34 protein-coding genes (1 of these 34 running past the window's edge) are annotated in these 57,671 nt (G+C 40.3%); 20 read left to right on the top strand and 14 right to left on the bottom strand.

The features are described 5' to 3' along the window. The 3 genes in view from KHS79_RS16250 to KHS79_RS16240 are tightly spaced (at most 42 nt apart) and all read right to left on the bottom strand, a layout consistent with a single transcriptional unit that may run on beyond the window. Nucleotides 1–506 carry the 5' portion of a universal stress protein gene (locus KHS79_RS16250; RefSeq protein WP_212720340.1) on the bottom strand. It extends 439 nt beyond the left edge of the window, so 506 of the gene's 945 nt are visible here — the first part of the coding sequence; the start codon lies at nt 504–506; the stop codon falls past the left edge of the window. 42 nt (nt 507–548) lie between these two features. Further along, nucleotides 549–1,487: a sodium-dependent bicarbonate transport family permease gene (locus tag KHS79_RS16245; protein ID WP_212720338.1), complete on the bottom strand. Its 939-nt coding sequence runs from the start codon at nt 1,485–1,487 to the stop codon at nt 549–551. Between the two features lie 17 nt (nt 1,488–1,504). Then, entirely contained in the window at nt 1,505–1,726 is a 222-nt protein-coding gene (locus tag KHS79_RS16240; RefSeq protein ID WP_212720336.1) for a hypothetical protein, read from the bottom strand. Nucleotides 1,727–2,127: 401 nt separating this feature from the next. Between KHS79_RS16240 and KHS79_RS16235 the strand changes: the two genes are divergently transcribed. From KHS79_RS16235 to KHS79_RS16175, 13 genes are all read left to right on the top strand, one after another. After that, on the top strand, nt 2,128–3,075 hold the full coding sequence (locus KHS79_RS16235) for a LysR family transcriptional regulator (protein ID WP_027708962.1): 948 nt from the start codon (nt 2,128–2,130) through the stop codon (nt 3,073–3,075). A gap of 521 nt (nt 3,076–3,596) precedes the next feature. Next, nucleotides 3,597–6,356 (top strand): PAS domain S-box protein, encoded by a 2,760-nt coding sequence (locus KHS79_RS16230; protein WP_212720334.1) that lies wholly within the window; start codon nt 3,597–3,599, stop codon nt 6,354–6,356. 64 nt (nt 6,357–6,420) lie between these two features. Next, nucleotides 6,421–7,938, top strand: coding sequence for a sigma-54-dependent transcriptional regulator (locus tag KHS79_RS16225; protein ID WP_094788001.1), 1,518 nt, complete (start codon nt 6,421–6,423; stop codon nt 7,936–7,938). 202 nt (nt 7,939–8,140) lie between these two features. Beyond that, a complete protein-coding gene (locus KHS79_RS16220) occupies nt 8,141–8,605 on the top strand; it encodes a response regulator (protein WP_165773455.1) in 465 nt (154 codons plus the stop codon). Between the two features lie 405 nt (nt 8,606–9,010). Continuing rightward, nucleotides 9,011–10,255, top strand: a complete 1,245-nt coding sequence (locus tag KHS79_RS16215; RefSeq protein ID WP_212720332.1) for a polysaccharide biosynthesis/export family protein — start codon at nt 9,011–9,013, stop codon at nt 10,253–10,255. Next, a complete protein-coding gene (locus KHS79_RS16210; RefSeq protein ID WP_212720330.1) occupies nt 10,252–11,721 on the top strand; it encodes a GumC family protein in 1,470 nt (489 codons plus the stop codon). Before KHS79_RS16215 ends, KHS79_RS16210 begins: the two co-directional genes overlap by 4 nt. Next, nucleotides 11,661–12,959, top strand: a complete 1,299-nt coding sequence (locus KHS79_RS16205) for an O-antigen ligase domain-containing protein (RefSeq protein WP_212720328.1) — start codon at nt 11,661–11,663, stop codon at nt 12,957–12,959. The genes KHS79_RS16210 and KHS79_RS16205 overlap by 61 nt, the downstream gene beginning before the upstream one ends. Nucleotides 12,960–12,961: 2 nt before the next feature. Further along, nucleotides 12,962–14,191, top strand: a complete 1,230-nt coding sequence (locus tag KHS79_RS16200; RefSeq protein ID WP_212720326.1) for a glycosyltransferase family 4 protein — start codon at nt 12,962–12,964, stop codon at nt 14,189–14,191. Then, nucleotides 14,191–15,474 (top strand): lipopolysaccharide biosynthesis protein, encoded by a 1,284-nt coding sequence (locus KHS79_RS16195; protein ID WP_212720324.1) that lies wholly within the window; start codon nt 14,191–14,193, stop codon nt 15,472–15,474. Before KHS79_RS16200 ends, KHS79_RS16195 begins: the two co-directional genes overlap by 1 nt. A gap of 14 nt (nt 15,475–15,488) precedes the next feature. Next, nucleotides 15,489–16,523, top strand: a complete 1,035-nt coding sequence (locus tag KHS79_RS16190; RefSeq protein ID WP_212720322.1) for a glycosyltransferase family 2 protein — start codon at nt 15,489–15,491, stop codon at nt 16,521–16,523. Nucleotides 16,524–17,067: 544 nt separating this feature from the next. Further along, on the top strand, nt 17,068–18,540 hold the full coding sequence (locus KHS79_RS16185; protein WP_212720320.1) for a WecB/TagA/CpsF family glycosyltransferase: 1,473 nt from the start codon (nt 17,068–17,070) through the stop codon (nt 18,538–18,540). Nucleotides 18,541–18,558: 18 nt separating this feature from the next. Next, the gene (locus KHS79_RS16180) at nt 18,559–19,548 is read left to right on the top strand and encodes a nucleotidyltransferase family protein (protein ID WP_212720318.1); all 990 of its coding nucleotides are present in this window, start codon (nt 18,559–18,561) and stop codon (nt 19,546–19,548) included. Between the two features lie 259 nt (nt 19,549–19,807). After that, nucleotides 19,808–20,644: an HDOD domain-containing protein gene (locus KHS79_RS16175; protein ID WP_212720316.1), complete on the top strand. Its 837-nt coding sequence runs from the start codon at nt 19,808–19,810 to the stop codon at nt 20,642–20,644. Here KHS79_RS16175 and KHS79_RS16170 read toward each other — a convergent pair. Beyond that, nucleotides 20,639–21,055, bottom strand: coding sequence for a VOC family protein (locus tag KHS79_RS16170; RefSeq protein ID WP_212720314.1), 417 nt, complete (start codon nt 21,053–21,055; stop codon nt 20,639–20,641). The genes KHS79_RS16175 and KHS79_RS16170 overlap by 6 nt on opposite strands. Nucleotides 21,056–21,237: 182 nt before the next feature. On the opposite strand from KHS79_RS16170, the gene KHS79_RS16165 reads away from it, so the two are divergent. Further along, nucleotides 21,238–27,933, top strand: coding sequence for a calcium-binding protein (locus KHS79_RS16165; RefSeq protein WP_212720312.1), 6,696 nt, complete (start codon nt 21,238–21,240; stop codon nt 27,931–27,933). Between the two features lie 164 nt (nt 27,934–28,097). On the opposite strand, the gene KHS79_RS16160 is transcribed toward KHS79_RS16165, so the two are convergent. The 7 genes from KHS79_RS16160 to KHS79_RS16130 all read right to left on the bottom strand — a co-directional run bounded on the left by KHS79_RS16160 (nt 28,098) and on the right by KHS79_RS16130 (nt 37,901). After that, the gene (locus tag KHS79_RS16160) at nt 28,098–28,622 is read right to left on the bottom strand and encodes a CHAP domain-containing protein (RefSeq protein WP_212720310.1); all 525 of its coding nucleotides are present in this window, start codon (nt 28,620–28,622) and stop codon (nt 28,098–28,100) included. A gap of 73 nt (nt 28,623–28,695) precedes the next feature. Next, nucleotides 28,696–29,850, bottom strand: coding sequence for a hypothetical protein (locus KHS79_RS16155; RefSeq protein WP_212720308.1), 1,155 nt, complete (start codon nt 29,848–29,850; stop codon nt 28,696–28,698). A gap of 465 nt (nt 29,851–30,315) precedes the next feature. Beyond that, entirely contained in the window at nt 30,316–30,531 is a 216-nt protein-coding gene (locus KHS79_RS16150) for a cold-shock protein (protein WP_027708804.1), read from the bottom strand. Between the two features lie 819 nt (nt 30,532–31,350). Then, a complete protein-coding gene (locus KHS79_RS16145; protein WP_212720306.1) occupies nt 31,351–32,697 on the bottom strand; it encodes an HlyD family type I secretion periplasmic adaptor subunit in 1,347 nt (448 codons plus the stop codon). A 101-nt stretch (nt 32,698–32,798) separates the two neighbouring features. Beyond that, nucleotides 32,799–34,985: an ATP-binding cassette domain-containing protein gene (locus KHS79_RS16140; protein ID WP_212720305.1), complete on the bottom strand. Its 2,187-nt coding sequence runs from the start codon at nt 34,983–34,985 to the stop codon at nt 32,799–32,801. Between the two features lie 71 nt (nt 34,986–35,056). After that, the gene (locus KHS79_RS16135; RefSeq protein ID WP_212720304.1) at nt 35,057–36,757 is read right to left on the bottom strand and encodes an ATP-binding cassette domain-containing protein; all 1,701 of its coding nucleotides are present in this window, start codon (nt 36,755–36,757) and stop codon (nt 35,057–35,059) included. Nucleotides 36,758–36,800: 43 nt separating this feature from the next. Further along, nucleotides 36,801–37,901, bottom strand: a complete 1,101-nt coding sequence (locus KHS79_RS16130; RefSeq protein ID WP_212720303.1) for a hypothetical protein — start codon at nt 37,899–37,901, stop codon at nt 36,801–36,803. Between the two features lie 188 nt (nt 37,902–38,089). Between KHS79_RS16130 and KHS79_RS16125 the strand changes: the two genes are divergently transcribed. The 6 genes from KHS79_RS16125 to KHS79_RS16100 all read left to right on the top strand — a co-directional run bounded on the left by KHS79_RS16125 (nt 38,090) and on the right by KHS79_RS16100 (nt 48,849). Further along, the gene (locus tag KHS79_RS16125) at nt 38,090–41,440 is read left to right on the top strand and encodes a transglutaminase family protein (RefSeq protein WP_212720302.1); all 3,351 of its coding nucleotides are present in this window, start codon (nt 38,090–38,092) and stop codon (nt 41,438–41,440) included. Then, nucleotides 41,437–44,028 (top strand): circularly permuted type 2 ATP-grasp protein, encoded by a 2,592-nt coding sequence (locus KHS79_RS16120; protein ID WP_212720301.1) that lies wholly within the window; start codon nt 41,437–41,439, stop codon nt 44,026–44,028. The genes KHS79_RS16125 and KHS79_RS16120 overlap by 4 nt, the downstream gene beginning before the upstream one ends. Then, a complete protein-coding gene (locus KHS79_RS16115; protein WP_212720300.1) occupies nt 44,025–44,918 on the top strand; it encodes a transglutaminase family protein in 894 nt (297 codons plus the stop codon). The genes KHS79_RS16120 and KHS79_RS16115 overlap by 4 nt, the downstream gene beginning before the upstream one ends. Nucleotides 44,919–44,931: 13 nt before the next feature. Beyond that, the gene (locus KHS79_RS16110) at nt 44,932–46,392 is read left to right on the top strand and encodes a circularly permuted type 2 ATP-grasp protein (protein WP_212720299.1); all 1,461 of its coding nucleotides are present in this window, start codon (nt 44,932–44,934) and stop codon (nt 46,390–46,392) included. Next, nucleotides 46,386–47,381, top strand: a complete 996-nt coding sequence (locus KHS79_RS16105) for an alpha-E domain-containing protein (protein ID WP_212720297.1) — start codon at nt 46,386–46,388, stop codon at nt 47,379–47,381. The genes KHS79_RS16110 and KHS79_RS16105 overlap by 7 nt, the downstream gene beginning before the upstream one ends. Nucleotides 47,382–47,604: 223 nt before the next feature. Next, nucleotides 47,605–48,849, top strand: a complete 1,245-nt coding sequence (locus KHS79_RS16100; protein WP_212720295.1) for a hypothetical protein — start codon at nt 47,605–47,607, stop codon at nt 48,847–48,849. Between the two features lie 211 nt (nt 48,850–49,060). Here KHS79_RS16100 and ectB read toward each other — a convergent pair whose 3' ends face one another. The 3 genes from ectB to KHS79_RS16085 form a co-directional block, all read right to left on the bottom strand. Continuing rightward, entirely contained in the window at nt 49,061–50,347 is a 1,287-nt protein-coding gene (ectB, locus tag KHS79_RS16095; RefSeq protein ID WP_212720293.1) for a diaminobutyrate--2-oxoglutarate transaminase, read from the bottom strand. A gap of 129 nt (nt 50,348–50,476) precedes the next feature. Further along, entirely contained in the window at nt 50,477–51,856 is a 1,380-nt protein-coding gene (locus KHS79_RS16090; RefSeq protein ID WP_212720292.1) for an MFS transporter, read from the bottom strand. A 98-nt stretch (nt 51,857–51,954) separates the two neighbouring features. Beyond that, complete coding sequence (locus KHS79_RS16085; protein ID WP_212720291.1) at nt 51,955–57,657, bottom strand: non-ribosomal peptide synthetase; 5,703 nt, start codon at nt 57,655–57,657, stop codon at nt 51,955–51,957. Between the last annotated feature and the right edge of the window lie 14 nt (nt 57,658–57,671).

Below are 57,671 nucleotides of genomic sequence, written 5' to 3'. Positions count from 1 at the left end.
CCATCATCTGTTGGAGCGGCTACATCAACAGCTGCTAACACACGGTTTATTTTAGCCTGATAGTCAGAGACTACCGTCCAGAGCGGTGTTGGAGATTTTCGCATTAAATGGCGTGTAGTACTTCCGAACTGTGCCGCTCTACTTTTGTAACCTCGACCCGCATCAATGGCAATTAAATTAAATTTTCCTTCTGAAGCCTTTTTTATTATCTCAACAAAAGGAATTCCTGATACCAGCTCATAATTAAATGCACAATCTTTATACTGTGCACTTAACGCATTAACGTCACTCTCTAGTTTCTTTTGCTGCTCGTTTTTAATCTGATCGAGTATTTCCCAAGATGCTTGCTGGGTGTACTGAGCAACACAATTTGGCGTAATTTGCTCAATAACGGATAGTAATGTCACTGAAACTTTCTTTTTGTTTGCAAATTGAAATATTTGGTGAAAACGCTCGGTTACTGTTTGTTCAGGAGAAATTGGTACTAGAATTTTTTGAATATTCATAATCAAGCCTCTCTTTTATCTCCAGTCATTTCTAAACTGACGCTAACCAAGTATAGCTAGCCAGTGTCCATAACTGATATAAATTGGAATTCCTACCAAAACATTAAATGGAAAAGTCACTGCGAGCGAAGCCGTAATTGATAGGCTCATATTAGCTTTTGGTAGAGCTACTCGAAGCGCTGCGGGTACCGCAATATAAGAAGCACTAGCGCCCAAAACAGCCAGTAGCGTTATTCCACCTACACTCAAGTCTAATAGGTTGCCCAACAAACCACCAAGCAAGCCACCAATAAGTGGCATGATCACACCAAAGGTCGCAATAAATGAACCTGTTGATTTAAGAGAACTGAGACGGCTCGCTGCGACTAACCCCATATCCAGTAAAAATAAGGCTAAAATGCCATGGAATAACTCTTTGAAGAAAGGCATTATCTGTTGGGTTTGCTCTCCCCACATCCAACCAATGATTAATCCTCCCAACATAAGAACAACCCCTTGACTGCAAAATATTTCATGCAGCAGTTTACCTCGTTCAGAGCCTAATGAAGCTCCTTTTGCTAAGAAAACACCTACAGCAATTGCTGGAAGCTCAAGTAACACCACAAAAAGTGGAAAATATGCTTCATAAGCAATCGACTGCGAGTCAAGTACTGCCACCGCAACTGCATAAGTCCCTACACTCACAGAGCCATAGTGTGCGGCAATTGAAGCAGCGTCCACTTTTGGTAGCTGGCCAAAATAAGTCAGAATGGGGAAGGCAATAAAGGGTAAAACGACCCCAAAAGCAATAACCGCTAATGCCTGAGTAATTAAAGTGGTATGCGCATGGTCAGCAAGAGCCACCCCACCCTTTAAACCAATGGCGATCATTAAAAATAAGGTGAGAGTTTGTGAAAGTCCTTTAGGAAAGGTTAATTCGGCTCGCATTAATTTGGCAACAACACCCAGAATGAAAAATGCAACCACGACATCAAACGGCATATTTCCTCCACTTTTAATTATAAACGTACGGCACTATTAGCAATTGTTGAACGGCTTACCATAAGACTTTCGTTTGATGGCTTTAATGCTACTGCATTAAACAAATTAGCAACCAATAACAAAACACCCACTAACGCCAAAGCCCAACTGATAACGTTTAGGCTCGCCAATAACCCCCCTACTAGAATCAAACTCATGGCGACAACAGCGCTAAAAACGATTGGTCGGCTAAATGTCATAGTATGTTCTCCCTTAAAACATCAAATAATATCGTGCAGTACCTACGCTTACTTGTTTTTAGACTACAAGTTAAAGCCCAGCCTGCTCCTGATACTTGTTAATATCATGCACCAGTTAAAAGTTAGATGGAAATAGATATTTTTCAATTTTTATATAGATAAAAGTCTATATATTGAAAGTTCCTATTAGTATTTTATAGCACTAAAAGATAATGTTTCGATTTCATATTTACTTTCAATAACATCGTGTTTGATATGGCTGTATAAACTTTGCAGTATGTAGAATTTAAGTTGACATCACTCCACTTTATGCACAAGGTAATATATAGAAAAAAAACTCTAGTAAACTTATTTGAATAGATAATACTCTATACACTAACACTCTATTACTAACATTACTTATGACTTCAAGACTACATGCACATATAGGAACAATACGTCAGTTGGAGATCTTTCTTGCGGTTTATGAAGGAGGCAGCATTACAGCTGCATCTGAGATGCTCTATCTTACGCAGCCCACTGTTTCGATGCAGATCAAAAAGTTAGCTGAAACCATTGATATGCCTCTCTACGAACAGATTGGTCGAAAACTAGTCTTCACAGATGCAGGACACGCACTAGCAACAACGGCTAAAGATGTGCTTAATAGCTTTATCGACTTAGAAACCAAGTTATCTGACTTAAGAGGTCTAAAAGCCGGCACACTGAAAATAGCTGTTGTAACAACCTCTCAGTACTTTATTCCGCACTTGTTGGGGCCTTTTTGTGAACGTTATCCTGCCATAGATATACAGCTGAAAGTCGCTAACCGACAACAAGTGATCGACCGTTTAAGTGCAGGCATGGATGACTTTTATGTTTTCAGCCATTTACCTGAAGATATCGAGATGGAAACTATTGAGTTTTTACCTAACCCGCTTGTGGCCATCGCTCCTCAAAATCACCCATTAACCGCCAAAAAACGAATTCATCTTGAAACCATTAGTGATGCTCCCTTTTTAATGCGAGAGAAAGGCTCTGGAACACGTTTCGCCATCGAAGAATTTATGAAAGAGCATCAAATACAACTGAACCTCAAAATGACCATTGAAAGTAATGAGGCAATTAAGCATGCGGTTATGTCGGGCTTAGGGATATCAATTCTTTCTGCTCATACCTTAGCCTTTGGAGGACGTGCAGGTCTGGTGGAACTAGCCATCAAGCCACTTCCTATTAAAACTCACTGGTACTTTGCTTGGCTAAAAGGCAAGCAACTTTCAATTATTGCAAACACATTTTTGAACTACGTCCAATCAGAAGGTAAAGAGACGTTGCTATCCGAGCTGCGCCAAGAACAGCTGGATGTTTAAGTCAGTTTAACTGATAACCCTAGGCATTTCAGAGATGTCAGGTGGGGCTGTCAAGTAATGGACCCTAAGCCATTGATTGTAATGAGTTGCTAGGGCCTGTTAACACTATTTGAATATCACTGTTATGACGGTAAAAGCACTAATCTAGGCGCGAAGAGTGAAGTTTAGTTGTTCTAAATGAACAATGAGCAACAACGAGTAGTGCTTTTACCGTCATAACCCTTCGGGCCGTGATTATTTTTCCACCTAGCAGTGTTACAAGTCATTTATGTAGAATGACTACACAGCATTCCTTGTGCCTTGCTAGGCGAAAAAATAGTCTACGGCAGTGGTGATTCAAATAGTGTTAACAGGCCCTAGGATGACTGTTACTTAGTACTGTATTTACTGTTCTTCTATCTTCATATTGGCTGTTAAAGAGTTGCAGAGCTAGACTCAGTTAATCACGAATAAAAGAAAAATAACTTTTACTAGATCAAATGACTTATTTTGTCAGATAGCCTGATCAGGATGTCCGCTATATGGTCTATGACAAACCTCATACAGAACAAGTTAAAAAGCAAAATGAGCAAGAAAATACTCTATTTAACAACCCAACATACTTACGGGCTATTTTAAATGTCATTGGTGATGGCATTATCACTATTAATCGCAATGGAGCTATAAAGGATGTAAATACTATTGGAGAGCATTTATTTGGTTACTTGCCAGGAGAACTTATTGGTGCTCAACTTTCTCTTCTTATTCCTGAATTTTCCTCATTAACATCCTGTCAATCGACAAACAGCTTTGAAGGTGTAGATGAATTAAATACTACACATGAAATTAGAGGTTATTGTAAAGATGGCAGCCTTATAAAAATTGACATTTCTGCTTCAAAAATAGAACTTAACAATGACTGTTACTTTATCATTTTATTACGCGACACCATATCCAAAAAGAAACTTCAGGCAAAAATCAATCGTTCTGAAAAAATTAAGTCCATGGTTACTGACGCTTGCCTTGATGCAATGGTTACTGTTGATATGGACGGTTACGTTCAAGAATACAACTCTGCAGCAGAAAAAATATTCGGTTGGCAACGAGAAGAAATCACTGGTCAACTAATGGAAAATTACTTTATTCCTGAAGAAATGCGTGAAGCACACCGCAAAGGTATACAGCGCTTCAAGGAAGAAGGCAAAGGACCATTAATAGGTAAAAGAATAGAAATAGAAGCTATTAATAAAGATGGTAAACGATTCCCTGTAGAGTTAGCACTAGTAGGAACAGAAATTGATGGTGAGCGGCTAGCTACGGCTTTTGTAAGAGATATTAGTGACAGAAAGCAAGCTGAAGGAGAGTTGATAGCCGCCCGTGACACCGCACAAGAAGCATCTCAAGCAAAGTCTCGTTTTCTTTCACATATGAGTCACGAAATCAGATCACCGCTAAATGCCGTTTTGTGTTCGGTTAATTTAATAGCTGAGCGTTTAAATGACCCAAGCCATTTACGGCTATTACAAACAGCAAAAACCAGTGGACAAGCTCTCTTGGCGGTTATTAATGAGGTACTCGACTTTTCTAAAATTGAAGCAGGTCATTTATCTATAATTTCAGATAAGACAAACTTATTTACACTATTAGAGGATGTCCTAAATAGTGCTCAAGCCCGTCTAGAATCAAGTGAAGTTGAATTATTGTACTTTGTCGATTTCACTATAAAGCAGATAACAACAGATCCCGTCAGATTTCGTCAAATTCTGAATGTTCTCGTTGATAATGCAATTAAATTTACCAAACAAGGCGTTGTATCAGTCACTGTATTACCAGTGACCTTTAACTCAGGAAAAACGGCTTTAAAGGTGTCAGTGTTTGATACTGGTGTAGGTATTCCAAACAAATATTTACCAAATGTATTTAATGAGTTTGAGCAGGTTGATGCAAGCATAGATAGCCGCTATGGAGGAACTGGACTAGGACTTACTATTGCAAGAAAGCTAGTTCAGCTTTTAAATGGAAATATTTATGTTGCTAGTGAATCACAAAAAGGGAGTTGCTTTACTTTTATAATTCCAGTTACCATCGAATATAGCAACATTGATCCTAACAATCATTTTTCATCAAAAAACCTTATATTTATTTCTCCAAACAAAGCTCTACGCAGTAAAGTAATAAAACAAGTAAAGCAAATAAACAATACTTGTTCAAGCTTTTCATCATTAGAGGCGTTACAAGAGTCTATAATAGAAAATGATATTTCTCTTGATAACTCTATACTGATCATCGATGAGCAAACACCGCATGTACCTTATAAAGATAGTCAACAGGTTATTGATTACTCCTGGTTACCCAGTAATAAGGATCATTGCTTTTGTATTTGCGCTGATTGGACAAAGTTAAACCCTCCATTTTCTTCATTTAAAAGAATACCAAAGCCATTTTCTTTAAATTCAATTTATCAAAATATTACGACAGTTAAAGATGAAACTGAGTCACGCTTAGAAACGTTTAACCCGACGAATGGAGGCCAGCTGCTTTTGGTAGAAGATGTCGCAGCTAACCGGCTGGTAGCCGGAGAAATGCTGAGAAGTCGTGGGTTTAATGTAAAAACAGCTAATGATGGTGAAGAAGCTATTCAAATTGCTAAGCGGGAAGTTTTTGATGTCATATTAATGGATATTAGAATGCCCAAAATGAATGGCTATGAGGCTACTAAAGCACTTCGTGAAAGTAACAACCTAAACTCAGGAACACCTATCATTGCTCTGACAGCAAACGCAGAAAAAAGTGAAATACAAAAATGCCTTAACTTAGGTATGAATGACTTTGTGAGTAAACCATTCGATGTAAATCAATTACTTGAAGCTATTAAAAGATGTCGATTAAATAGCAGTCAAAATAAAGCAACAATAACAACGGATACTGATCCAAAATGGGAAAAAGAAAATAATGAGCCTTTTCTTAAACAAGTCATTTTAAACCAACTAGTTAAAGATACTTCTCAAGAATCACTTACGCCACTATTAAATATGTTCATAACTGAATTAGACAGTCGGTTTGAAGCCATCAATTTAGCTGTAGGGATTAAAGACTTTGATGCTATTCGAGAAGAAGCACATGCACTGAAAAGCTGTAGTGGCACGTTTGGCGCGTCAAAATTACAGAGACTTACCATGCAACTTGAGTATGCAGCTAAAGACTATGACACATCATTAGTTGATACATTAGTTGACCAGTTTCAATCTGTGCTGTTAGCTACACGAAAAAGTTATCAAGAATACCTCAACAAAAATTGTTAGGGGATTTTACACCATACCCACAGAAAAAGGTATAAACATACATGTTTAGGGGATTAGTAACACTATGGACCCAAAAAAGAGTAGGCATATTCTCATTGTTGAAGATAGCGCGTCAACAGCTCAGGTTTATTGCCACTATTTGGAAAGTGAGTTTCAAGTAAGTATTGCACACTCAGGAAAAATTGCATTGGACACAGTCAAAGAATGTTGTTTTGATGTCATATTACTTGATGTTCAACTGCCTGATATTTCAGGACTTGATATCCTTAAGACCATAAGAATAAATGATAAACATATAACCATCATAGTAATGACTGCACATAGTACCGTTGACATAGCTGTTGATGCTATGAGGTTTGGTGCAAATGATTTTTTAACAAAGCCATTTGACCGTAATCGACTCATTGTGACGGTTAATAACGTACTCAAAGAGCGGCAACTGAGTAATATTGTCCATGAGTATGAAAAGAGTTGTAACCGTAAACAGTTTCATAAGTTTATAGGCGGATCACTTGCAATGCAAACTGTATATCGAATTATTGAAAGCGCAGCATCAAGTCAAGCTACAATTTTTATTACCGGAGAAAGTGGGACAGGTAAAGAACTATGTGCAGAAGCGATTCACCAGGAAAGCAATAGATCAACAAAGCCATTTGTTGCTTTAAACTGTGCTGCGATTCCAAGAGATTTATTAGAAAGCGAAATTTTCGGACATGTAAAAGGAGCATTTACTGGTGCAGTCACTGCACGCGAAGGAGCTGCCTCCAGAGCCGCTGGCGGTACATTATTTCTTGATGAGATAGGAGAAATGCCATTAGACTTACAAAGCAAATTACTCAGGTTTGTTCAATCAGGTACTTTTCAACCAGTAGGTAGTAGTCGTGAATTAAGCGTAGACGCTCGTTTTATATGTGCAACAAATAGAGACCCTTTAACTGAAGTAAGAGAAGGCCGCTTTCGCGAAGACCTTTATTATAGATTACATGTTATTCCCATTAAAATGCCGCCATTAAGAGAACGTGGTAAAGACTGCTTACTCATTGCAAAATCGTTTCTCGATCAGTACAACAAGGAGGAAAAAAAATCCTTTGTTACTTTCTCTTCAGAGGTTGAAACACTATTCCTTGAGTATTCCTGGCCAGGAAATGTTAGAGAGTTAAGTAATATTGTTCGAAACACAGTTGTATTAAATGAAGGCAAGAGTATTACATTAAATATGCTACCTTCTCCATTTAACAAAAGTGAAAATTTCAAAAAAATTGAATTTCAAAATACAGATACACTTAGTAAAAACAGTGAACTAACACTAAGTGAAGAACTGGATAAAGAAATACTACCTGCGAAAGTAAGTACCCATGACAACGGAACGAATACTAATAGTTCGCACACAGCCTCCTCTGATAATCATAATGCCACCCAACCAATACGGCCTTTATGGTTAGAAGAAAAACTAGTCATTGAAAGAGCCATTGAAAAATGTGACGGAAATATACCTCGCGCAGCAGCATTTCTTGAGGTAAGCCCTTCTACTATTTATCGTAAAAAGCAGCATTGGGATAAAAAATTATTACCTAACGATTAAAGAGAATAATACACTTTCCTTCGCTACAGCAATAGTCTCACCAGTAATTACTTTTACCTTCTCACGCAAGGTTGGCCTAAAAAGTGCCAGCTATATTCCTGTTATTCTTTATATCACTAACACTAATGGCTGTTAAGTAGTGATGTATTCGCAGTACTCCACGAGGACTATAAAATCACATAGATAAGGATTTTTCATGAATATGAATAGTCATAGACATACATTGGAAATAAAAGTTGAACAACAAATTGAGTCAGCCAACTTATGGCAACAAATCTTAATTGTCGAGGATGTACCACCTGAAAGGTTTAGACTAGAAACTATATTATCACAAGAAGGCTATTCTACTTATACTGCCAGAAATGGCCATGAAGCCTTGTCAATCCTTGAGGATACACTTGTCGGCATCATTGTTTGTGACTGGCGTATGCCAAAAATGAACGGATTAGACTTTCTAAGCTACTTAAATTTGTACTTCTCCATACGTCCCTATTTTATTATGCTGACCGGTCAGGGTGGTGCTTATGATATTATCGCAGCCCTTGATAATGGAGCTGACGATTTTATACGTAAACCTTTTTTAAAAGAGGAATTGAGAGCACGAGTTCAAGCTGGTGCTAGACAAGTTGAAATGATAGAGCAATTAAGGTGTAACCGAACATCATAAAGACCTTATTTGTTTTTTGCCATCAACCTGCTGATACCCTCCAACTTATAAGCAAAATATTTGCAAATTGCAACGTAGTAAAAAGTGCAATGCAATTTGCAAATAAAAGTAAGCCACAACACTGATAAGGACAGATATTCTCGCTCTTTAGCAGTCATCATAAGTCTGGCACTATTTTTGATAGTAATTCAACAACGGTTGATTGTACCTTTAAATGAGAAAGACAACTGACGTAAATCTTGCTTTTAAAAAATTAATTAAAGTCAGCACTCAAAAACTGGCTCTTGATTTATCTATACTTAACAATATCGACTCATGAGACTTAGTGTCTTTGTTACAACTTGTCGTCATCAAGCTAATACACTCGTAATTATTATGGATGCAAGAATCTTAAGGAGTAAAGCAATGACCTCTACGCAGGCCAAGCTATTTACCACTAACATTCTTAATTTGCTGTTCATATCCATACTTATTACAGGGTGTACTACACCAACACTGACAACGCATAATTATGAACAACATTGGTATGCCAAGCTGAAAGAAAGTGATTTATCAAGCACTCATTATGTTGCTCCTTCAGCGTATTATTCAAACATCGACCCAACCACTCATTTAATAGCGCATACGACTGTCAGCTCATCACCACCGCCTTCTCGCCCCCCCCTTTCACCTGGTGATCGTATCCGATTATTTTCACTGAGCGACTTACAGCTCAGAGAGTTAAGTAGCGAAGATAAGTTGCTTAATGGTATTTATGAAGTAGGCATTGATGGACACATTAAGTTTCCTTACTTACCACTTATCAAAGCTGCTGGACATACACTTTCTGAACTTGAAGTGAGTGTTAACCAAGCACTTGAGGCAAAAAAATTCTTCCGTCAAGGAATGGCCCAAGTTTCTCTAACGCTTGTTCAATGGGCACCCATAACTATTTCTGTTTCAGGAGCCGTCTTTCAACCTGGTCAGCACATTATAAATCAACGCTCTACAGAAGAAGCAAATCAAGCCCAACCCCAGTTGAGTGGTAATTTACCCAATAATCGTATGTTGCCAAATGCATTACGGGCCGCAGGTGGTGTTAGACCTAATGCCGACATTAAACGTATAACACTGACACGTGGACAAACAACTTATCATATTGACCTTTCTGGCTTAGTAATTGGGTACCCGGTTACTCAAGTACCTTTAATGAATGGGGACCAGCTTTTTGTTCCTGATGCAGATGCTCCACAACAAGCACTGATGCAACCATCAGCAATTACACCACCGGGTATTCGAGTCTATATTTCCAATCTTTCAGTACCTGCTGCCAGTAATGCTAACTCAGCCATTTCTAAAGACTCCACCAGTCTCCCTTATGGTTCCAGGTTATTACACGCTGCCGTTTCAGGTAACTGTGCAGGTGGCACAGGCGCAACCAACAGTAACCGATATGCAATTTTAGTTACTCAATCCTCTTCAACCCAGCAACCTGTAACAATTGAACGAAAAATTGAGGGCTTATTACAAAGCCCAGAGCGACTGGATGTGAACCCATACTTAATGCCAAACGATAATATTGTTTGCTATGACTCCACTATCACTAATTTTCGTGATATTGGCCGTACCATCTTAGATATTTTAATTCCAGTTTCATTATTTAAACTATGAATCAACCTGCCATTAAATTAACTACAGACAACGCAAGGCAGGTTCATCAAGAATCAACTAGCCAGCACGGGTTTATTTATAGAGCCATTGTCTTTGGGTCCAGTCTCTCACCTAAAAAACGACTTGCACTTTATACTTCAATTTTATTGTTAAGCTTGTCATTAGTTTGGTTACCAATTTCATTGTTCTTGGCATTCTCTTCTCCAAAGTTTACCAGCGAATGGACGCTAATTATGCCCGGAGCAGGCAGTGGTCATGCTGTTAACCTTGATAGCCTTGGACAAGCTACAGCAAACATTGCTTCTCCTTTTACTAACACCTCTATTGATCCTTTAGTTAATTACCGCGAAATTGTGACAAGTCATACCGTGCTGTCGAAAGCAGCAGCTATGTTAGATATTTCTGTAAAGTCGTTCGGAAAGCCACGTATTAAACTAATAGATCAAACGTCCTTAATGCAGTTTAAAATAAAAGGTGACACACCGGAACAAGCCCGTGATAAGTCACTTGCTATTTATCAAGCGCTTCAAAATCAACTGGAAATATTACGAAACGATGAAGTAGCCCGTATAACAAAGTCTAGCTTGTCATCAATAGAAGATTTTGGGAATAAACTACAACAAACCCAATTAGAGAAACTTAATTTCCAAAGTCGTAACAGTATCATTTCAGTCGGTCAGTTCGAACAGCTGGTTACACAAATGGAATACGATGTATCTACCGAACAAAAACTTAAAGCAAGAGAACGCTTTCTTCAGGGGCAAATACAACATTTACTGACAAGTGTTAGGCTTAAACCAGAGGAAGTGAGCTATGCCATCACGCTTCGAAATGACTCATTATTTCAGGCTCAATTAAGTCGCCAAGCTGAGTTAAAAGTACAAATTGATGTCACTAGTGCTACCTGGGGAAGTAGTCATCCAAAACTAAATCAGTTGCAGGCAACACTTCGCTCAATTAACCAGGCAATCGCTCTACGAGGAAAACAACTCACTAAAAATCAAAATCTTACTACAAACGAATTAATTGAGTTAGGCAGTGGTAAAATTAAAGCCATTCTACTGGAAAAACTCGCACAATTCATGGCCGAAGCTGCTGGTGTAAGCAAACAGCTATCTCAACTTCAAATCAATATTAAAGGATTAAAAAAGAGAATAGAAAATGGCGCTGCAGATGCAATAAAACTTGAGGAGTTATCACGCAAACAGCAAGTTGCAACTACTGTTTTTTCCACTGCACTGGCTAAACAAGATATCGGGAAAGTAGACCGATTCGCCTCATACCCTTTAATACAAATTTTAGCCGCCCCGACCCTACCTGAGAGCCCAGATAAATTACACATTAAACTGGCATTAGTTGGTGGAATAGCAGCAACACTATTTATTATTTGTGGATTATTAACGCTATGGATACGCAAGCGATTACTCCAGAAAATACTGCTGAACGAATCGTCTGGTTCGCATTAACCGCAACCTATCCTCTTTATTTTATTGGTGCACTTTACATCAGCGGCCCAGTGATTGCTTGGCTATTATTTTTTTTATTTGTGCACCAATGGTTATTACCTCAAAATAATTCATCAATGCCTGTTGGAATTTTATTATGGGTTATTGGCATGCTCACTATGCTAGTAGCACTTATAGTAGGCCATCTTGATTGGCAACTGGGTACTGGAAAACTTATTAAGTCCTCTATCGGATGGGCAAAAGGATGGGCTTTACTCGCCTTATTTATTCTTGCAGGTATGCTGCCTATTCGCCCTGAACTGATTTACCGTGCCGCTATGAAGGTATGTTTACACACACTCCTGTTATGCCCAGTGTTTATTGTTTCATGGATAGTTGGTCTTCCAGATACACCTTATGTTTCACCACTCAAAATAATTGGAGGTCCCGGCCCTGAGTTTTTTGCGGTTTCACTCTATGAAATTGACCCCGGTAGTGGTTTACCCCGCTGGCGTTTATTTACGCCTTGGGCTCCCGCTTTAGGATTTGTTGCTAATATTTTCTTTTTGTTTGCACTTCAAGAAAAAAGTAAGCAGTGGAGAATAATTGGAATTAGTGCCAGCATTCTCATGATTCTAATGTCACAATCACGCTTGGCTGCCGTTACTTTAGTTTGTATTGCACTTCTTCCTATTTTTCTTCGAATAGCGTTTAGTATTTATTGTACTATTTTTGGCGCTGTTTTCTCACTTATATTTGCCCTATCAGGATCAAAAATTATTGAGTTTATTGTAAACTTCTGGGAATCATTTAAAGGAGCAAGAGCTGACTCTACCCGTGTTAGGGCAACACTTGCAAATATTGCCGTACAACGTTGGCAAAGTGAGGCACCCATTTGGGGACACGGTATCGTCGAGCGAGGTCCGCACTTGGTTGAGTATATGCCGATTGGCAGTCACCACAGCTGGTATGGTTTACTTTTTGTTAAAGGTATTGTTGGTTTTTTTGCTCTAGCCATTCCTCTTGTTTTCTCTCTATTATCATTGGGTTGGCAAGCTCTTAAACATCCATATATTCAAACAGGTTTTGCCTCATCAGCGATTTTAATGCTCTATACCTTTGGGGAAAACTTAGAAATTCTTGCTTATTTAATTTGGCCTGCACTTTTGAGTATGGGTCAAGCTCATTGTACTACACAGCAGTTAAAACTTAGCTCCTCCTCATACCCATCAACAGCCGAGCCTCAAAACAAGGTATAGTCATGAATAAATTGAAAACACTGATTTGCATCCCTCGTTACTGGCCTGCTGTAGGTGGCTCTGAACTACATACCCGCGAACTTGCGCATTATCTTTCTTCATATGCAGAAATCACTGTGCTAAATCACAACAGTTGCAGTTCTCTCCCAAATGAGCAAGCCTGTGCAACAGCTAAAACCAAAATATTCCATGACCAGCAAATACCTGTTCATCAAGTGGCCCCAACCTCGTGGCGTAGACCACTATTAAAAACACTTGCCTTATTTCATCCCCAAATGCGCTTGATACGACCTATTTATGACCTTTTTTTCTCCACAGTAAGTTATAAAGCTTTAACTCAGTTAAGTGCAGGTAAAGATCTTATCCATGTCATATACAATGGAATGACCTGTGTTGCAGAACAAGCTTTAAAGGTAGCGAAGCAGCATAACATTCCTTTTGTCTTTACTCCTTTAGCACACACTCACACAGAGGAAGGAAAAGGCTGGTCATCATCACGCTTTCTGCAAATATATCGTCAGGCTGATGCAATTATTGCAATGACTCACTACGAGCGGGAATGGCTTATTCAACGAGGTGCACACCCAACGAAGACCCATGTTTGCCCTGTTGGACCATTACTTTCAAATAACCCAAGTCCGGAGCATTTCAAAAAGAGCTACAATATTGGACAAGCTCCCAGTATATTATTTTTAGGTCGCCATGTTGAAACAAAAGGGTACCAGCAGCTTGCTCAAGCTGCACAACAGGTTTGGCAAGAATATCCTGAAACACGATTTATATTTATGGGGCCACAGACCGAAAAATCAAAGCAGTTTTTCAACAGTATTAATGACTCCAGAATATTACTTATTCCTAACGCAAGCGATAAAGAAAAATGTTCTGCATTAGCCGCTTGCGATCTACTTTGCGTCCCTTCTACCCAGGAAAGCTTAGGAGTAATTTATTTAGAGGCATGGCACTATGCAAAACCAGTAATTGCAGCCAATATTGAGGTAATGCAAACTGTCATCAATGATGGGCAAGATGGCTTACTTATTCCGCCTGATACGAACTCAATAGCTAATGCTATCACGAAGCTACTAAGCAACCCAGAACTTAGACTTAAACTGGGAGAGTCTGGCCAAAACCGTGTTCAACAACATTTTTCGTGGTCTCAACTTGCCAAAAAAATGGCTCAGATTTATTGCACAACCCTAAATACTCATGCTGCAATAAAGGTGTCCTGTTAATGGTTACATTCATCAGAAATAATTTAGCTAAACTGTTGAAAGAACGGCTTAATCAAAATTTACTCTGGATGATATACGCACAATTTGGCAGCCGCTTATTAAGAGTTATTTGTACCATTATGGTCGCACGAATGCTTGCACCAGATGTTTATGGCTTAGTTGCACTCGTGTTGTCAATTAATGAAATGATCCATGTACTCTCTCATGGCGGTATATCCGGAAAAATAATCCAAGCCAAGGAGAAAGAGTTACCTGTTTTATGCAACACTGGTTATTGGCTAAACTGGCTACTTTGCTTAGGGTTGACTATTGTACAAGCTTCTCTCTCCTGGCCCATTGCCTGGTTTTATGACAATAGTAATTTAATGTTACCCATTATTGTTTTATCGATTAGTTATTTATTTTTACCTTTAGGCACTATTCAAGCAGCTCTTCTAATTCGCGAGAACCGTTTAAGTGCCATTGCGCATGTAGAAGTGCTCCAGTCAGTTATAGATGCCCTGCTCACCTTAATACTGCTCATTGCTGGATATGGATTGTGGGCTTTAGTCATTCCAAAACTGTTAGTTGTTCCGATTTGGTCTTGGCAAATGCGTAACTACCACACATGGCGGCCTGAAAATAGATTTTCATTGATCCAATGGCGTTCAATTTTTCACTTTGGCAAACATCTCATTTGGATCGATCTACTAACTGCGTTACGCAACAATATTGATTACCTTATCATTGGTAGACTTTTAGGAGTAGAGGCTCTAGGGATTTACTATTTTGCTTTTAATGCTGGTTTAGGACTATCCCAAGGCTTATCACGCGCAGCATGTAATGCAATATACCCACATTTATGCGAGCTTCAAGGACAGCTCCAGGCAATAGCTACACGAATGTTAACGAGTATGCGTCGCATTGTATTGACTTTTTCTCCTTTAATTTTATTACAGGCGTTACTAGCACCATTTTATGTTCCAATTATTTTTGGTGAAAAGTGGCAAGAGCTAGGAGCAATACCGTTAATATCAATACTTTGTCTTTCTGCAATTCCAAGACTTTTTAGCGAGTGCTGTTCGCAGTTTCTCAGAGCTTGTAATAAACCGAGTACTGATGCAAAAGCACAAACACTATTTACAAGTATATATACATTATTTATCTATTGTACTGCTCATTTCAGTCTACTTCATGTTGCTTGGGGAGTATTAGCCTCACAGATATTCTTTGCAAGTATTTTTGTGTATTACAGCTTCCAGTTAATTTGCCCAGGACTAAAGCCGTTTGACCAGAAAATATAAAGGGAGGAATAATCATGTCAACGACTACCGAGCCAACACTATCTGTTGTTATGCCTGTGTATAACGTAGAAGCATTTGTATCGGATGCAATTTCATCAGTGCTTAAGCAAACCTACACTAATTTTGAATTATTAATCATCAACGATTGCTCACCCGATAATAGCATTAACATTTGTAAACGCTTCAAAGACCCAAGAATAAAAATCATTCATCATTCACAAAACAGAGGTCTTGCAGGTGCACGCAATACAGGCATAAGAAACGCTCAAGGAAAGTTCATTGCCTTTTTAGACTCAGATGACCTCTGGCACCCAGATAAATTACTTCGACATGTTCAACACTTAACAGAAAATCCAGACATAGGATTATCATTCAGTCGATCTGCATTTATTGATACCAATGGTAAACCTAATCACTGTTATCAGATGCCTAGATTGAAAAATATTGATGCTGGTTATATTTTTTGCAGAAACCCCGTAGGTAATGGCTCTTCCCCCGTCATTCGTCGTGAGACACTAGAAGCTATAGCATTTGACCACCTACACGAAAATACTATAGAACGCTGTTACTTTGACCCGAATCTTCGTCGCTCAGAAGATATAGAGTGTTTCTTACGAATTGCTTTAACAACATGCTGGAGAGTTGAGGGAATACCAGAACCACTCACCCTATACCGTCTTAATGCTGAGGGTCTTTCAGCTCAGCTCTATAAACAGCTTGAATCCTGGGAAAAAGTCGCTGAAAAAACGCGAAGGTATGCGCCATCATTTTCACAGCAATGGGAAAAAACTGCTCGAGCATTTCAACTAAGGTATTTGGCTAGACAAGCTATTAGACTAAAGGATGGCTCAACAGCAGTTAAAATGACACATCAGGCTTTAAAAAATCATAAACTGATGATTTTTCAGGAGCCCACAAGAACAATCACTACTATTTGTGCTGCTTATCTTCTGAGGTGTTTACCATCTTTTTATAAGCGAATAGAACATCATGCCAGTATGCTGATTGGAATAATGCAGAAAAAACGAATTCAACAGGACTTAAGCTAATGATACACCCAAAATGAAGGGTTTTTAGGGGCGGCCGTCAAGCGATGAAGCCCCTGGGCAAGTTTACTGCTGTGAAACTTGCGATAGCCACTTTAATTGATATAACAGCGCTGCTGGGCGGTTATATTATTAAGTGACTGGGGGGGCAGTTAAATGCTCCTGCATAAACTGCATTCCCACCATCCTTGGTCAAGAGCGCTGACAACAAACCCTACTAATGTGTCGGGAGCACATTAGAACAGCTTCGCTGGCCCGTTAGGGTGAGCGCTATGGATAGCGCACATAAAAATGATTCGTGAAGGGTATATTCTATTTCTTTTTAAAGAGACACTTAAATAGTCTGCATTGCAGGCTGCATTGCAAAATGCAAATATTTTTTATAAAGCACTTCATCTGTGAAATATAAACACCTTACAACTGAAAAAAAACCTTAAACTATATTATAAATCATATAGTTAATCCCCACAAAACAAGTTGGCTTAATCTTTGAAACAGCTATAGCAATTCAGAAGCTTTATAGTCTACGTTATCAAAGGAAAGCCTCATGCTCACAAACCAAACAACCACATCAGCTAGTTCAAATAAAAGTCTTTTGTTAGGCATCCCCTTTGCCAACATAAACCGACATAGAGCTTTGGATATAGTCACCAAAACATTAGACCAAAGAAGCTCAAGCAATCTTTTCTTTATCAATGCTCACTGTTTAAATACAGCTTACAGTAACTCAGAATACAAAAAGGCATTACAGAAAGCATCAATAGTCCTTCCTGATGGGAGTGGTGTTAGTTATGCCTGTAAGATTCTTGGAGGTCATCTCATAGAAAACTTAAATGGTACAGACTTATTCCCTTATCTTTGTACACTCTTTTCAAAGAAAAATAAGTCTATTTACTTGCTGGGAGCTAAGCCAGGGACCGTTGACCAACTTGAAGCTTTGATTAAATTACAGTTCCCTGCACTAAAAGTAGCTGGTACACAACATGGTTATTTTCCTCCATCGGAAACGAATAAGATTATTGATCAAATAAACCATAGTGGAGCTGATGTACTTCTAGTTGCATTAGGGGTCCCCAAACAGGAAATATGGATTAGCCAACATCAACACAAACTGAGTACCACATTAAACATTGCAGTTGGAGGGTTATTTGATTTTTATGCGAAAAATGTTTCAAGAGCACCCTTTTGGATGCGTAAACTGGGTATTGAGTGGGTGTGGCGACTGATTCAGGAGCCTAAAAGAATGTGGAAACGTTACATACTTGGGAATCCACTATTCATCTGGAGAGTATGGCAAGCAAAAAAGATATTGAATAGCCCCCAACACTCACATAACAGCTTATCTTATGCTTATGAAAAGCTAATATCACTCATACGTTCTAAATTATTACGTAATTACTGGCAACTACGTAATAAACTACCTCTAAAAATGAAACGTATCATAGATATTTTATTATCAGCATTTGGCTTAATTGTACTCTTTCCACTTTGTCTTTTAATTATGACGGCAATTAAAATAGAATCATCTGGCCCCATTTTTTTTAAGCAAACACGCGCAGGTTTTCGAGGTAACCCATTTCTCCTGTGGAAGTTCAGATCAATGCATCAAGATGCAGAGAAACAACGTATAGACTTAGAAAGTAGCAATGAAATGCAAGATGGTGTTACCTTTAAAGTTAAGAATGACCCTCGCGTAACAAACGTAGGAAGATTAATTAGGAAACTCTCCCTTGATGAAATACCTCAACTATGGAATGTACTTAAAGGAGAAATGTCTCTTGTTGGACCAAGACCAGCATTATACAGTGAAATAGAAAAATATAGCTTATTACAGCGACAAAGATTAGATACGATTCCAGGTTTAACCTCAGATTGGGTTATTGCAGGAAGATCAAAAATTTCATTTAAACGACAAGCAGAGTTAGATATTGATTATGTTCACCGCCAAAGTTTATGGCGTGATATTAAGTTAATTTTCCAAACCATACCAAGTCTTATAAGTGGTCAAGGTGCTTACTAACTATTAAGGAGGAACTTTATGCAAGCAATTGTCTTCGCGAACCGCTGTGGTAAAGAACTTAGTCCCCTTAATGAATTTTATTGTCCCGCAATGCTTCCCATACTTGGTAAACCCGTTTTGGAGCATTGCATGGATGAACTTAAACTCAATAAAGTTAAAGAAGTATTTTTGGTCATAAGCAGCAGTCAGAAAGCCATCAAAGACTATTTTCAGCAGGGCCTCCGTTGGAGCTTAACTATTCATTACATAATATGTGAAAACAGCGATACTCCCAATAAAATTAAAGAAAAACTCGCTCCAACTCTTAAGTTACCTTATTATGTTGCGAGAGGTGACATAGTAAGAGGCACATATGATTGGAATTTACCTAATGAAAGGGAATCGACGGCTTATGTTAATTTACTTAATAAACCTTTAGGATTAATTAAAGTAAATGATAAAAGCTGTTCAATAGATTGTATTGACTGGCCATTAAAAAAGCCTGAAAAAATAGATGTGGTCCAGATCAACTGTCCACTTAAAAATTATCTTATTCATACACTTTCTTCTTATCACCAGCTTGTACTCACAGAAGCTAATCACCCACAAACATTCATTGCTAGTGGTATTGAGCAATCACTCAATCTAATCACGGGAAAAAGAAGCCTCATTCAGTCAAATTCCTTAAGCAATGGAAAAACATATATTGGAGATCACAGCTATGTTGATAAAAGTGCGAAACTTTATGGTCAAACCTCAATAGGACATGAATGTATTGTAGATAGAGGAGTAAAAGTCAGTAATAGTATTATATTAGATGATACATACATAGGTGCAGAAGTAGAAATAAAAAATGCTATAGTGTGTCAAAATAAAATCATTCGAATCGATTTGGCCACTTGCTTAACAGTTAGCAGCACTTACACCATTTCAAAAAATAAAGCAAACAAAGAAAGTAATTTAAGCATATTTAACCTTTATAATATAGCCTTAAGAGTATTAAGGTCGTCCAGATTATCTTGTAGCTAATTACCAAAAACATTTTATTAAAACACTATTATAAATATTTTTAGTCCATATTAACTAGCTAAAAAGTTGACAAATTCTTATACATAAAACCAACTTTTAAGCTAAATTAATATTTAACTCTGTTTATTTCAATAGTTGATAAAAATTGATCAGTTATATCAATAGGCCTTAACTTTATGAGTTAGAGAATTCCACTTGATGACTACCCGTTGCTAGCTAAACTAAACATAATATTTCCTGAAGTTGTGCAGCTCAGACTATGGACCCAGCAAAGCCTATTGATTTAACAGGTGTTTTTATCCCACCTCAACCTAAGCTAATACAGCAGGTTAAAGCGGTCGGAGATGATATTCATAAATTTGCTGAGGTTATTAGCACTGATCCAGGTATTGGATCAATGGTACTTAAAACAGTTAATTCTCCAGCCTTTGCCAGAACTAATAAAATTAACTCTATCTCTCAAGCTGTGCTGCTACTTGGCTGTCCTTATGTCACTAATATTATCAATGGACTATTATTAAAACGTTCATTTGATAAAGTTGATGCACGTGCACTCGAAAATTTCTGGCAAGGAGCCAAAGACGTTTCGCTAACAATGGTCTTATTAGCTCGACAACTCAACATATTAGCCGTTGATGAAGCTTATATAATCGGCCTATTCCATAACTGTGGCATCCCTTTAATGCTACAAAAGTTTCCTGATTACCTAACCATTTGTCGCGAAGCTTATGATGAATCTGTTGATAGTATTACTGAGTTTGAAGATCATCATTTCCATACCAATCACTGTATCGTAGGTTACTATGTTGCTAAAGCTTGGCAGCTTAGTAACGACATAGCCGAAATTATTCGAGACCATCACCACTTAACACCCATTGCAGATAAATCTGCTTATTTTAAAGGGAATGATCAAGATGACCTTATCTGTCTTTTAAAGATGGCAGAGCATATCTGTAAGCTATATGACAGCATAGGTGGCCAATCAACAGATCATGAGTGGGAACAAAATAAAGGCATGATTTTAGCGCATATGGGTCTTTCCGATCTTGACTTTGATGATTTACGGGAATTGACCCAGGACCAACTCGGTTTATAACAAAGCCGATTTCAGTTCCACCACATTTTCATCGGGATCTTTAATGTATAAAGAAGGCCCCATTCCCTCGGCACCATAACGCTCTTCAAAATCCCCCTCACTGATATTGTGCTGCCCTAAATAGTACTTTAGTTTTTCATTTGATATAGGCTCCAAAACCAAACAAAAATGGTCCAAATTTCTTTCAGTCGCAGTTGGTTCTCCCCCACCCACTCGTCCTAACTCACTGTTCACATCAACAATATCAATTAGCGCATTGCCAGCCCGTAGTTGAGTTAGACCAACTGAGTTCGCTAACTTTCGTTCTACAACACAACCTAAAATACGACAGTAAAAGTCAATCATAGCCTGAGGCTGTGCTGTTCTCAGTACAATATGATCAATTCCTCTAATTTTAATTGTTTTTATCATCGCTTATAACCTCCTCTTTTAACCATCCCCTCTACAAACTGAACGGCAGTAGCAAGTTACTGACGTAAGCTTTAAAAGCTAATTGCAAATCGTTACAAAAATACAAATGTTAAATACAAATCATTCTCATCTTTGATTCTATACTGCCCACCTTTTTATGTCATAGCATGGAGTTGTAGAATATGACAATTTGGGAAATACCGGCCACTCAAGAATTACAACGTTGGTTGACTGACACTTATGATGTATCAATCACTGCAATTGATGAAGCAGGTTTTAAATGGAAAGTTCAGGGTGGTCCCCTTTCGCAAACCATGCGGTTTGTGAGCTTGACTGATGCTAAACAATCACTAGAAAAAGGCTTCATTCGTCGTCGATCAAAACATTTAGCCTGGCTTTTCCGTAAGCTAAGAGGGCGCAATGGACATACTGTTCACTCCCTTAGCAACACCGAGTCAGGGCCAGTCGTCGTGATTGATGGTGGTGATGACTTGGCAGTAAGCCTTGAAAATTCGGGCCTACCAAAAAAATTAGTGCAAGCAGTACAAGCAACGGGCTTATACCCTGGCTTTATCGCAGTTGTTCACAAAGGCTGGTTAGGTGCCATGGAAGAGCGTAATGAAGCCAGTGAAGCACTCAGTGAACTCAAAAGCAAGCTCACTGAGTTACAAGAAGAATTGATTAATACATTAAAATCAGAACTAGAGTGGAAACATCAGCTGATCGAAAGCCCAACACTATCCACAGATCAAGAACTCATTATAAGACATCTACAGTTTAAAAAAGCAGTACTTCAACAGTTTCAAACATTAACAAAAAATGATCCCCTCCCCCTCAACGACCAACTTAAACAACTGAATGAGCTTATTACGTTAATTACCACTGAGCGTCATCGACTACAAAGCTTAATTAATTATCCCCATAATCATCAGGACAACTACCCAGACACTTTAAAAAAATTATTATTGCTGCTAAGCCATAACACACTTTTCGATCCTAAATCACCGCAAACTCAAGACACATTACAAAAGCTTGCAGAATACAGAAGCTTACATGAGGAACGCTGGTTATCTTTTGTGGAAAGCAGACTTGCCGCAAATTTTACGGAGTCTGGTTTAAGTTCAATGTACTGGGGGATGCTAGCATTTGAAAGTCGTGCAACTACACAACTGTTGTCAGGTAATGCAACACTTCCCTTCAGTGAAACATTAGGCGTTATTGGTGACGGTTTTAATGTCATTGGTCAATCGCAAATGGTACTTGCAGGTTTAGCCAAAGCCGGTATTGGTATTCATGAAACTAAAAACATTCAAGACTGGTTACATACTTTGCGTAATAATGACCTATTAAAATCCAATAGCTCACTCAAAGAAGTCAGCCATCTCATTGATCGTTTTTATCGCAATCAACGTAATGCACATATCATTGATACATTTGGCAGCACAATACTCACAGCTGGTCAGTTATGCATGATTTTGGGGGGACCTTATGGTATTGGCATAAACGCTTTATTATTTACTGGTGTTGGTGCCACCATTGGTGGTGTAGGTTTTAGCCAGGCAATGGCACAATATATGAACCGCACCTTTAATCTTATTGAAACACCCACCGATACAGAAAAAAACATTTTAACCCGCGAAGCCGAAACTGACGAATCACTACGTTCGACATTATTGCGTCGTATTAATGATCTATACCACTTTGCCAAAGACCAAGCACAAGCTCGAGTTTGGCAGAAAATATACCGACAAATTATTAAAAATTCCGAGTTAACCGTTGAGAAGCTATTAAATAAACTTCATAAACAGTTTGATAAAAGAAGCGATAACTATCGACAGCTTTATAAAGAAGCACTGCTTAAAATAGAACAGTCACCCGATGATCTCAAGCTCATTGACCATGCGCTTAAACTAGCCAAGTCGAAATCAACCTTATTAGATAGCACAACAAATCTTCAACATGGCCTAGCACAGTGGGATTTATTTAATCAAATAAGTGGTCATTTAAAAGCATTACATAACCAACAGCCTTATCAAACCAAGCCTCTTTCCTTAGCTGACAGTGTAGAGCAGCTTTTTGCCTTTGCGGATGAACTAGGCTTTGGTCATGATTTAGAACGTAGGATTGTTAGTTATTTAGTAAATGATACCGCTGTCCGCCGTAAGCTTACTGTCAATGTCAGTGACTATGTAAGTGAAATAAGCGCTGTAAAAAGTAAACTCCCCTGGAATATTCCCAACCCACTTAGCCCCATTATCCATGTGATTGAGCTTGTCAGAGGTCCTAAAGCAGAACCAATAAGACCACTGTTTCGTATTTCCTGGGGGCATAAAAAAACCACTGTGCTCATGTTTGAGCGGGAAAAGTTTCTACATGATTTACAAAATCCTGAACGGCTATCCCCAACAGCACAAGAAATTTTATATGGGCTCTTTTTTCACAAAGAAGGCATTAGCAGTTTATTTGGTCACGATGCTCGGAGTGCCTTTGCCAGTGCATTAAATAGTTTAGGTAAACGAATTTTACGCTCCAATGTATTGCGACCCATTATGCATGGTATTCGTAATCAAGTTGAACTCAGTGAATTACTGAGTCCCATCCTAGAAGCAGAAAGCCATGCTAAACACCGATTAGGTTTAACCAGTCACGAGCTAACGAGTGCTTTTTTAGCCGCAGGAAAGTACAGTATTTTTCAAGCAGTGACGTTTGCAGCTAACCACAATAAATTAACCACTTTATCTCACCTACCAGACCATCACCAACAAATAGAGTTTGTAGCAAAAATTAGAGCGCTACCCGTTGGAAAGAAAAAAGCATTTGCCAATGGGCAAAAAGTTTCACATTTAATCAATAAACTGCGCGATAACGTCAATAACACAGCCAATAATGCTTCTCAGTTGCTAGAATTATCAATTAGCGACCGCATACTGGCAGTGATTCAATACAAAAATCATCTTGCAGTCTATGATCCTGCCACAGCCCAAACGTGGCAGCTCCCTAAGCTATCCTCACTAAAAACATTGCTAGCCGAACTTGGTTTAAACAGGCAGCCTTGGCAGCTTAATGTGTATCAGCCGCCCCAATTACAACAAGACCATGTCAAATCATTACAACAACTGACGACAACCTATATCCCTGAGTGGGAAACACTGTTATTGGCTGATCAACGATTTGGCAGCATTTCTCTTGGGGACCATAAGTTGTCTCGTATTGATGTCTGGCAGCTGGGTCTCACCCACAATAATCAATTAATTTCTGTCAATGAATTGGCTTCTCTCACCAACCTTAACTTACTTGAAAATCAGTCCTTATCATTAAATGCTGAACACATTGAGCAATTACTAAAGCAGGTGAACGGCGACCAAGCAGATCACCTATTATCCTTAACAAAAACACTCATCATGTCTAAACACGAAAGTGTTTCATTAACACTTTCAGGCAATGAGGCAGCACAGCAACGACTCAATACACAACTTAACGCTATTCAACAACTAGACAAAGCCAGTACTCAACTTAATGTAATTAATGATCAACTATTAAACACCTTAAAACATTTACATACTATCGAACAACATAGCAAAACATTTTATGCTCCACAGCAGCATGGAAAACATAAACTGCAACGTTTAACGAGTCATTTATCTCGAATTAATTTAGGGCTTCAGTTAAGCCGATTACCAGGTGGCCTCTATCAAACAATAAATGCAGCTCACCAAGGTGATACTTACAATGCCTCACGAGAAGGCATTGCAGTGTCTATGGACACATTGGATGTCACACTGGATGTATTAGCCAACAGCCGCCGTATTCATTCTTTATCCAGTCGATTATCCAGTGTTGCAGGAAAACTAGGCGCCTTTACCAACTTTGTTGGGGCAGGCATTGGCACATGGTATGCCATAGATGCTTTCAAAACCGCAGCCAATACTCAAGGTAATGAACGGATTGACGCTATTGTTTCAGGCTCTTTAGCTGTAGCAGGTACAATTATTTCTGTTGTCACAGGTATTGCGTCCTTAGTATCAGCTACTGCAGGCCCTATCGGTGTTGCTATTGGCTTGGCAATCAGTATCGCGCAAGGTATTTATAATGCGGTACGAGTTACTCAAAGCCTTCGTTCTGCAGGTATCAGTGAAGGCGACTTGTGGCGTACAGGTATTGCCGTGTTTTTTGGTTTTCCTGTACCTGAAGATGTGCAAAATAAAGCAGCCTATAACCAAACCTTTGCGGCTTATCAGGCTCAAATGAGCAAACAGTTCGAGCAACTACAGAAAAACGGTATTGATAAACTTGTGTACAGCGCAGGCCATATCGAAACAAGTTATGGAAAAGTCATTGGTGGCATTTCCGGACGGCACGATTACTATCAATTATCATCTGAGCAAATGGCTCGCTATAACGCTCATAAACCACCTTATGCCCCTGGCCATGTCTTTGGACAAACACCAAAACCTGCATTAGTTAAGGCTTTAGACAACTTGAATCCTGATGGTGCTACCCTCATCATGCTAGGCAATGGCTATGATATGGCACAGGGGGACTTAAACCGACGCAATATTTTTCAAGTATCGGGCTGGGGAAGAAAACACCTTTTTGGTGGCAATAAAAGTGATATATTCGAATTACTACGCTGGCGTCATGGTGAAGGTAATGCCGACAATGGCCGATCTGAATTTATCGGTGGCCAGGGTGAAGATACTTTTTCTGTTCGTAACTATTTTACCTCACCACCCAAAGGCTCCCATTACTCGGTTAACATTGATCTGACAAAAAGTTTAGGACGAACAAGTCATACCTATGGCTTTATCATTAAAGATATTGAACATTTAATTGGCTCAGACCACAACGACCAATTTATTGGTAATGCCAAAGACAATACCCTTACAGGTTTTGCTGGTAATGATAAATTAGTAGGCAACGAAGGGAATGATCATTTAGCTGGTGGTGAAGGCAATGATCTACTTGAAGGAGGTAAAGGTCATGATAGTTATATTATCCAAATGCAAGATATCATTGCAGCCGACAGCATAGATATCATCAATAACTTCGATAATCACTACCAGAAAAACTGGCAGGAGTTATACGACGACTATTATGCATCAGCCAAGTCTCTGCGAGATAGAGGTATTAGTTATTTATCCAATGACTGGCAACACACGATTGATTTTCAAGCAAAACATCATGCGAATTATCACACTCAGCATCCTCAAACTAATTTACCTACAAGCCCTACAACAGACTTTCTGATTACCAATCTCAAGACGCTTACAGCTAAAAAATCCAGTAAAGATGATGACTTAATTTTACAGGTCAATACTGGCTGGATAGTATCACAACGGATTCAGCATTATATAACAGTACTCTTAAAATCCGCCTTATCCTCAGCAACATTTAAACAAGAAGCACAGCAAATAATCGAGCAACAGTTAATGAAGCACAATCTTTCAACGTATTATGTACAAGATTGGATTAACAAGTTCACCTCAAACTCATCTACAGCAGAATACCTAGCTACTTTTGCAGAAATTCGCTCATTTTTAACGTCACAAACAAAGGATAAAACTCAAATCGCGACAATCAAACATTATTTTAAAAGTCGAGCTTATCAGCACATTTCGTTAATGGACACATTGGGCAACCAGTATAATTTCAGTGTAAATAGTCATAAAGCGACTACAAGTGAACCCCGTGAAAACAATCCAACCATTGTTGTTGACTCATTGCTGTTATCCCACACTAATTTGAAAAATATAACGCGAGTAGATCTTAACCAACACACGCTACAATTTGATCAACAAGCTGTTCAATCTATGCTAAGCCAACAAATTAACCATGTTAAAGGATCTCAAGTAAGTGACATCATAAAAGGCAACCAACAAAGCAATATGCTTGTGGGAGGTGCCGGAGTAGATCAACTCTATGGTGAAGCAGGCGATGATATTCTTGTTCTGGGTGAAGAAGGCGGATTGGCCATAGGAGGACAAGGTGCAGACACCTATCAGATCACAACAAATGATGGCCGGTCGATCATCGACACCCGAGCCTCAGATGAGCACATGGATACTATTCACCTAATTTCTGGTCAAAACAACTTATTTAAAATCGACAGTCTTAAAAAACAGGTGATTAACGCTCATTACGGAAATACCCAATTAACAATAAAACATGCATTAAAAAATCAGCAAAACCTTGCGCTTATTGTTAGTAATAGTCAATCAATAAATGAGGGTGAACGGCATTACACACTCAATAAGCAAGGTGAAATATCACTTAAACTCCTCGATTTATCTCACGCCTCATCTACTCACTACACGTTAGACTTAACACAAAACCAATATACCTGGCATCAATCAGGAAAACAGGGAAATGTTAAATTCAGTCATTATAGTGCGTTCAACGAATCCAATACTTTCACGGAGTCACCGCTGGTCATCAGACTAAGCGATCACGCTGATAGTATTAAATTAAACCATGGTGTATTTATGATAGAAGGAGGGTTAGGCAATGATAATTATTGCCTTGATAATACCTATACGACATTAGTGCTAAATAGTCAGAAAACAGATGGTAGCTTAGATACTATTCACTGGCGAAGTTTGGACTTAAAACACCTGGGTATCCAACGTAATAAACAAAGCCTCATTTTGCAGAATGCGGCTCATGAACAGCAAGCGATAATTTTAAAAGGGTGGTTTAATACTAAACAAAATATTGTTATTGAAGACCGCCAAGGCAAGCATCACCAGGTGAGTCAACTTGCTCATGCCATTAGTAGTATGCCCGCTGAACATGATGACTCCCTGACGAGTACTAACAATATCAGCCATGTCAATAATGACGTATTAACAGCAAATGCAGTGATAAATCGCTTGTCTTAAGTGAAAAGTGACTGCCCCTACGCTTAGGGGAATCACATATAAAAATATCCAATGAAAGATAGAGGGTACCGCAAGGATGCGGCTACCTAATACTCAGGGAAAGATTTGCAGCATGTTAAACATGCATGATGCAAACTTTGGACAAGGTCTGCAGCGAAGGATTTTTAATGCTGCGCTATGCGTAGCCAACCTGCCGGTCTACGCGGCGCAAGAATTGAATATAAATTTTTTTCATGTGCTAATGAAAAACGTTGTCGAGGTTTTCCATAAATATTCTGCTGTACCACTTCAACCCAGTTTTTTCCAACTTCACTGACCACAGCAACATGTCCATACAAAGTATCTTGAAAAACAAGTAGATCATCTAATTGAGGAGCCTGCTCTTTACCATTAAAAAATTGTACAAGCCCTCTTTGCTTATTTAATTCGCCGTGATTTATGCTTGAATCAAAAAAATCCTTCGCATGCCCCCAAACATTAGGCATACGATGCTGTTTAGCCAGAAAGAAAAAGCGTTTTACAAATTCAACACACTGCCATTTCTGGCCGTAGTAATAACCATCAGGACTATAATGTCTGCCATAACTTTCAGCGTATAGCTGGCCATTATGATAAACAGATACACCTTTATGCTGGGTTAATGGCTTACCTATTTTTGATCGATCTTCAAATAACACATAGCCGATCATTAAATTAACTCCTACACTCACAGCGAATAAAATATTAGGGCTGTGTCAATAATTAAATTGAAGTCATTACTATTTAGACACCTTTTTTAATAATTGTTTTAATTTGCTGAACTATTTTTTTCAACATAGGTTGATTATAACCATAGAGGCGAGGCGTATGAAGATGTCCCATTGGCACAGTACTGCGCATTTGTTGTCTTAACCACAGTGTACGGTACGAAATTTCATTTGATAAATAGCCACCACCAGAACCTTCAATAGATATTTCGCCTTTAAGCTCAGATAAACTTTCGGGATAATAAACACCCGTTAATGATATAACTCGACGATTATCACGGATAGCAAAAGGTTGCTGCACCTGTAGCATGTCCTGAACAGGCAGTGAAAACTCAATAAATTCTTGCCCCTTTAACTCTACTCCATTCAATAGAGGGCGAATTGGCTGGCTATAGCTTCCTCCAGAGTAAACATTAAGGTTATCAGGTGCTGATGAAGAACGTCGTAACCCAGGAAAGCGTTCCAGATCAAACACAGAGCGCCCCATGCTGACCGTCATCACAAGATCAGCTTGGTTAGTGGATAAGACAGGTGTTAATGCAGTTTCAACTATACCTTTATCAAAATCAGCAAAACGCACAGGAAAGTTAATTGCCTGTACTTCAATTGTCTTATTACCATCTCGAATGATTGTATTGTCCAACATTAGCGCAGTAACACCCGCAGGGTTGCTTTGGCGGATATTACTATCAAGCTGAAAAGGGTCAAAGCCTGTGATGAACACTTTATGTGTCGTGTTGTTTTTAAAAGTAGCCTGTAGTGCTCCACGACTGGCTAACTCTAGACGCCATAAAACATGATTAAGTTGGCTAGAAGTTATCTGAAACTGCAACTCTGTATTTTTTAAGTGCTGAGTTAATTGTAATCTACCCCAATAAAGTGCACGATCATCATATAAAGCCCCAGCCTGATTATCACTGACAGACTGCTGCCACAGCTGGTCTCCTGTTCTGTCAATTAATGCCACTAGCTGCGAGTAATTTGTGATGCGTGTTAGACTTTGGGTAAATGTTGCGATAAGAGAGTGATACTTGTTCACCTGATTGGGAATGTGTTGCTGTGCCTGGTCAATCCTTGCTTCTTCAACTGTTTGCGATGACCATCCGTATGTAGGGAGTAAAACTATAACAATAAACAGACTAACTATAAAATCACGAACTAATCTATACACAGAATCATCCTTGAGTATCACTAAATTAAAAAAAGTAAAAATCTAGAATTGTATCCCTGTTTTATACCTATAGATTGGTATACAACAGATTTCAGGCCGTATTATATCTAAACAGAGCGATATATATAGCCTTTACTGTGTCTTCATCATGTTTTACTAAAAGCTAAACATAACTCAAGATAGGTATACCCAGTAATTTACACTGTGATATATGTATATTTTTGATAAAAAACGTTTTTGTTTAGTACTTTTAAAAGACAAACTCAAAGAGAAAGCAACAGATTATCAATAGAATCACTTTTAACCACTTAAGCGCATTTACAGTTAAGCAGAAAAGATTCAAAAGTAGATTAGAAGGGAGTTTTTACTGAAAGGAGATTTATATAAGAATAGGTAGAAGTCTAGTTACCAGGCACTGCAAGAGACAATATTGCTATTAATCTCCTACAGCACCGGTAGGAATGATTAGGCTACTGGCGTAACATTTTCCGCTTGAGGACCTTTTTGACCTTGAGTTACCTCAAAAGTCACTTTTTGTCCTTCTCTCAACGTACGTCTTCCAGTACCGTTGATCGCACGGAAATGTACGAATACATCAGAACCACCCTCACGCTCAATGAAACCGAAACCTTTCTCGTCATTGAACCACTTAACCACGCCAGTAACTAATTGACCAGCCATAAAACCCTCATTTTCACACGATACCAACTTAGCGTTGGTGTTTTCACTTACATCGACTTAACGCCGACATTAATCCAAAGTGGCGAGCTAGCATGGATAAAAGGTTATCCGATTCACTAACAACCAGCTTCGTAGATCTTGAGACAGTAATGCACTATGTACAAAACTGTTATCAATCTTCGCGGAAAGAAACAACACAAGGTGTGTTACGTATCCGGCTGATAATTAGCTTATAGCCAACTCCGCAGGTTATCAAGAACTGATGATCAGTTCTTCACAACTTTGCATCCACGAACAAAACCGGATAACCATCACGCAGTACACTTTCGTCATTAGTTACTAAAATGTAAATGTTGATGTTCTTGCTATGAGGGTACTTACATGCCACTACAGCGCTGTTCTACATACCATCAAAGTCTATTACCGTTTGTTCTACGCTAACAATTCGGAATAACCAAACGATAATACCACTACAAACGATATTAACGTCCAGAACGAATTATGGCCGTCATCACTCCAACTGCTGTTTACATCACGTTTAGTAAACACTGTAGTAGATCAACAGTCTTTTTGTTCTAAACAAGGTGAGTGACTCACCCTTCCTATTCATCCTGCTTGCTTCCACCTCGGTAAGTCTAACACAGACTTGTAGAAAAATACCTCTTTTTCTTCTGTGAACAGTATAAAAAAATAACAAATGCCTTTTGTATAAGCTCCTAATGTTCACAAAACAAGTGCAAACTAAGCATTCTTATTAACCAAAATCACATAATATAACTGTCTGGTTACATGCCCTATTACCCAAAAATTAAAGCTTACTTACACGTCCTTATGCTGTTTTCTATGTTGCCATAACGGGTTAAATAAATAGCTCAGTAATGGCTGTTGACCTATCTGAATACTTGCCTGAACAGTCATACCCGGCAATATTTTATTGCGTGTTTCTTGATTTCCTACAAAATCTGTCGCCAATTCAATGATCGCTTTTTGATATGAAGAACCTTCTTCATTAACATAGTTTCTGTTTATGAGCGACTTAACGACACCTGCCACAGCATCAACATTATTAACACTAAATGCATCAATCGCGACTCGTACCTCTTGCCCTATTTGCAGCGTGTTCATCGTTTCTTTATTCACTTTAACTTCAACAGCTAACGACTGGTTAAGTGGAACAACTTCAGCAACAATACCGCCTGCCGTCACAGGGCTGTCTTGAGTGTTCCTTATTGCTTGCACCACACCCCGAATAGGTGACTTAACAACCTTCTGACGAATACGCTGATCAACCTGCTCAATATGCTCCACTGCTTTTGTCTGCTGGGTTACAACCTGAGTAAGTTGTTGTGTCCACTGACTTTTAGCCTCTTCTTTGGACTGCTGAAACTGTAGACGAATGTTCGCTAAGTCCTTTTTACCTGCTAAAATATTCTCTTCAGCTTGTACGAATAATAATGCAACCTCAGACAAATCCTGCTGAGCACTATTGAGCTGCTGTCGAGTAATATATCCCTTCTGTAACAATACCTGCTTAGCCTCAAAAGCTTCCTGAAGTTTTGTTTTCTTAACTTGCAGTTCATTTAATCTAACCTGCTCTTCTTGCAACGTGGAGCTTAACGTTGCAATTTGCTGCTTTATTGGTGCTAATTTTGCCAAGTAACGCTCTTTTGCCTGATCATAATAAATACGCATCTCTGCATCCATTGCAGCTTGCTCTTTGGGATTTTCAAAACCACCTATCAACTGCCCTGTTAACAACGTTCGATACACTTTCTCCTGCTGTAGCAAACGCTCATGGTGTGATTTCAACTTTTTAAGCTCAAGCTGATCCTTAGCTGAATCCATCACCAGTAAAGCTTGTCCAGATTCAACCAACTGTCCTGTAGAAACCAAAACACTGGCAATATGACCTCCCTCAAAAAGCTGAACTGCCCTTATATCCCCCTGTACAACAACACTACCAGTAGCTACCACCCTTTGATCAACAGGCCAAACCATGCCGCCAACAATAACAATGAGTACAGCCAGAAATATTCCCCACAAACTCAAGTATATCCAGGCCTGCCCTCCTTCTTCTTTTAACACGGGGTCCGCAAGCCAATGAGCCTGCTGCCGAGAATGCTCGTCAATCACATGAGCTAATGTTGTAGAAAGTCCTTTCTCCATGATCTTTTCTCTTTCCATAGCTTGGTATAGTGATTTATCAGGTTAAGAGCACCACTTTATATGAGTCCCTCTTACCAGAACTCCTTCTACCCTACCCAAGCTTAAGCCATTACGTTTTGAGTTGAACTTCTTTTCTTCTTAAGAAGTTGCTCAGGGTGACCAAAATAGCGCTGTTTACCCTCTTCCAGTAACAGGACTTTATCTGCAACTTTAAAATGACTGGGGCGCTGTGTAACCAGAAATACCGTCTTTTGCCGAGACAACTGCCGTATTACTTCTAATAGCTGCAACTCAGCTTGATAATCAAGTCCTACAAAAGGCTCATCCATTAACAGGACAGGCGCAGGTTTAAGTAATGCTCGCGCAATACAAAGCTGTTGCTGAATATTGATGGGTAACGCTAAAGGTTGCTTCACATCATAAATAGTCTGCAAGCCTTTAGGTAATTGTCTAACAATATCATCCAATCGACATAGCTCAATAACAGACCATAACTCTTCTTCTGTCGCAAGAGGGTTTGCCATCTTCAGGTTATCAGCCAATGTCCCTTGGAATAATGTTGGCTGCTGAGGAACATAAGCACACAGGTATTGCATAACACCAACAGATAATTGATTAATATTTTGTCGATCAATGCGAATGACACCATCCTGTGCCTGCTGTAGACCCGCGAGTGACATTAACAATGTTGTTTTACCAGCCCCATTGCCACCAGTGACAATGACCACTTCACCAGCATTAATACTAAAGTTGAGTTGCTGAATACCATGATTAGAGTGGGGATAAAAAAACTTAACATTTTCAAAAGCAACTGCCCCCTTAACCTGACTGGGTGCATGCCGAGTCATGACTGCTGAACTCACTGGCACCAGCCAAATTTGGGAAAGAGACTGCATGGATAACTTAGCTTCTTGCCAATCAGGGATTATTTTTTTTAATTGCATAAACGGCGTAAATAGTTGCCAAAGCAACACAATAACCGCTAGCGTCACTCCTATTGAAAAGACACCATTTAACGCTAACGATATCGAATAACTTACCGAAATGATTACCGTCACCCAAATAATCACATCGATAATATTTTCATAAACGCAGCACTTAAAAGTTTTTTGGGCTAAATGGCGACTCTCTTGAGTTTGTGCTTTTTGAAAGCGACTCAACCAAACCTCAACAGCCGCGGCAAAACGCATTGCCCTAAATTGAGATATGGCTTCATTCTTATGACAAGAGCCTGAAATATCGTTTTCTTTCTTTGTTGAACCTTTAACTTGAAATAAGAAAAACAATACCAAGACTAGAAAACCAGACAGTGCGATCCATCCTGCCGCCCCTGCTACGATAAAAAGGGCACCAACGAATACTAACGCAAATGCAGCGTCAAAAACGGTTCCTGTATTTACTTCACTCATTAATTTGCTTATAGCATTAAACTGCCTTGCAGAGTGCATTAAAAAGTGCTGTCTCGAACCGGATAAACCATCAACAGAGCCTGACCAAATATTTTTCAATAATCGATGCATGCTTAAGTAATCCACACGCTTTCCTGCAAAACGTAAACAAACACCTCGTAATCGTCGCCCTCCCCACTCCAAGACAAGCAAGCTTGTGACACCTGCAGTTATCGGTATCAATAAGTCAAGACGCTGACTCCCCCAAACTTGATCAACGATTTGCATAACATAAAAAGGTAGTGCTAACGCCAAACAAGTAATAACCAGGCTTAGTAAGCAGCAAATCATCAATACGGGGTATACTCGTTGCCAAGGTTTTTTCAAGGAATTTTGAATGGCCCCTTCAATACCACTTTTACTATAGCAGGGAATGGTCAACAGCCATCCTTGATTTAACCGCGTTAATTTATGCTTATCCGTGATTTTTTCAACCTGTAATCGCTCTGCTGAGTAAATCCACGCCTCTTCTTCATTCATTGAAAATACAATTTGTGCAGGTGCTTTCTTTGGAATGTGCATGACCGGAAAAGACGTACTACGCCAATTTTTTTTTGTAGCTCTAGTCAAGGTTGATGAAATACCAAGGCGTGCGAGTGTATTACGAATATCGGTTAAATCAGGCTGTTTTTTTTCGGGTAATGCTGTCAAAAACTCCAGAGCATGAAGTGGCCAGTGTTGGGCTAATACTAAAATAGGCAACACCGAAACCAAATCAGAATGCTGATACCTTTCTTGAAGAGTCGTATGACGAAATGTTGCTAGGCGTTCGACTAAAACTTGCTCATAATTAAAACTATTTTGCTGATCAGCCGGTCTGTAACTTGATTCAAGATACATTATCAGTCCTTAGTATATACCTTTCATTTAAGGTATAGCGTTTGATTCCCTAGAAACCTGCCACAATTGTTTTACTGTTGCAAAAGCAGTGTTTCACGAAGCAAATGGCCTTTATTGAGCTCAAAAACATGATCAGCTAACCGAATAATAGAGGGTCGGTGTGAAGCAACCACCATGGTGGTAATTCCTTTTAATTGCTTTAATAAACGAATAATGGCTTGATCACCTTTTAAGTCAACAGCACTATTGGCATCATCGACAAGCAGCACTTTCGGCTGACAAACAATTGCCCGCGCAAATGCAATGCGTTGTACTAAACCCTGTGGTAGTTGATGCTGCTCCGCATCTATCAGGGTATAAAAGCCATCGGGTAACTGTGCAATTGCATCAGCAATATTAAGGGTTTTAGCAGCTTCAATCGCCAACACTTCTTTGGCAGTACTAAACAGTGTTAAATTCTCCATAATTGTGCCACTGAATAAGGCAGCCTTTTGCGGCAAATACACCACTTGTTGAATTAAAACATCATCATTAAAACTCCCCAGAGGTTTACCATCTAACAGTACTTCCCCTTGGTCAGGCTGAATGATACCTTTTAAAATACCAAGTAAGGTAGATTTTCCACTACCATTTTCACTCGATAGCACCACTAACTCACCCGGGTTAATGTGTAATGAGACCTGATATAAAACCCAGGCATTTTCTTCACTGTATCGAAAGCTCACCTTATTACAGTCAATACGCCCTTGAATTATTTGCAATGCCGTTTGTTTTACAGAGGACTTAACCGTAGGTACTTCTAATAATGACTTAATGCTAGATAATTCATACTTTATCCTTTGTCTACTTTCACAAAAAAACGCAATGAGTGAAATACTATGAAGACTACAAATTGCTAAAAATATACAGCCAATAAGTCCTCCTAATGTTATTTGCTGCTTAACAAGCAATATAGCCCCATAAGCTGAACAGGCAACAATCAGAAGTTTCATAATCAGAGATAAGTTACTATGCAAGTTAGCCAAGCACTGATTAACCGTCACTTGCTGCTCAACTTTATTTGCATAGCATGTTTCATAGCGAATTTTCAATTGAGTCGATAAATAAAGCGCTTTCGCGGTATACCACCCATGTAATAAGTTAATCAAATGATCATAAAAAATCTGTGCCGTTGAATAGGCTAGTGGTATTACCCTAGAAGATTTAATAATAAAAATACTTAATGATAATAAAGAAACACCTAAAGCAGAGAGAGGAATAAATACCAAAGAAAGCTCAACCCAACCTATCAACAATAAATAAATTATCACCCAGCTGACAACAACGACAATACTCAAAATCTGCCCAGGATAACAACTTTGTACAGCCTTAACAGCCTCAATGCTATTAAATATTCGGGTATAGCCCAATTGTTCCAGTGTTGTTAATTTACCTTGTAAAAGTTTTAAGTACTGTAAACGACTTAATGAATAATCTAACTTGGCGGTATATCGGCTAATTAAAATGCCTTGTAATAGCCGAACAAAAACCAGCATCGTAACAATGACTATCGCCACTAAAAATTCAGCCTCAAACCCATCTTTTTTTAAATGCTGATTTTGCTGTTCATTAACTGCAATGAGTGTATCCACACAATGTATTAACACCAGCGCTAACATCAGCGATAAAAGCCCCATTAAAAAAACAGCCAAAACAATATGCCAACGTAATAAGCCAGTCTTTAAATCAGGTAAATAGGTTTGCAAGATGCTTTGCAGCGAAATAGTCTGCATTATGCCCCCTGTATTATATTTATAAAGGCACTGTGGATAAGCCTTACTCAGCTAATCGATACAAAAAAACAGGCTTATTTACACTGTTGACTAAAATAAAAATATCGTATTGCTCACTATAACGAAAACGTCCAAATGTGCCATTTTGCAGTGCTTTAGGTACAGCCTTTTCTTGACCATAGCCCTTAGCAGAATGTTTTTTCCAAATCTTTGTTTCTAAGTTCAACGTATAAACCTCAGCACCATTGTGCCAAGCAACTAACAACCCCGTGGGCTGGTGAACACTGAGTCCAACATTAGCAAACTGCTCTATCTCCGTATCGCCTTTTGTCTTTAAGACCTGTAAACCCTTATCAGGATTTTGTAAATCAATAAAGCGTGTTTCTTTATTACCTACCAACACATACCAATGAGGCTTAGAAGAAATTACAGCGGTATAATCATAACTTATCCAACCGGGTAGCTCCCCAGTCACAGATAACCATTTCCGTGCCAAAGGCTTATAGCTGACGAGTGCTGAGCCGCCACCACTGCCAAGACTATAAATATAGCCAGATTTAGGGTCATAAGCGGAAGTTGAGCTAATACCATATCCTCCCACCATCACAGGGGGCAACCTTAACCAACGGTTATCCGTTAAGTCATAACAATCCGTATTAGGCAACATATGTTGTGATAACGGAAACATTGCCGCAGCACCAAAAGCACAGAATAAGTTCTGTTCAGCTAAATATTGTAATGTGTTATAGGTGTGTCGTGCTCTTGGGCTGCCATCAGGATAATAACCCGTGACAGAAAGCTTGCCTTTTTCATCAACATTTCTCGCTGCATTGCTTAATCGCTTCCAGGATAGCGAGTGAAGAGAAAAACCATATAACTCATTACCAGAGTAATCTCGATGCCCGCCTCCCCAAATAATTAACTGTTGTTGTTGAGTATCAAATGCACCGCCAGACCAAGCCCCGGTTATCGCAGAAAATCCAGTCCATGAACCCGCCACTTTGGGCTTTTTTGGTAAATTAACAAGTTGCGAATGAGGTATGGCATACCACTCTCCAGGAGCAATATCAGGCAATTTTTTGGCTGATACAGTCATAACCAAAAAGCCAGCTAACCAGATAGCCAATAACATCTTTAACCGCAAAAGGTGCTCCCTCTACAACTCTGAAATAAAGTGCTTAATAGCTATATCTAACGCCAAATTCATTACACTTTTTTAAATAACAAACTAAAACAATATTTTTATATTCACTATTAATGACTACACTTGTTAATTTAGAATTATGCATACCATAAATAGTTAAGGACATCATTGGCTAGGGAATCCATGGAATGGCCATACAAGTTGCGCTCAATCACCGAACGACCTACCAGTACGATCGATCTGTATCTTTGTCGCCTCATACTTTCCGACTGAGGCCAGCACCTCATTGCAGGACAACAATTGATGCCTACTCTCTAACCATTACCCCTGACCAGCACTTTATTAACTGGCAGCAGGATCCTTTTGGTAACTATTTGGCTCGTGTCGTATTCCCTGAACACACTACGCAATTAACCGTTGAAGTCGATATTTTAGCAACGCTCACCAGCATTAACCCATTTGATTTTTTTGTAGATGACTATGCTGAAAACTACCCCTTTGATTATGAGTCCCAACTAAAGCGTGAGCTTATCCCTTATTTAGAGCGCCAAGAGCATGGTCCTCTGCTTCAAGGTTGGGTAAAAGAGTGGCAAAAAAAAGAATTACATATTGTTGACTTTTTAGTCGAATTAAATCGAGCCTTACAGCAAGCCATTTCCTATACCATTCGTACTGAACCTGGTGTGCAGTCTTGTGAAACCACCTTAGCTAAACAATCCGGCTCCTGTCGTGACTCTGCCTGGCTTTTGGTACAAATTGTTCGTCATTTAGGGTTAGCCGCACGCTTTGTTTCTGGCTACCTCGTGCAACTCACCCCCGATATCAAATCACTGGATGGGCCCAGTGGCCCTGATGCTGATTTTACCGATCTACACGCTTGGGCAGAAGTGTACGTACCTGGTGCAGGCTGGATTGGTCTTGACCCTACTTCGGGCTTATTTGCAGGCGAAGGCCATATTCCACTCGCCTGTACACCTGACTTTCGAAGTGCTGCTCCAGTCTGTGGTGCAACCAGCAAAAGTGAAGTAACCTTCTCCTTCACTAACTCTGTTACTCGAATTAAAGAAGAACCTCGGGTCACCAAACCCTACACTGATGAACAATGGCACGCGATCGACCAGCTCGGAGAAAAGGTTGATCAGCAACTCACGGCACTTGATGTACGTCTTACAATGGGTGGTGAGCCTACATTTGTAGGTATTGATAACCCTGACACTCTCCAGTGGAATACCCATGCAGATGGCCCTGAAAAACGAGAGCGCGCAGAACAGCTATTAGACAAACTCAAAGTCATTTTTACCAAAGGCGGGCTTAAACATTACAGTCAGGGCAAATGGTATCCAGGAGAGCCTTTGCCCCGCTGGGAACTGGGCTGTTATTGGCGTAAAGATGGACAGCCCCTTTGGCAAAATCCCACATTATTTGCCAACCCTCTGCAACAAAATCAAGCTTCATTAAAAGATGCAGAGCGTTTTATCCTACTGATGGCAGACCAATTGCAGTTGCCTACCAATGCTATTTTGCCCGCTTATGAAGACACCTACTATTTACTGTGGCAGGAAGAAAATCTTCCTCTTGATACCCCCGAGAGTTTAAGTGCTGATGATCAACGGCAGGCTATTTTAAACCAACTAAAACAGTATAAAGACCAGCCTCGTGGCTATGTACTACCCGTTAATTGGGATTTTATTGATCAGTGCTGGAAAACAGCATTCTGGCAATTTCGTCGTGGCAAGCTCTTTTTAATTCCAGGGGATTCGCCCATTGGCTTACGCTTACCCTTAGATCGCATCCACTGGTCTACACCTCATCAAGAGCCACACTCTCTCCCAAGAGACTTATTTGAACATGTTCCTCCCTTGCCTGAGCGCGTTGATAACTTCACCTTAACCGTAAACCATGCATCTCATCCACCAGCTTTCGATCTACAACCACAAACACTGAACAAAAGCGGTAGCACAGGATTACCTCTTACCACAGCCTTTGTAATTGAACTACGTAACGATACCCTTCATGTATTCATGCCTCCGTTATCACACCTAGAGCATTATATAGCGCTATTACAAACCATTGAGCAAACTGCGGATAGATTACAAATACCCATCATTATCGAAGGCTACCCACCCCCCATTGATCAACGCATCGAGTCATTTAAAGTCACACCTGACCCAGGTGTTATTGAAGTCAATATTCACCCTGCCAGCAGCTGGTCTGAGCTTAAATCCATTACCAATAGCTTGTACCAGGCAGCTCATGAAAGCCGGCTGGGCACTGAAAAATATATGCTAGACGGACGGCAATGTGGAACAGGGGGCGGCAACCATGTCACCCTCGGTGGGCATACACCGGCTGACAGCCCATTGCTGCGAAGACCCGATGTGTTACAGAGCTTAATTACTTACTGGCAGCACCACCCAGGTCTTTCGTATTTATTTTCGGGGCTGTTTGTTGGGCCTACTAGTCAAGCCCCTCGTATTGATGAAGCCCGACACGAAGCCTTATACGAACTGGAAATTGCCTTTCAGCAAATTCCTAAAGGAGAAACGCCTCACCCATGGCTAATTGATCGTTTACTCAGGCACTTATTAGTTGATATTACAGGCAACACGCATCGTGCCGAGTTTTGTATAGATAAGCTTTATCCACCCGAGAATGCTCAGCGCCGGCTTGGACTACTCGAATTTCGTGCTTTTGAAATGCCGCCTCATGCCCGTATGAGTCTGGTACAGATGCTATTACTCCGCACCTTAGTTGCGCGTTTTTGGCAAACACCTTACCACCACCCCCTCGTTCGCTGGGGGACAGCCCTCCATGACCGGTTTATGCTGCCTTATTTTATTTGGAACGATATAGCCGAAGTGGCTGCCGATATTCAACAGTCAGGTTATGGTTTTCAACTTAACTGGCTTGCACCTTTCTTATACTTTCGCTTCCCCGTTTTTGGTGAAATTCAGTTAGGAGACATTCACCTTGAGTTACGAGGAGCCATAGAGCCTTGGCATGTACTAGGTGAAGAGGTTATCCAACAGGGTACGTCCCGTTTTGTTGACTCTTCAGTAGAGCGCCTGCAAATAAAAGTGGCCGGCCTAACGCCTGACCGTCATATCATCAGCTGTAACGGTATGCAGGTCCCCCTCCATCCTACAGGTACCCCAGGTGAGTATGTGGGAGGTGTTCGATTCCGCGCCTGGCAACCGCCTTCGGCACTCCACCCGACGATAGGTGTGCACTCACCACTGGTATTTGATGTGATTGATAGCTGGTCATGCCGAGCCATAGGTGGCTGTACTTATCACGTTGCACATCCAGGTGGCAGAAACTTTGAAGCATTCCCAGTCAACAGTTATGCCGCTGAAGGGCGTCGACTAGCTCGCTTTTGGTCTCATGGTCATAGTCCTGGCTGCCAGGAACCACATGCCAGTAGTGGACCTAGCCACTGGCGCTTTGTTGCCGAAGGATCTGGGCCAGGCCCAATAAACCTACCCAAATTACAAATGGCTAATGAGTACCCCTATACTTTGGACTTACGCCAACAATGACCAGTACCACTCCCCCCCAAGCCAATGATGAATGGTTACAACAGTATCGCCAGCACCTAAAGCCAGAATTTCTTGATGAGATGTGGTCAGGGGAGCAGCTATCTATTAAACCGGCCTGGCAACCCTTAATACAACAGCTTAACTCTCTCTCTCCCAATGCCTTTCATAAACCACGTCTGGAGGCTAAGCGCTTACTACAAGAAAATGGTACAACCTACAATGTCCACAGTCAGGCCAACCAGAGCCTGAGGAGCTGGCAACTTGATCCATTGCCTTTAGTACTGGCAGAAAACGAGTGGCAAAGCCTTGAGAGGGGTTTACAACAGCGCGCACTTCTTTTTGACTGTATTTTACAGGACCTTTATGGAGAGCGAAGGTTACTCAAGCAAAATGTCATTCCACCTGAACTGGTTTTTGCGCATCCTGGATTTCAGCGCCCTTGCGACCAGGTTCGGTTAGCCTTATCTCACCAGTTAATGCACTTCGCCGTGGATATTGCACGTGGTGCAGATGGCCAGTTCTGGGTCCTGGCTGACCGGGCTCAAAACCCCTCTGGTGCCGGCTATGCACTAGAATGTCGTATGATTATGAACCGCATTATCCCAGAAGCAATGCGTTCTATAACGGTTCACCGTCTTTATCACTTTTTCCAATCCTGGCGTAATGGTCTTCAGGCTTTGGTATCACAACATTCAGATGAGGCACGAATAGTTGTGCTAACCCCTGGGCCTGACAATGACACTTATTATGAACATGCCTATTTGGCTACTTACTTAGGTTACCCTCTCGTTCAGGGTGATGACTTAACGGTTCGCGATGGCAAGGTGTGGTTAAAATCGCTAGCAGGGCTGCAGCGAGTCGATATTATCCTTCGCAAAACAGATGACTTGTCCTGTGATCCGCTTGAACTTCAACAGGACTCCCAGCAAGGGGTGCCTGGATTACTACAAGCCGTTCGCAACCAAACAGTGGCAATTAATAATCCTTTGGGCTCCAGCATTCTCGAAAACCCAGGGTTATTGGCTTTTCTTCCTGCGATTGCCAAAAATCTGTTAGGTGAAACACTTCAGTTGCCTGCTGTTGGTACCTGGTGGTGTGGACAAAAACCAGCGCTGGAGCATGTGCTGACCAATTTTGAAAAATTGGTCATTAAACCCATTTTTGGCAATGGGTCTTGCTACTACCCAGCACTTATGACGGCTGAAGAACAGCAACAGCTCAAAGACAAAATAAAACAAATGCCGTATTTTTATGTAGGTCAACAACAGCCTCAGCTGGCAACCACCCCCACACTGATTAACGATGAGCTACTGCCACGCTACTACCAGCTTCGTACCTTTTTAGTCGCTGAGGGTGGCTCTTATGTTGCACTACCTGGCGGACTTACCCGAATTGCCAATAACAATGAAGGCTGGTTCCAGTGGCAAACCAATGGAGGTATCAGTAAAGACACCTGGATTTTATCCCATGAAGTTGATCGCCCTATTCGCCTCCAGCCTATGGCCCCTGGCGGGGTAGCAATGCAGAGCTACGAAGGCATACTCCCTAGTCGTGCAGCAGAAAGTTTATTCTGGGTTGGACGCTATATAGAGCGAGCAGAAGGTAGCTCACGTTTATTACGCACCATTATGGACCATATCAATAATCAAGATGAATTTGCCAGTGAGGCCGATCAACAGTGTCTTTATGTGTTACTCACAGGGCTTACAGTAATGACCAATACCCTGCCAGGTTTTACCGGAGAAGACACCAAACAAAAATGTAAACAGCCAAACCCTGAGTTGATATCCCTGGTACGGGATAGCGAGCGGGTTGGCAGTCTGGCGCAAGTGCTTGCAGCTTTTTTACATGCGTCATTTAGTGTACGCGACTTGTGGTCAAGTGATACCTGGCGCACGATTGATGATATTGACGATATCCTTGGCCAACTTTACTGCCCACCTACCGATCTTGGAGACTTACAAAGTTGTCTTGATGAACTTATCACTACCATTATGGCCTTTACGGGTCTCACCGCAGAAAGTATGCCCCATGAAAGTGGCTGGTACCTATTTGACTTAGGTCGTCGTATTGAGCGTAGCCTGTTACAAATCAGCCTAACTCAAAGTTGTTTTAGCCAAAGACTTGATGACACTGTTGAGCACCTCTTACAAGAAGCTTTGCTGGTCAATAACGAAAGCCTGATAACCCACCGCCGTCGTTATCGTTCTCTACAACAAATGGAAAATACCCTTGCCTTGCTCATTCTCGACGAGACAAATCCTCGTGCATTGGCGTATCAAATTTACCGTATTCAACGGTTAATTGATCACTTGCCCCATCGTCATCAGCAACGCGAATACTCTGCAGAGCAGCGGATTATTTTAGCAACCGCAACACGTTTACGCCTGGCCACTGCGAATATGCTTGCTCAACGTGGAGAGGATGGCCTGCTCCACGTACTCATTGAACTGCTTGAAGCATGTAATAGTAACCTACTAGAACTGGCAAACACCCTACACCATACGTATTTCAGTCATACCGAACAGGCACAACAGTTAACGTCTATGTCTGCTGAGATTGCTATGCCTAACGAGGTGAATGTATGAATACGTTTCGTATTACACATACCACACGTTATGTTTACACAGATCCCGTCAGTCGCTGTCATAACGAAGCACGTATGAGTCCAATGAATTTGCCTCATCAAACTTGTGCCTTTAGTAAGGTTCATGTTTCTCCTTCCCCAAGAAGCAGTTTTCAGCGTATTGATTATTTTGGAAATAATGTCTTCAGCTTTGATATTCACCAACAACATCAGGAATTGACTATTTCAGTAATCAGCGAAGTAGCCATTGACAAACCATGCTCACTTTTACTCGAAAACAGTTTACCCTGGGACCAGTTTACTGAGCACCTGGAACAAGCGAATAAACACCAACAGCTCATGGTGCATGAATTTATCTTACCCTCACCACAAATTCCTCAATCAGCGAGCGCAAAGGATTATGCCTTAAGCTCATTTACCCCTGGACGCCCATTACTGGATGCGGTAAATGACTTAACTCGTCGTATATATAATGATTTTAAATATGAGCCCGGTTTCAGTTCACTTTCAACCCCACTAGAAACCGTTATTGAACATCGAAAAGGCGTTTGCCAGGACTTTGCCCATTTAGCGATTGCCTGTTTACGCAGCATGGGCTTACCTGCCATGTATGTCAGTGGTTATTTAGAAACAGACCCTCCACCAGGTAAGCCTAAACTGACAGGTGCTGACGCTTCTCATGCCTGGTTAAACGTTTTTATTCCAGAACATGGGTGGCAGGGATTTGACCCAACCAATAACCAAATGGCAAATGAACGCTATATTGTAGTTGCACAGGGGAGAGATTACGCAGATGTCACCCCATTAAAAGGTGTCGTTTATGGTGGTGGCCATCATCACCTGACCGTTCAAGTAGACGTTACACGAACACACTCACATACGTTTAACTAGCATTTAGCATATTATGACTATTCAATGGAATGACTATAACGTTCGCCAAGCTCAGGATGAACTAATTGATGAGCATAACCAGCCCAGAACCGTTGCCAAACGACTTATACATCATTTGGCGTCATTTAGTGATGAAGAACTAGACACAGCACGCACCGCTGCAGAATTAGCCATTAAATTAATGGGGATTACTTTTACGGTGTATCACGAATCGGGAGGTGCAATTGATCGCGCCTGGCCCTTCGATATTATTCCCCGCATTATGTCAAACACTGAATGGCAAATGATTGAAGCAGGGTTAAAACAGCGCGTACATGCATTAAACCTGTTTATAAGTGATATTTATAGCAAGCAACAAATTATTAAAGATCGTGTTTTTCCTGCTGAATTACTCGCCAATTCCGAAAACTTTAGACCACAATGTATGGATATTACCCCTCCTTTAAATTGCTGGTCACCGATTTGTGGTTCAGACTTGGTACGAGATCAACAAGGGACAATGTATGTATTAGAAGACAACTTACGTGTACCTTCAGGTGTTTCCTATATGTTGGAAAACAGATCGGTAATGAAGCGGGTTTTTCCAGATTTTTTTGAAGACTATACTATTCTGCCCGTTGACGATTATCCTTCACAGCTGTTTGCCACATTAGCGGCTTTATCACCACGTCCTACTGATAATCCAACCGTTGTCGTACTAACCCCTGGCATTTACAACTCAGCGTATTTTGAGCACGCCTATTTAGCTCAGCAAATGGGCTGTGAATTGGTTGAAGGACGTGATTTGATCGTAGAAAATGACAATGTCTATATGCTCACCATTGAAGGACCTGAACAAGTTGATGTCATCTATCGACGTATTGATGATTTATTTCTAGACCCTAAAGTATTTAACCCTGATTCATTATTAGGCGTACCTGGTTTAATGCAGGCATGGGCTAAAGGTAATGTAGCACTGGCCAATGCACCAGGAGCGGGTGTTGCGGATGACAAGGTAGTATATGCCTTTGTCCCAAAAATGATTAAATACTATTTAAATGAAGAAATGCTATTACCCAATGTACCCACTTATCTATGCTTTGATCCAAAAGAGCGGGACTTTGTTCTTAATAATCTTGATAAGTTAGTGGTCAAACCTGCAAATGCTTCTGGTGGCTATGGTATGTTAATTGGGCCGATTGCCAGTAAAAAACAACGTAAACAATTTGCGGAGTTTATTAAAGAAAACCCACGTAATTATATTGCCCAACCTACTTTAGCACTATCAACAGTGCCCACCTTGATTAATCACCATATTGAACCACGACACGTTGATATGCGCCCATTTATCCTCAGTGGCCACACAACACAAGTCACTATGGGTGGGTTAACCCGCGTTGCAATGGTGCCAGGATCACTGGTAGTTAATTCTTCCCAAGGTGGGGGCAGTAAAGATACATGGATTGTTGACGAGGAGGCCTGTCTAACATGTTAGCTCGAGTGATAGAAACTATATACTGGATGGCCCGATACTTAGAACGCGCCGAAAATATTGCACGGTTAATTAATGTCAACTCACACCTTTTGCTGGACTTACCAAAAGGTATTTCACCTGGTTGGGAACCTCTCATCGATATTACAGGTACCAGAGCCCAGTATTTGGATTTATACAACAACTTTAGTGAGTCTAATGTAATAGCCTACTTAGTGACTGATATAAAAAGCCCTGCATCGCTTCGTTTTGCCTTAAATGCAGCCAGAGAAAATGCAAGGACAACCCGTGATGTTATTCCCCAAGAAGCCTGGGAGCAGTTAAATACTCTGCATTTCTACGCTAGTGAATATATCAATTATGCACAACGTAAAACAAAACGCTTTGACTATTTTAACTCTATCATTACCTATTGCCAGACCATTAATGGATTATTAGCGGACACGATGAATCGTGATGCAGGTTATTTATTCTTACAAATAGGACGTTATATCGAACGAGCCGATATGTCATCACGCATTATTGATGTGCGTACTACAAACTTACTCAATCAAAATAACCACCTGGAGTTTCACCCTTTTGCGAATATTCAATGGATGAGTGTATTAAAATCCATGACCGCTTACCAAATGTATAGGCGTGAAGTGCAAGTAAATATTTCACAAGAGCAGGTATTAACATTTTTATTAAAATCGAAAGTTTTTCCTCGCTCTATTTATTTCTGCATAGCTGAGGTTGCTCGAAATACAAATCCATTACCCAAGAGTGAAGCTGTTTTAAGTTTGATAAACCAAACCTTAACCAGTTTACTTTCAAAACAAGCCAGTGACCTTACACAACAGTCATTACATATGTATCTAGATAAAATTCAGGTATTTTTAACGCAAATAGGGGATAAGCTGGATAATACCTACTTTCTATCAGATAGAGTACAAAAAACGACAGCCCATCAAGCAGCAAGTAACATCAATGATGCTGTGTCGATAACGTAGTTATTATACCCAATACGAATGGTTTTAGGTGCGGCCATCGAGTAACGAAGCCCCATGAGCCTATATTAATAGGTGATTGGGGTGAGGAGTGAAGATAACAAAAGCTAGAAATCATTCGTGAAGGGTATATTTTATCTTTAAAAAAATACACCCGCTCTTTCATACATACTGAGAATCTGTACCAAAAATTATTAAGAATAGACAGTGGGTAAAGGACGACCTAATGAATTATACACATGTACAATTTATATCTTGGGAGATTAACACTGGACCAAAAACAGTGTACAACCCCGCCTCGTTCAACCCAAAGGATTTGACTGGTTATTATCCAGGTATCAGCTCTCAAAATGACAAACGCTTCGATGTTCTAGGGCAATGTCAGGATATTGAAGCTCGTGTCAAGTTTACCGAAGCAGCAATAAAAGCTGCTCAACACAGCAGTAATATCGATAAAAACAGATCTACGCTAAAAATATTCATGGCGCCTGAGTTTTTATATCGTGGTGCAGGTGGAGCCTACCTTCATGATTTAATTAATGGCTGGAACGGTCCTGCCCCTGACAATTTCATGTTAAACAATACGCCTTATGCCAGGGCATGGACAGGGCTATTTGGCAATCTGCAAGCATTGGTTGCCAACAATCTGTTTGAACATTGGATTTTTGTCTTTGGCACCACCATCAGTGCATCCTTTGCTACCACATTGACCCCAACACCCCGTACACCAGACAGTAAGGCGTATATTGACTTCACTGAACCCGCAGAAATTTACAACACAGCACTTGTTCAGCTTGGTGGTGCCAGTAACACAAATGTAAACTACGCTAGTCGTAAGCACTATATTTCCGCGATCGATTTTCTGAAGTACTACATGTATAACAATGTCACCTTTTTAAAGGATCATGTCACACCACTGGACGCGAATTCCCTCAGATTTGTAGAAGAAACGACTCACGAAGGTGGTGCCTTGTTCAATCTGAACAACGTCAACAATGTTAATGGCAAACCAATCAATTTTGGTTTGGAAATTTGCCTTGATCATGCTGCCAGTGGCGGCATAGACCCAAAGACAAATTCTTACTACAACCATTTTGGTCGTATTCGTAATGCAAATAAGTACGTGAAGCTGCAGTTGGTCCCATCGGCAGGCATGTCGCTAGTCGATGCTTCAATTCGCTTGGAGCCAGGCACGGCTTCGACACCTAACGCTTATGCATTTAACTGCGATGGCCTAGGTAATTTAAACCGTACGCCTGGTTGTCATACACAAATCTGGAATGGTGCCAATGGCGCTGAGGTACTAAACGATAATAAATTGTTCGAAGCCAGCAGCGGTGAACCACTTGCAAACACCACGGTATCAGCCGTACATAGCAACACCACTGCCAGCTTCGGCAACGTAACGGCAAATGATTTGTGGGCAAACGACGCAGGTAGTATTCGTGTGATGAACTCTCTGGCACTTTAATACGTTGGGCATCAGCCTAAGACACTTATAGTATAATGATCAAAGATTACCTCCAAGGTCATCGCATATCATTTGCCGTTCAATCATTCCTGTCTAAAGTCTGCATAATGCTCCTCAAATACACTGTAAACCTTTCTCTGGAAGCTTGATTGCCACATCCTTGTGGCACCAGATCCTTGCTCTACTTTTTAGTACTTGGCCTACACAAATATTAAACTGCAACTTTTTTGTTATGTTGTAGAGGCGTACTTTCTTTATCGACTAATTTCTCAAGCCCAAAACCAATTTTTCTTAACCCTTCTTCTAACTTCGCTTTTTCAATAGTTAACGGCGGTAATAGCTTAATAACGCGATCTTCTTTGCCACAAGTTTCTACAAGTAAGTTATTTTTAAATAATACTCTCGCCAATTGTTTTGCTAAACCTGACCTAGGTATATCTAGCCCCCAAATCATTCCTCTACCGCGAACAGACATGTCAAGTTCTGGAAAAGCTAATACGAGCTGTTCAAGATATGTCTTTATCATGCAGCCTTTTTTATGCACTTCTTGTGATAATTCGCTTGTAGTCCAGTTTTTTAGTAACTCTGTCGCAGCCACAAACGCCAAATTATTTCCCCTAAAAGTACCTGTATGTTCACCTGGCTGCCACTGGTCTAGCTCCGGTTTTATTAATGTGAATGCTAACGGTAAACCACCACCAATAGCTTTTGACATACAAATAATATCAGGCTTAATACCTGCAAACTCAAAACTAAAATACTCTCCTGAACGACCATTTCCCACTTGAATATCATCAATGATTAAAATAATACCATGAGCTTTACATAGCTTTTCAATATCTTGTAGCCACTCTTTGGATGCCGTGTTCACACCCCCTTCACCCTGAATGGTTTCAAGAATAATAGCTGCAGGCATTGACACGCCACTACTTGAATCTTCAATTAATTGTCTCAAGTAGTGAGCTGTATTAATATTTTCACCAAAATAGCCATCAAAAGGCGCATGATATACATTAGCTCGTCCACCATAGCTTTGACTTTGATAGTAATCATTTGCGGTAAGCGCTAATGAACCCATTGTTAAACCATGATAACCCTGGGTGAATGCAATCACATTCGATCGTTGAGTCACTCGGCGAGCCAATTTAATCGCAGCTTCTACAGCATTAGTACCTGTAGGTCCAGTAAACTGAATTTTATAATCAAGATTTCTTGGTATCAAAATAGTTTGGTAAAAAGTTTCAATAAACCTTTTTTTTGCGACTGTCGCTTTATCTAAACTATGTAATATGCCTTGATTACTAAGATAGCTAATAAGTGCAGCATTTACTAATTTAGGATTATGTCCATAGTTTAGCGTGCCCGCTCCCGCAAAAAAATCCAGGTATTCATTACCCTTCTCATCCCAAATTATTGCATTTTCAGCACGTTCAAAAACGGTTGGAAATGACCTTACATAGCTACGCACTTCAGACTCAAATTCCATAAAATTAATCATACTTTATCCCTTTAACTGCAAACAACGAATAGACTCTTCACATAACGAAGCTTTTTTACGTCTATTGCCAAGAACGTCGACAAAAAAACTGAAAAATATTCATGAAGAACACATATAGATATTAGAATATTATTGAGTAGCCTTGTTAACTATCTTATCTAAGCCATCAAGGTCAGATAACCATTTAAATACTGCAATATTTAATAAAACCAGTAATCCACATATACTGTAGAGTAATAGTATACCTTTTCCAGGACCAACTCCAATTACAGAACCTACTGTTTCTGCAAGCAATCCATCAGCAGACATCATCGGCTCAAAAACATGATCAGCTAATGGACCCGCGATTAAAAAAGATACTGGTATTGCTAGTTGGGCAAGCAACGTTTGAATACCAAATACCCGTCCCTGAAATCCCGTAGGCACAACGGTTTGCCAAACAATTTGATCGCAGCTATCTACTGTGACAAAACACAAAGTAACAATAAACCCTATCGCACTCAAAATTAGAATAGTGTATTGTTCAAAAACAAATGCGCCTCCAATTAACATTATAGCACTTCCCATAATAGCTAAAAACAAGTACATTCCTTGAATACGCTTTTTTGGCCCCCCCCAAATACTTAGTAATATTCCCCCAGCCAGTGTTCCTAAACCAGAAACACTCAAGATTGTACCAAGCTCAACCACATCATAAAAACTTAAAATCAACGGCGGAAATAGAATCTCAACCATTCCCATACTAAAATTCACAATTGAAAAGAACAATAATAACTTCAAAAGCGATGGCTGAGTTTTCAAGTAAGCTAAACCATCACGTATATCTGACTTCCAACTATTTTTCGTTACTTGTTCATCCTTTTTAACTTCACGTCCATCCCCTTTTTTCAATAAGGAATTAATTGAAAGCAATACAATGATAACAACTGAGAAGCTACAAATATCGACAATAAAAATACCCTTTAAATCAATCACAGCTAGTGCAAATGCAGCTATTGCGGGGGCAGCAATTTGAATGATACCGGTACTTCCCTGGATAAATCCTTGCGCTCTTCCAAAATGCTCCTTTTTAACTAAAACTGGTATTAGTACGATAAATGTTTGACTGACTAAGCCATTAAAAACTGAACTAAAACACGCTAAAATAATAATCTGCCAAACTTGAAGGCTATCTGTAGCATATAGCACTAATAATAATAAAGTACAACAGCCTGCCCCAGCATGCCCCAAAATCATCAATAGATTCCGAGGGTAGCGGTCAATAATTGTCCCCACAAAAGGTGCTAAAAGTAACTGTGGAGCCAGTGCAGCAAACCCAATCAGGCTATATGCAGTCGTTGAATTAGTTGTTTTATAGACCCACTGACCTAAAGCAAAGTCAGTAATCATGGTACCCAACACAGATACCATAGTTGCCACTAGTATTACACCAAAATAAAAAACACTAATATTTTCATGGTTAGTTTTTTTTGTTTTTTCAAAGGTTACATCTAAAGAAGAAGAGTCCATATTAAGGCAGCCATGCGTATAGGACCAGGACAGCTTACACTCCAAGCCATCCCAACTATACCCATAAACACGGGTATAGTGCCCTCAAATTAAAAATATCAAAAAATTGGAAGAAAACCTTTAATTTCGGTAGCAGTAGCACTAACAAATGCTGTTTTTAGCATAGTCAAGTGACCACCATCTACTCGTGTAGATCGCGCTAAATGAGAATAAATTGTTTTATAACAACTCACTACTTTATGTAAAAATTGGTCATCAGGAAATGATTCAACTGTATAAAGAAAAGCCACCTGAGTTGTATTCAGCTTACTTGGCTGGTAGTTAGCAAAAAATCCCATTTGCAACTTACTTAGTTGAATAAAGTTATCTGCAAATTCATCTGAAAACTGGTTATTACTAAACGTCGTGCGTAACAACTCAGTAGGATTTTCCAAGTTAGTAATAGTATCTTTGACCTGCTGTTCTTCCCAATCAAAAAATGATGCCATCCCAAGTGCGGTAACAAACTGGTCGATTGATAATACCTCATCACTATTATCATTCAAAATTGACAAGCCTAATAGTGTATCAAGTAATACTAAATATACTTTTTTATTTTTTCGCTCCAATGCTGCCGCCACTTCATTCGCTATACATCCACCAAACGAATGACCCACCAAATAATACTCACTATCATCAGGCAGGTTTTCCAGGTAAAAGTTAACTAACGAAGTCCAGTCATTAGAGTCAGCATGCTCTTTTAGAAAATCACTTGAATCGATTAATTTCAGGTTTATGTCATTCTCTAAACAGCTTGCCAGAGGCCTAAAGTCTAAATTGGCACTACCAACGCCAGGAAAACAATAAACTGTTTTCTTGCTAGCAATACGAGGTGTCAGCTCAACAACCGTCTGGTTAGTTTTTGATACCCCTTCATTATTCAACTGATTTAAATGACAAGCTAAGCTTTGTATTGTTGGGTAGTCATATATTGATTGGAGACTTACCTTAATACTTAATTCATGCTGAATTTGAGAAACTAATTGCACTACCTTCAATGAGTGCCCACCCAGTTGAAAAAAGTCATCTTGATTGCCTATTGGCTGCTTAATATCAAGTAATTTCTTCCAAATCTTAACTAACTGAAATTCAAGATCATTTGTAATATAGGCTTGCTCGTTTTTATTGCTCCATGATATTTTCGGTAACTGTTTTCGGTCAACTTTACCATTGGGTGATGTGGGTATTGCACTGATTAATGCCCATGCAGCAGGAATCATATAGATAGGTAACCGACTTTTTAACAGTGAACCTAGCGCACTGAATAAATGTTCCTCTGATCCATCAAACATTGAATCCGGTACAATATAAGCCACCAGTTTTTTGTCCCCAAAACCATCCTCATTGACACAAACAACAGCACGTTTGACCGATGGATGACTGACTAAAATAGACTCAATCTCACCTAACTCTATCCGAAATCCACGAATTTTTACTTGATGATCAATACGACCAATGTACTCTATTTCACCATTACTTAACCAACGCGCTAAGTCCCCCGTTCGATAGAGACAGCTTTTGCTGTCAGGATTATCATTAAATGGGTTATCAATAAAGCGCTCTGCGGTTAAATTAGGTTGATTCAAGTAGCCTCTTGCAACACCATCCCCACCAATATATAGCTCTCCAACAATGCCTGATGGAACCGGTTGCTGTTGATCATTGAGAATATACAGCTGGATATTATCAATGGGTTTCCCAATTGGCACTGAGTGATAATTTAAATTCTGCTGACAACGATGCCATGACACATCAATAGCGGCCTCAGTTGGACCATATAAATTATACAACGCGGCTGGGTGTGACGATGTAAATTCATTTGCGAGTTTCGCAGGCAACGCTTCTCCACTACAAATGACCGATTTTAATGACAGTGTTTCTTCTTTATACCGGCTATCTGCCATGAATACCGCTAGCATAGCAGGAACAAAGTGGATCACTGTAATTTGTTCGCTATTAATTATATTCAGTAAATAGTCAACGTCTTTGTGCCCATCGGGCAACGCCATAACAAGCTTTGCGCCAGTCATAAGCGGCCAAAAAAACTCCCATACCGATACATCAAAACTAAAAGGCGTTTTTTGGAGTATCTTATCCTTGCACGTTAAGGGACCTAACTGTTTTTGCATCCACAAAATTCGATTCACAACCCCTTGGTGTTCATTCATGACACCTTTGGGCTTCCCAGTCGATCCAGACGTGTAAATAACATAAGCCAGATTATTTGAAGTGAATCCTTCAATAATAGGGTTTTCTATTGTTGGATCACTTTTCTGTAGTAACTGACGAATAGTCATATCATCTACACAAATGACTTGAGTATCGGTCAACAGTCGAGACTGTAAGGCACATGTCGTGAGTATCGCTTTTGGGTTACTATCACTCAACATATAATCAATACGTTCTTGCGGATAGCTAGGATCTAAAGGAACATAGGCACCGCCGGCTTTTAATATGGCAAATAATCCTACCACCATCTCTAGCGAGCGTTCTAAATAAACCCCAACTAAACTATCTGGCCCGACTCCATAGCCCTGTAAAATAACCGCTAACTGATTAGCCTGCTGGTTTAATTGTTTATACGTTAACGATGCTTGCTCAAATTGCACAGCTATTGCATCAGGTGTACGTTGTACCTGATCTTCAAACAGAGAATGTAAGCTTGCTTCTTTAGGGTATACAGCTTCTGTCTTATTATATTCAACGAGTAACTGGTACCTTTCAGAAGCTGATAGTGCATTTAAGCTTGCCAATGTCTGTGTTGAAGAGACCATGGTCGTTAATAGCTGCTGCCACTGCTCACTTAACCGTCTGACAGCAGCATCATCAAACTGAGCTTGTTGATACAAGACTCTCACATGGCAAGATTCCCCTGGTGTAATTGTGATACTGAGTGGCAAGCTACTTTGTTCAATACCCTCTAACTCAGTTAACGGTAGCCGGGTAGCATCACTTTCTCCGTTCAGCTGTTTTAGCTTTTCCTCCATTGGGAAGTTTTCAACAACCAATAACGTATCAAACAATTGACTGTTCGGGGGCAACTCACTCCACTGCTGAATGTCCGCTAGAAGGGCATAACTGAAACGATCATGGTTTACTTGTGATTGCTGTAAAGCTTGTAGCCAATCACCCAGCTGTTTCGTAGCATCAAACTGTACTCTTAGCGGTACACTATTGATAAACAGCCCGACCATTTCCTCGATACCCGCAATAGTTTCAGGCCTGCCAGACCGCGTTACCCCAAATACCACATCTGTTGTTGCACAATAGCGGCTTAACAGCATCCCCCAAGCCCCCTGAAAAACAGTGCTTAATGTTACTTGTGCATGCTTAGCAAGTTGCTGTAGTTGAGACGATAACGCAGGGCTTAAAGCGAACTGATACTCTTTTTCTAATGGCTGATCCTGGCCATCCACAAAGCGTTTAACAGGCGTCATCACTAACGGTGAAGGCTCAGTAAACCCTGCCAAATAATCTTGCCAAAAAACTCTTGCCGACTCAGCACTCTGTTGCTGCAACCATTGAATATACTGTCGATAAGGCACTACGGGAGATAACTGAGCAGGCTGTCCTTGTTGATGAGCACAGTACAATGCTTCCAAATCCTGGATCAGTATAGGAACTCCCCAACCATCCAATAAAGCATGATGATGCGTCCAAATCAGATGATATTGCTCATCAGCCTGCTGCACTAATGCCAACCGCATCAGTGGTGCGTGATCCAGTGCCACAAGTGCTTCTCGTTCTGACCTTAACAGTGAAGCCCACTCTTTCTGGTAACCCTCTGCCGATAATGCTCGACAGTCTACTTGTTGCCAAGGCAGCTCGACTTCTCGTTGTACCAGCTGCAGAGGTTGCGCCTGATCTAAGTGAACAAAGGCTGTCCTTAATATGGCATGTCTTGCTACCAACTGTTGCCAGCTCTGCTGTAAGTGATCTGGATTGATTGCCCCAAAGCTGAGAATGAGCTGAGTAACATACACACCAGACTCAGGCTGCATTTTGCTATGAAACAACATCCCTTGCTGCATTGGCGTACAAGGATATAAGTCAGTTAGTTGAGGATAAGCCCCCTGAAGCTGGTCAAGCTGTTTTGAGTCTATTTGTGCCAATGGGAAGTCACTGGGGGTATAAACACTGGGAGATGCTAGACAATGCTCGACTATTGTCGTGAGATGCTTGAAGAAATTATCAGCCAGATCCTGAATCGTCGAAGCATTATATTGATAGCGGTTGTAGTCCCACACTAACTGCAGTTTTCCCTCACTGACTAGCCCACTGATACTCAGGCGATGACTGCGCTGCCGGCGGTGGCTTACCCATGGCCCGGTATTATCAAAGCTACCCTCTAGCACCATGCCTGCTTGTGATGAAGAGGAAGGCGATTCCTGCCCAGTATGGCTATCAAACTGTCCTAAATAGTTAAACACCAGCTCAATAGGAGTAGCTGGCACTAAATCCTGTTGATCATCATTAAAGTAACGAAGAACCCCATAGCCAATCCCCTTATTAGGGATAGCTCGTAACTGCTCTTTAACGTATTTAATCAGCGTGCCTAACTCATCGGTATTTCGGTTGAGTGTTACAGGATAAGTACTGGTAAACCAGCCAACTGTTTCATTAAGATCAACCTCCGCGAATAACGCTTCTCGGCCATGTCCTTCCAATTCCAAACGGATAGCCTGCCCCCGATTCCAGTCTGTGATGGTCAGCAGTAACGCCGTTAGCAGTAAGTCATTAATTTGAGTGTGATAGCTTTGATTTGCTTGGTGCAATAGCGCCTGAGTCGTAGCGCTACTCAAGCTAACCGTCACCTCACCACTGGCTTGATAGGTGTCATCCACCCCTGAATTGAGCGGTTGATCCACAGGTAAAACCGAAACGTGTTGACTCAATACCTGTTGCCAATAGGCTTTTTCTTGCGTCAACGCCTCAGATTGACTGTATTTGATCAAACGCAGCCCCCATTGCTGAAAGCTACTTGTTCCCAACCCCAGATCAATGGGCTTACCTTGTTGCAACTGGTTCAGCGCATACTCCAGATCCTGTAACAAAATACGCCAGGACACACCATCGACAATTAAATGGTGAATCACCCACAGCAGTTCACTATCCGCATTTTCTGTTGGTGGCGCCGGCTTCCATACCAGCAGACTTAAGGGAGCAGCACTTAGTTGCAAGCTCGTTTGAGCTTTATAGGCAAGCGTATCCCATTCAGTATCTGAATTAACTATATGGAAGCTTTGCTGTATGGCTTGCTCACTCAGCTTGTCCTCATACAATCCCTGCCATTGTTGCTTTGCTTCATGATGCCCCTGGGACAATTGTTGAAACGATAAGCGAAATACCGCATGTCGTTGATAAATAGCTTGAATAGCTTTACGTAGCTGAGTTTCATTGACACTCGCTGGCAGAGTAATACGCATGGCCTGGTTAAAATGGTGTAAATCAACCGTATCACCACTTAGAAAGGCTTGCTGGATAGGGAGTAAAGGTTGTTCTCCTACCACAACCTGATTAGCCTGTTGATGGGCTTGGTTAGCTTTGAGCTGCTTGGCCAGTTCAGCAATCGTTTGATACTCAAACACCTGACGCGTACTCAACTGATACCCGGCTCGCAAAGTCCGAGAGGCCACCTGAATGGCTAATATCGAATCACCACCAATCGCAAAAAAGTTGTCGTGTATACCAACCGGATTAACACCCAACACTTGTTGCCAAATTTCACACAGAACGGTTTCTGCTGCCGTGCTGGCTGCCACATAGCCTTGCTGTG

This window comes from Zooshikella ganghwensis, assembly GCF_018263875.1.
In the GTDB taxonomy this organism is placed as follows: domain Bacteria; phylum Pseudomonadota; class Gammaproteobacteria; order Pseudomonadales; family Zooshikellaceae; genus Zooshikella; species Zooshikella ganghwensis.
The sequence above is the reverse complement of the archived record's forward strand: the minus strand, read 5'-3'. Positions and strand labels throughout refer to the sequence as shown.

What these genes read in the sequence shown, in the direction of transcription:
- KHS79_RS16145 (WP_212720306.1), bottom strand. Translation starts at nt 32,697, where the DNA reads ATGGAGAAAGGACTTTCTACAACATTAGCTCATGTGATTGACGAGCAT.
- KHS79_RS16205 (WP_212720328.1), top strand. Translation starts at nt 11,661, where the DNA reads ATGGATACGCAAGCGATTACTCCAGAAAATACTGCTGAACGAATCGTC.
- KHS79_RS16175 (WP_212720316.1), top strand. Translation starts at nt 19,808, where the DNA reads ATGGACCCAGCAAAGCCTATTGATTTAACAGGTGTTTTTATCCCACCT.
- KHS79_RS16225 (WP_094788001.1), top strand. Translation starts at nt 6,421, where the DNA reads ATGGACCCAAAAAAGAGTAGGCATATTCTCATTGTTGAAGATAGCGCG.
- KHS79_RS16125 (WP_212720302.1), top strand. Translation starts at nt 38,090, where the DNA reads ATGGCCATACAAGTTGCGCTCAATCACCGAACGACCTACCAGTACGAT.
- KHS79_RS16210 (WP_212720330.1), top strand. Translation starts at nt 10,252, where the DNA reads ATGAATCAACCTGCCATTAAATTAACTACAGACAACGCAAGGCAGGTT.
- KHS79_RS16170 (WP_212720314.1), bottom strand. Translation starts at nt 21,055, where the DNA reads ATGATAAAAACAATTAAAATTAGAGGAATTGATCATATTGTACTGAGA.
- KHS79_RS16110 (WP_212720299.1), top strand. Translation starts at nt 44,932, where the DNA reads ATGACTATTCAATGGAATGACTATAACGTTCGCCAAGCTCAGGATGAA.
- KHS79_RS16195 (WP_212720324.1), top strand. Translation starts at nt 14,191, where the DNA reads ATGGTTACATTCATCAGAAATAATTTAGCTAAACTGTTGAAAGAACGG.
- KHS79_RS16115 (WP_212720300.1), top strand. Translation starts at nt 44,025, where the DNA reads ATGAATACGTTTCGTATTACACATACCACACGTTATGTTTACACAGAT.
- KHS79_RS16180 (WP_212720318.1), top strand. Translation starts at nt 18,559, where the DNA reads ATGCAAGCAATTGTCTTCGCGAACCGCTGTGGTAAAGAACTTAGTCCC.
- KHS79_RS16230 (WP_212720334.1), top strand. Translation starts at nt 3,597, where the DNA reads ATGGTCTATGACAAACCTCATACAGAACAAGTTAAAAAGCAAAATGAG.
- KHS79_RS16135 (WP_212720304.1), bottom strand. Translation starts at nt 36,757, where the DNA reads ATGCAGACTATTTCGCTGCAAAGCATCTTGCAAACCTATTTACCTGAT.
- KHS79_RS16240 (WP_212720336.1), bottom strand. Translation starts at nt 1,726, where the DNA reads ATGACATTTAGCCGACCAATCGTTTTTAGCGCTGTTGTCGCCATGAGT.
- KHS79_RS16100 (WP_212720295.1), top strand. Translation starts at nt 47,605, where the DNA reads ATGAATTATACACATGTACAATTTATATCTTGGGAGATTAACACTGGA.
- ectB (WP_212720293.1), bottom strand. Translation starts at nt 50,347, where the DNA reads ATGATTAATTTTATGGAATTTGAGTCTGAAGTGCGTAGCTATGTAAGG.
- KHS79_RS16090 (WP_212720292.1), bottom strand. Translation starts at nt 51,856, where the DNA reads ATGGACTCTTCTTCTTTAGATGTAACCTTTGAAAAAACAAAAAAAACT.
- KHS79_RS16245 (WP_212720338.1), bottom strand. Translation starts at nt 1,487, where the DNA reads ATGCCGTTTGATGTCGTGGTTGCATTTTTCATTCTGGGTGTTGTTGCC.
- KHS79_RS16105 (WP_212720297.1), top strand. Translation starts at nt 46,386, where the DNA reads ATGTTAGCTCGAGTGATAGAAACTATATACTGGATGGCCCGATACTTA.
- KHS79_RS16165 (WP_212720312.1), top strand. Translation starts at nt 21,238, where the DNA reads ATGACAATTTGGGAAATACCGGCCACTCAAGAATTACAACGTTGGTTG.
- KHS79_RS16220 (WP_165773455.1), top strand. Translation starts at nt 8,141, where the DNA reads ATGAATAGTCATAGACATACATTGGAAATAAAAGTTGAACAACAAATT.
- KHS79_RS16235 (WP_027708962.1), top strand. Translation starts at nt 2,128, where the DNA reads ATGACTTCAAGACTACATGCACATATAGGAACAATACGTCAGTTGGAG.
- KHS79_RS16150 (WP_027708804.1), bottom strand. Translation starts at nt 30,531, where the DNA reads ATGGCTGGTCAATTAGTTACTGGCGTGGTTAAGTGGTTCAATGACGAG.
- KHS79_RS16215 (WP_212720332.1), top strand. Translation starts at nt 9,011, where the DNA reads ATGACCTCTACGCAGGCCAAGCTATTTACCACTAACATTCTTAATTTG.
- KHS79_RS16160 (WP_212720310.1), bottom strand. Translation starts at nt 28,622, where the DNA reads ATGATCGGCTATGTGTTATTTGAAGATCGATCAAAAATAGGTAAGCCA.
- KHS79_RS16140 (WP_212720305.1), bottom strand. Translation starts at nt 34,985, where the DNA reads ATGTATCTTGAATCAAGTTACAGACCGGCTGATCAGCAAAATAGTTTT.
- KHS79_RS16200 (WP_212720326.1), top strand. Translation starts at nt 12,962, where the DNA reads ATGAATAAATTGAAAACACTGATTTGCATCCCTCGTTACTGGCCTGCT.
- KHS79_RS16190 (WP_212720322.1), top strand. Translation starts at nt 15,489, where the DNA reads ATGTCAACGACTACCGAGCCAACACTATCTGTTGTTATGCCTGTGTAT.
- KHS79_RS16120 (WP_212720301.1), top strand. Translation starts at nt 41,437, where the DNA reads ATGACCAGTACCACTCCCCCCCAAGCCAATGATGAATGGTTACAACAG.
- KHS79_RS16185 (WP_212720320.1), top strand. Translation starts at nt 17,068, where the DNA reads ATGCTCACAAACCAAACAACCACATCAGCTAGTTCAAATAAAAGTCTT.